The 57,671-nt window shown below is 56.1% G+C and carries 51 protein-coding genes and 1 riboswitch (2 of these 52 cut by a window edge); of the genes, 41 read left to right on the top strand and 10 right to left on the bottom strand.

The window, feature by feature from the left end; translation table 11 throughout:
• Together B0G52_RS28720 and ssuD are read left to right on the top strand one after the other, a co-directional pair.
• Positions 1-434 carry the final stretch of a 4-hydroxyphenylacetate 3-hydroxylase family protein gene (locus B0G52_RS28720; RefSeq protein ID WP_094049761.1) on the top strand. 1,009 nt of this gene lie to the left of the window's left edge, so the window shows 434 of its 1,443 coding nt (coding positions 1,010-1,443); its start codon lies beyond the left edge, outside the window; the stop codon is at positions 432-434.
• A gap of 22 nt (positions 435-456) precedes the next feature.
• Positions 457-1,599: an FMNH2-dependent alkanesulfonate monooxygenase gene (ssuD, locus tag B0G52_RS28715; RefSeq protein WP_094049759.1), complete on the top strand. Its 1,143-nt coding sequence runs from the start codon at positions 457-459 to the stop codon at positions 1,597-1,599.
• A 102-nt stretch (positions 1,600-1,701) separates the two neighbouring features.
• Here ssuD and B0G52_RS28710 read toward each other — a convergent pair whose 3' ends face one another.
• A complete protein-coding gene (locus tag B0G52_RS28710; RefSeq protein WP_158223919.1) occupies positions 1,702-2,577 on the bottom strand; it encodes a helix-turn-helix domain-containing protein in 876 nt (291 codons plus the stop codon).
• Positions 2,578-2,737: 160 nt separating this feature from the next.
• Between B0G52_RS28710 and B0G52_RS28705 the strand changes: the two genes are divergently transcribed.
• Genes B0G52_RS28705 through B0G52_RS28695 form a run of 3 tightly spaced genes read left to right on the top strand, consistent with a single transcriptional unit; the run spans position 2,738 to position 6,859 of the window.
• Positions 2,738-4,030: a Gfo/Idh/MocA family protein gene (locus tag B0G52_RS28705; RefSeq protein WP_094049757.1), complete on the top strand. Its 1,293-nt coding sequence runs from the start codon at positions 2,738-2,740 to the stop codon at positions 4,028-4,030.
• Positions 4,031-4,045: 15 nt separating this feature from the next.
• Positions 4,046-5,452: a glucuronate isomerase gene (gene uxaC / locus B0G52_RS28700; protein WP_094049755.1), complete on the top strand. Its 1,407-nt coding sequence runs from the start codon at positions 4,046-4,048 to the stop codon at positions 5,450-5,452.
• A gap of 57 nt (positions 5,453-5,509) precedes the next feature.
• Positions 5,510-6,859: a phosphodiester glycosidase family protein gene (locus tag B0G52_RS28695; RefSeq protein ID WP_143762668.1), complete on the top strand. Its 1,350-nt coding sequence runs from the start codon at positions 5,510-5,512 to the stop codon at positions 6,857-6,859.
• A gap of 93 nt (positions 6,860-6,952) precedes the next feature.
• Here B0G52_RS28695 and B0G52_RS28690 read toward each other — a convergent pair whose 3' ends face one another.
• The gene (locus tag B0G52_RS28690) at positions 6,953-7,228 is read right to left on the bottom strand and encodes a hypothetical protein (RefSeq protein WP_094049751.1); all 276 of its coding nucleotides are present in this window, start codon (positions 7,226-7,228) and stop codon (positions 6,953-6,955) included.
• 65 nt (positions 7,229-7,293) lie between these two features.
• Entirely contained in the window at positions 7,294-7,590 is a 297-nt protein-coding gene (locus tag B0G52_RS28685) for a DUF3055 domain-containing protein (protein ID WP_198960750.1), read from the bottom strand.
• A gap of 227 nt (positions 7,591-7,817) precedes the next feature.
• Here B0G52_RS28685 and B0G52_RS28680 point away from each other — a divergent pair, with 227 nt between their 5' ends.
• Complete coding sequence (locus tag B0G52_RS28680) at positions 7,818-8,813, top strand: HRDC domain-containing protein (protein WP_094049750.1); 996 nt, start codon at positions 7,818-7,820, stop codon at positions 8,811-8,813.
• 86 nt (positions 8,814-8,899) lie between these two features.
• Here B0G52_RS28680 and corA read toward each other — a convergent pair whose 3' ends face one another.
• Complete coding sequence (gene corA / locus B0G52_RS28675) at positions 8,900-9,835, bottom strand: magnesium/cobalt transporter CorA (protein ID WP_094049749.1); 936 nt, start codon at positions 9,833-9,835, stop codon at positions 8,900-8,902.
• A gap of 377 nt (positions 9,836-10,212) precedes the next feature.
• Positions 10,213-10,328, top strand: a riboswitch (SAM riboswitch).
• Between the two features lie 98 nt (positions 10,329-10,426).
• Between corA and metA the strand changes: the two genes are divergently transcribed.
• The 5 genes from metA to mqnC all read left to right on the top strand — a co-directional run bounded on the left by metA (position 10,427) and on the right by mqnC (position 16,459).
• Positions 10,427-11,359, top strand: coding sequence for a homoserine O-acetyltransferase MetA (gene metA / locus B0G52_RS28670; RefSeq protein WP_094049747.1), 933 nt, complete (start codon positions 10,427-10,429; stop codon positions 11,357-11,359).
• A 17-nt stretch (positions 11,360-11,376) separates the two neighbouring features.
• Entirely contained in the window at positions 11,377-12,534 is a 1,158-nt protein-coding gene (locus tag B0G52_RS28665; protein WP_094049745.1) for a PLP-dependent transferase, read from the top strand.
• Between the two features lie 23 nt (positions 12,535-12,557).
• Positions 12,558-13,745: a MalY/PatB family protein gene (locus tag B0G52_RS28660; RefSeq protein ID WP_094049744.1), complete on the top strand. Its 1,188-nt coding sequence runs from the start codon at positions 12,558-12,560 to the stop codon at positions 13,743-13,745.
• A 119-nt stretch (positions 13,746-13,864) separates the two neighbouring features.
• The gene (locus tag B0G52_RS28655; protein WP_094049743.1) at positions 13,865-15,241 is read left to right on the top strand and encodes an EAL domain-containing protein; all 1,377 of its coding nucleotides are present in this window, start codon (positions 13,865-13,867) and stop codon (positions 15,239-15,241) included.
• Positions 15,242-15,322: 81 nt separating this feature from the next.
• On the top strand, positions 15,323-16,459 hold the full coding sequence (gene mqnC / locus B0G52_RS28650) for a cyclic dehypoxanthinyl futalosine synthase (protein WP_094049741.1): 1,137 nt from the start codon (positions 15,323-15,325) through the stop codon (positions 16,457-16,459).
• A gap of 209 nt (positions 16,460-16,668) precedes the next feature.
• Here mqnC and B0G52_RS28645 read toward each other — a convergent pair whose 3' ends face one another.
• A complete protein-coding gene (locus B0G52_RS28645; protein WP_094049740.1) occupies positions 16,669-17,778 on the bottom strand; it encodes a GGDEF domain-containing protein in 1,110 nt (369 codons plus the stop codon).
• Positions 17,779-17,897: 119 nt separating this feature from the next.
• Here B0G52_RS28645 and B0G52_RS28640 point away from each other — a divergent pair, with 119 nt between their 5' ends.
• From B0G52_RS28640 to B0G52_RS28555, 19 genes are all read left to right on the top strand, one after another.
• Positions 17,898-18,797: a putative sporulation protein YtxC gene (locus B0G52_RS28640; RefSeq protein WP_094049738.1), complete on the top strand. Its 900-nt coding sequence runs from the start codon at positions 17,898-17,900 to the stop codon at positions 18,795-18,797.
• Between the two features lie 393 nt (positions 18,798-19,190).
• Complete coding sequence (gene thrS / locus B0G52_RS28635) at positions 19,191-21,131, top strand: threonine--tRNA ligase (protein WP_094049736.1); 1,941 nt, start codon at positions 19,191-19,193, stop codon at positions 21,129-21,131.
• A gap of 249 nt (positions 21,132-21,380) precedes the next feature.
• Entirely contained in the window at positions 21,381-21,905 is a 525-nt protein-coding gene (locus B0G52_RS28630) for an RNA polymerase sigma factor (protein ID WP_094049734.1), read from the top strand.
• Between the two features lie 45 nt (positions 21,906-21,950).
• The gene (locus tag B0G52_RS36510) at positions 21,951-22,079 is read left to right on the top strand and encodes a hypothetical protein (RefSeq protein WP_255407517.1); all 129 of its coding nucleotides are present in this window, start codon (positions 21,951-21,953) and stop codon (positions 22,077-22,079) included.
• A gap of 133 nt (positions 22,080-22,212) precedes the next feature.
• Positions 22,213-23,682 (top strand): methyl-accepting chemotaxis protein, encoded by a 1,470-nt coding sequence (locus B0G52_RS28625; RefSeq protein ID WP_158223918.1) that lies wholly within the window; start codon positions 22,213-22,215, stop codon positions 23,680-23,682.
• Positions 23,683-23,888: 206 nt separating this feature from the next.
• On the top strand, positions 23,889-24,923 hold the full coding sequence (gene liaF / locus B0G52_RS28620) for a cell wall-active antibiotics response protein LiaF (RefSeq protein WP_158223917.1): 1,035 nt from the start codon (positions 23,889-23,891) through the stop codon (positions 24,921-24,923).
• 3 nt (positions 24,924-24,926) lie between these two features.
• Positions 24,927-26,000: a HAMP domain-containing sensor histidine kinase gene (locus B0G52_RS28615; protein WP_094049728.1), complete on the top strand. Its 1,074-nt coding sequence runs from the start codon at positions 24,927-24,929 to the stop codon at positions 25,998-26,000.
• Complete coding sequence (locus B0G52_RS28610) at positions 25,997-26,674, top strand: response regulator (protein WP_094049726.1); 678 nt, start codon at positions 25,997-25,999, stop codon at positions 26,672-26,674. Before B0G52_RS28615 ends, B0G52_RS28610 begins: the two co-directional genes overlap by 4 nt.
• A gap of 64 nt (positions 26,675-26,738) precedes the next feature.
• Positions 26,739-27,152, top strand: coding sequence for a YugN family protein (locus tag B0G52_RS28605; protein WP_094049724.1), 414 nt, complete (start codon positions 26,739-26,741; stop codon positions 27,150-27,152).
• 256 nt (positions 27,153-27,408) lie between these two features.
• Entirely contained in the window at positions 27,409-28,896 is a 1,488-nt protein-coding gene (locus B0G52_RS28600; RefSeq protein ID WP_094049722.1) for a S1C family serine protease, read from the top strand.
• 74 nt (positions 28,897-28,970) lie between these two features.
• Positions 28,971-29,657: a response regulator transcription factor gene (locus B0G52_RS28595; protein WP_094049720.1), complete on the top strand. Its 687-nt coding sequence runs from the start codon at positions 28,971-28,973 to the stop codon at positions 29,655-29,657.
• A 2-nt stretch (positions 29,658-29,659) separates the two neighbouring features.
• A complete protein-coding gene (locus B0G52_RS28590; protein WP_094049718.1) occupies positions 29,660-31,183 on the top strand; it encodes a sensor histidine kinase in 1,524 nt (507 codons plus the stop codon).
• Between the two features lie 182 nt (positions 31,184-31,365).
• On the top strand, positions 31,366-32,325 hold the full coding sequence (locus tag B0G52_RS28585) for a 4-hydroxy-3-methylbut-2-enyl diphosphate reductase (protein WP_094049717.1): 960 nt from the start codon (positions 31,366-31,368) through the stop codon (positions 32,323-32,325).
• A 41-nt stretch (positions 32,326-32,366) separates the two neighbouring features.
• Complete coding sequence (locus tag B0G52_RS28580) at positions 32,367-32,852, top strand: DUF2062 domain-containing protein (RefSeq protein ID WP_094049715.1); 486 nt, start codon at positions 32,367-32,369, stop codon at positions 32,850-32,852.
• A 196-nt stretch (positions 32,853-33,048) separates the two neighbouring features.
• A complete protein-coding gene (gene aroF / locus B0G52_RS28575) occupies positions 33,049-34,110 on the top strand; it encodes a 3-deoxy-7-phosphoheptulonate synthase (RefSeq protein ID WP_094049713.1) in 1,062 nt (353 codons plus the stop codon).
• A 469-nt stretch (positions 34,111-34,579) separates the two neighbouring features.
• A complete protein-coding gene (gene glnA / locus B0G52_RS28570) occupies positions 34,580-36,004 on the top strand; it encodes a type I glutamate--ammonia ligase (protein ID WP_094049711.1) in 1,425 nt (474 codons plus the stop codon).
• Between the two features lie 214 nt (positions 36,005-36,218).
• Positions 36,219-37,307, top strand: coding sequence for a 3-phosphoserine/phosphohydroxythreonine transaminase (serC, locus tag B0G52_RS28565; RefSeq protein ID WP_094049709.1), 1,089 nt, complete (start codon positions 36,219-36,221; stop codon positions 37,305-37,307).
• 87 nt (positions 37,308-37,394) lie between these two features.
• The gene (gene trmL, locus B0G52_RS28560) at positions 37,395-37,856 is read left to right on the top strand and encodes a tRNA (uridine(34)/cytosine(34)/5-carboxymethylaminomethyluridine(34)-2'-O)-methyltransferase TrmL (RefSeq protein ID WP_094049707.1); all 462 of its coding nucleotides are present in this window, start codon (positions 37,395-37,397) and stop codon (positions 37,854-37,856) included.
• A gap of 180 nt (positions 37,857-38,036) precedes the next feature.
• A complete protein-coding gene (locus B0G52_RS28555) occupies positions 38,037-38,279 on the top strand; it encodes an AbrB/MazE/SpoVT family DNA-binding domain-containing protein (protein WP_094049705.1) in 243 nt (80 codons plus the stop codon).
• A 111-nt stretch (positions 38,280-38,390) separates the two neighbouring features.
• Here B0G52_RS28555 and B0G52_RS35745 read toward each other — a convergent pair whose 3' ends face one another.
• Positions 38,391-38,540 (bottom strand): hypothetical protein, encoded by a 150-nt coding sequence (locus tag B0G52_RS35745; protein WP_158223916.1) that lies wholly within the window; start codon positions 38,538-38,540, stop codon positions 38,391-38,393.
• Between the two features lie 154 nt (positions 38,541-38,694).
• Here B0G52_RS35745 and B0G52_RS28550 point away from each other — a divergent pair, with 154 nt between their 5' ends.
• Positions 38,695-39,831, top strand: coding sequence for an aminotransferase class I/II-fold pyridoxal phosphate-dependent enzyme (locus B0G52_RS28550; RefSeq protein WP_158223915.1), 1,137 nt, complete (start codon positions 38,695-38,697; stop codon positions 39,829-39,831).
• Here B0G52_RS28550 and B0G52_RS28545 read toward each other — a convergent pair.
• Both B0G52_RS28545 and B0G52_RS28540 read right to left on the bottom strand, forming a co-directional pair.
• A complete protein-coding gene (locus B0G52_RS28545; RefSeq protein ID WP_094049701.1) occupies positions 39,828-40,142 on the bottom strand; it encodes a Rieske (2Fe-2S) protein in 315 nt (104 codons plus the stop codon). The genes B0G52_RS28550 and B0G52_RS28545 overlap by 4 nt on opposite strands.
• Positions 40,139-40,999 carry a DUF2161 domain-containing phosphodiesterase gene (locus tag B0G52_RS28540; protein WP_094049699.1) on the bottom strand — a complete coding sequence of 287 codons (861 nt, stop codon included), beginning with the start codon at positions 40,997-40,999 and terminating at the stop codon, positions 40,139-40,141. Before B0G52_RS28540 ends, B0G52_RS28545 begins: the two co-directional genes overlap by 4 nt.
• A 173-nt stretch (positions 41,000-41,172) precedes the next feature.
• Here B0G52_RS28540 and B0G52_RS28535 point away from each other — a divergent pair, with 173 nt between their 5' ends.
• Positions 41,173-43,068, top strand: coding sequence for a PrkA family serine protein kinase (locus B0G52_RS28535; protein ID WP_094049697.1), 1,896 nt, complete (start codon positions 41,173-41,175; stop codon positions 43,066-43,068).
• 333 nt (positions 43,069-43,401) lie between these two features.
• On the opposite strand, the gene B0G52_RS28530 is transcribed toward B0G52_RS28535, so the two are convergent.
• Both B0G52_RS28530 and B0G52_RS35740 read right to left on the bottom strand, forming a co-directional pair.
• The gene (locus tag B0G52_RS28530) at positions 43,402-44,937 is read right to left on the bottom strand and encodes a glycosyl hydrolase family 18 protein (protein ID WP_094049695.1); all 1,536 of its coding nucleotides are present in this window, start codon (positions 44,935-44,937) and stop codon (positions 43,402-43,404) included.
• 125 nt (positions 44,938-45,062) lie between these two features.
• Positions 45,063-45,737, bottom strand: a complete 675-nt coding sequence (locus B0G52_RS35740) for a sensor histidine kinase (RefSeq protein ID WP_158223914.1) — start codon at positions 45,735-45,737, stop codon at positions 45,063-45,065.
• A gap of 1,499 nt (positions 45,738-47,236) precedes the next feature.
• Here B0G52_RS35740 and B0G52_RS28515 point away from each other — a divergent pair.
• The 9 genes from B0G52_RS28515 to B0G52_RS28470 all read left to right on the top strand — a co-directional run.
• Positions 47,237-47,755, top strand: a complete 519-nt coding sequence (locus tag B0G52_RS28515) for an accessory gene regulator B family protein (RefSeq protein ID WP_094049692.1) — start codon at positions 47,237-47,239, stop codon at positions 47,753-47,755.
• 4 nt (positions 47,756-47,759) lie between these two features.
• Complete coding sequence (locus tag B0G52_RS28510) at positions 47,760-47,882, top strand: cyclic lactone autoinducer peptide (RefSeq protein WP_094049690.1); 123 nt, start codon at positions 47,760-47,762, stop codon at positions 47,880-47,882.
• Positions 47,883-47,914: 32 nt separating this feature from the next.
• Positions 47,915-48,310, top strand: a complete 396-nt coding sequence (locus B0G52_RS28505) for a LytTR family transcriptional regulator DNA-binding domain-containing protein (protein ID WP_094049689.1) — start codon at positions 47,915-47,917, stop codon at positions 48,308-48,310.
• Between the two features lie 2,532 nt (positions 48,311-50,842).
• Positions 50,843-51,613, top strand: coding sequence for a class I SAM-dependent methyltransferase (locus B0G52_RS28495; RefSeq protein WP_094049686.1), 771 nt, complete (start codon positions 50,843-50,845; stop codon positions 51,611-51,613).
• A 169-nt stretch (positions 51,614-51,782) separates the two neighbouring features.
• The gene (locus B0G52_RS28490) at positions 51,783-52,736 is read left to right on the top strand and encodes an ABC transporter permease (protein WP_094049684.1); all 954 of its coding nucleotides are present in this window, start codon (positions 51,783-51,785) and stop codon (positions 52,734-52,736) included.
• A 34-nt stretch (positions 52,737-52,770) separates the two neighbouring features.
• Entirely contained in the window at positions 52,771-53,667 is an 897-nt protein-coding gene (locus B0G52_RS28485) for a carbohydrate ABC transporter permease (RefSeq protein ID WP_094049682.1), read from the top strand.
• An 83-nt stretch (positions 53,668-53,750) separates the two neighbouring features.
• Positions 53,751-55,466 (top strand): extracellular solute-binding protein, encoded by a 1,716-nt coding sequence (locus B0G52_RS28480; RefSeq protein WP_094049680.1) that lies wholly within the window; start codon positions 53,751-53,753, stop codon positions 55,464-55,466.
• Positions 55,467-55,548: 82 nt separating this feature from the next.
• Complete coding sequence (locus B0G52_RS28475; RefSeq protein ID WP_094049678.1) at positions 55,549-57,117, top strand: response regulator; 1,569 nt, start codon at positions 55,549-55,551, stop codon at positions 57,115-57,117.
• Between the two features lie 25 nt (positions 57,118-57,142).
• Positions 57,143-57,671, top strand: partial view of a cache domain-containing sensor histidine kinase gene (locus tag B0G52_RS28470; protein ID WP_233163157.1) — the start only. It continues 1,214 nt past the right edge of the window; the window shows 529 of its 1,743 coding nt (coding positions 1-529); its start codon is at positions 57,143-57,145; its stop codon lies off the right edge, out of view.

Here is a 57,671-nt window from a genome sequence, read left to right as displayed (position 1 = left end):
CCAAGGCGCTGCTGATCGCTGCGGAAGCGCAGGCGAAGCCCGATCCGGCGACGGGGATGTGGCTGCCGGAGGCGACGTTCATCGATACGGCGAGAAGCATCGGGACGAAGCTGTATCCGCGCGCGATCGAGATTTTGCAGCAGGTCGGCGGAGGCGGCTTCGTTCAGACGCCGGCCCGGATGAGCCAGTTCGACGGGCCTCTCGGCGATCTGCTGAACCGCTACTTCGAAGGGGTGTCGGTCGGCGCCGAGCAGAAGGTCAGGCTGTTCAAGCTGGCCTGGGATTTGATCGGAAGCCCCTTGGGCTCGCGGCACGAGCTGTACGAAAGGTTCTACGCCGGAGACCCGGTAAGGAGCTACGCCAACCAATATTTAAGCAGCGACAAGGCCGCGCTGATCGATCCGGTATGGAAGCTGCTGAGGCAAACGCGCTAGTCAGGAAAGGGGTTTGAAGGAAATGGAAGTGTTCTGGTTCATCCCGACCCACGGGGACGGAAAATATTTGGGCACCGGCCACGGCGCCCGGGCGGTCGACTTCGACTACATGAGCCAAATCGCCAAAGCGGCCGACAGTCTCGGATTCGGAGGCGTGCTGCTGCCGACGGGCAAATCCTGCGAAGATCCGTGGATCGCGGCGTCCGCGCTTATTCCGATTACCCGGCGGCTTAAGTTTCTCGTCGCGGTCCGGCCGGGACTCATGTCTCCGACGATCGCGGCGCGAATGGCGTCGACGTTCGACCGGATTTCGGGCGGACGGCTGCTGATCAACGTCGTAACGGGCGGCGATCCGGTCGAGCTGGCCGGGGAGGGCCTGCATCTGAGCCACGATGCCCGGTACGACTTGACGGACGAATTTCTGACCGTATGGCGCAAGGCGCTGCAGGGCGAAGAAATCGACTTCGCCGGCGAGTACATCCGCATCGACGGGGGCAAGGTGCTGTATCCGCCCGTGCAGCAGCCCTATCCGCCGCTTTATTTCGGCGGTTCGTCGGAGGCGGGCCACAAGGTCGCAGGCCGCCATGTCGACGTCTATCTGTCCTGGGGGGAGCCGCCGGAGCAGGTGGCGGAGAAGATCGCCGTCGTTCGCGAGCTGGCCGCGCAGCAGGGAAGGAAGGTGCGCTTCGGCATTCGTCTGCACGTCATCGTCCGGGAGAAGGAAGAGGACGCCTGGAAAGCCGCCGAGGAGCTGATCGGCTACTTGGACGACGAGACGATCGCCGGAGCGCAGAAAATATTGGACCGCTTCGATTCGGTCGGCCAGCGGCGGATGATGAATCTGCACGGGGGCAGCCGCGAGGCGCTGGAAATCAGTCCGAATCTGTGGGCGGGCGTAGGCCTCGTGCGCGGCGGAGCCGGCACCGCGCTCGTGGGGGACCCGCAGACGGTCGCCGACCGCATGAAGGCGTATGCCGAGCTCGGCATCGAGACGTTCATCCTGTCCGGCTACCCGCATCTCGAGGAAGCGTACCGGACGGCCGAGCTGCTCTTCCCGCTGCTTCCTCTGGCGAACAAGCAAGAACGGCCGGCTGGCAATTCGTATATCAGCCCGTTCGGAGAGATGATCGCGAACAATGAAATTCCGAAGGCGAGCGCGCAATGACGGCTATGCCGCCTATTGGAATCGATGATTGGTTGAAGACTCACAGTCAAATCGGAAGCGAAAACGCACTATTCCAATAAAGCCGCCTCCTCGCGCAGTATGCTATTGTGGAGAGGCGGCGCGATGCTCTTTGCGGTAATCCCGGGCGGAAGCCCGGGTTATTTTTTTGAACGTTTTGCCGAAGTGGGAGAAGTTGTCGAAGCCGGTCCGGGCCGCGATCTCCGTAATCGGAAGCTGGGTCTCGCGAAGCAGCCGCTGAGCCTCCTTGACCCGCGTCAGGTTCAAGTAGTCGATCAGGGTGAAGCCGGTCGCGGCCTTGAACGATCGGCTCATATGGTACGGGCTGATGTAGAAGCGCTCGGCCAGCTCCCCGATCTTGATTGGCTCGCCGTAGCTGGCGTTCAGGTAGCGCACGATTTCAGACATTTTGCGGTGCATCGGGGAGCTGAGAGAAGCTTCCGGCGCATGGCCGGCGTGAACGGCGCGCGCGGAGAGCAGCAGCAGCTCGGCGACCGCCGTCTTCAGCGCCAGCTCGAAGCCGGGCGGCCGCGTTCTGAGCTCTTCGAGCATGCGGCTTGTCAGCGCGTCGAGCCGCAGCCGCTGCTCGCCTCGCAGTCGGACGATCGGCGCAGCCGCCTCGAAGGGGCCGAGCAGCAGCTCGGCATGCTCGCCGAGCGCGTCCCGAACATAGCGGTCGTCGATATGGACGACGATGCGCTCGTGGGCGGGATCGCCGGCGAGCAGCGTCCGGTGCAGCGCGTTCGGGCCGATGAACACGAGGTCGCCCGCTTCCACGGCGTACGTCGAATCGCGCACGAAATAATCGCGCGTGCCGGACAGCAGGCAGTACAGCTCGAAGTAGGAATGGAAATGATGCACGTCCATTGTGAAGGGCCGGGTGCGCCGCACGTATTCGATGTAAAAGGAGTCGTACAAGCTTCCGTGTTCGAGCCTCTCCGGCAAGGGCGACGTTGTCAACGCTGCTGCACCTTCTTTCATTTTCGCGAAGCTTACGATGTATTATAGCAAAATATGCGGGATTTTTGCGTTAATGAGCAGGAAAGCAGGAGAAAACGTTTCTTGTTTGCTATAAGTTACTCTTATCGGAACAACAATCCAAACATAAGGGTGAGCGAATATGAGCGACAAGAAAAAGTACGTGTTAGTAGGTTCGGGCGGACGGGCGGAGTTTTTCTATTCGGCGATCGCGACGTCTTTCCGCGATACGTCGGAGCTGCTGGCGTTCTGCGACACGAACCAGACCCGGATGAATTACGCCAACCGGCAGCTGACCGAGCGTTACGGCTATCGTCCGGTCGCGACTTACAAGACCGAGCAGTTCGACGAGATGATCGCCAGGGAGAGGCCAGACGCCGTCATCGTGACGAGCGTGGACCGCACTCACCATACGTACATCATTCGGGCGATGGAACTCGGCTGCGACGTCGTGACCGAGAAGCCGATGACGGTGGACGAGAAGAAGTGCCAGGACATTTTGGACGCGGTCGAGCGCACCGGCCGGAATGTGCGGGTGACGTTTAACTACCGCTATGCGCCGCACCATACGAAAGCCCGCGAGCTGATCGAGGACGGCGTGATCGGCAAAGTTACTTCGGTTCATTTCGAGTGGCTGCTGAACACGCAGCACGGCGCGGATTATTTCCGCAGATGGCACCGGGACAAAAGAAACAGCGGCGGCCTGCTCGTCCACAAGTCGACGCACCATTTCGACCTCGTCAACTTCTGGATCGGCTCGGAGCCGGATACGGTGTTCGCTTTCGGGGATCTGCTGTTCTACGGCAAGGAGAACGCGGAGCAGCGCGGAGTGACCAAGTTTTACGATCGCGCCACCGGAAATCCGAACGCCAAGGGCGATCCGTTCGCCCTGCCGCTCGACGAGAACGACAACCTGAAGGCGCTCTATCTGGATGCGGAGCATGAAGACGGCTACCAGCGCGACCAGAGCGTGTTCGGAGACGGCATCAGCATCGAGGATACGATGGGCGTGCTGGTCCGGTACAAGAACAACGCGATTTTGACGTATTCCCTCAACGCTTACCTCCCTTGGGAAGGGTACCGCATCGCCTTTAACGGCACGAAGGGCCGGATCGAGATGACGATCGTCGAGCAATCGTACGTCAACTCGGGCGGCGAGAAAGCCGAGGAAGGCGCGCTTAAAGACAGATCGATCACCGTGTTCCCGATGTTCGCGGCTCCTTACGAGGTCGAGGTCGAAGAGGGCGAAGGCGGGCACGGCGGCGGCGATCCGGTGCTGCTGAACGATATTTTCGGCGTTCCGGCGGAGGATCGGTTCAAGCGGGCGGCGAATCATATCGACGGAGCGAAAAGCATTTTGACGGGCATCGCGGCGAACCGTTCGATTCGGACGGGACAGGCGGTGCGCGTCGACGAGCTGGTCAAATTTCGATGAAGGAGCGATAGCGAAGTGAAGGAGTTCATGGGCGAGCACTTTCTGCTTCAGAGCGAGGTTTCTCGGAGGCTGTATCACGATTACGCGGCGGGACAGCCGATTATCGACTACCACTGCCATCTGAATCCGCAGGAAATCTACGAGGACAAGCGTTTCGGCAACCTCGCGGAAATTTGGCTGTACGGAGACCACTACAAGTGGAGAGCGATGCGGGCGAACGGAATCGAGGAAGCGCTCGTAACCGGAGGTCCGGGGGTAGACGACTACGACCGTTTCCTCGCGTGGGCGAGGACGGTTCCCGCGACGCTGGGCAATCCGCTGTACCACTGGTCGCATCTCGAGCTGAGACGTTATTTCGGCATCGAGGAGCCGATCAACGAGAAGAACGCGCCGGCGATCTGGGAGAAGGCGAACGCGGTGCTGCGTTCCGAAGACTTTTCCGTCCGAAAATTGATCCGGGATCAGCGCGTGCGCGTCATCTGCACGACCGACGATCCGACCGATACGCTCGAATATCATGAAGGAATCAAAGGCATCGCCGATTTCGATTGCCTCGTGCTTCCGTCGTTCCGGCCCGACAAGGGGCTGGAAATTCGCCGCGGCACGTTCGTGCCATGGGTGCGCAAGCTCGGCGAGACGGCAGGGACGAACGTCGATACGTACGAGGGGTTCCTGGCGGCGGTGGACAGCCGGATCGCCTTCTTCGCCAAGGTCGGCTGCAAAGTGTCCGACCATGCGCTCGACCGTGTGCTGTACGCCGAGACGAATCTGGGAGAAGTATCCGACATCTATGCGCGGGCGCTTGGCGGCGAGACGTTGACGCTGGAGGAGGAAAGCAAGTACAAGACGTACACGCTGCTTCACCTGGGCGAGCAGTACAGCAAGCTCGGCTGGACGATGCAGCTGCACATCCACGCATCCCGGAACAACAACAGCCGTACGTTCTCCCGCCTCGGTCCGGATACCGGCTTCGACTCGATCCACGACGGAGAGCTGGCCTATCCGCTGACGAAGCTGCTGGACGGCATCGACGCCAAAGCCGGCTTGCCGAGAACGATTCTGTACTCGCTTAATCCGAAGGACTACTACGTGCTGGGAACGGTGATGGGCAGCTTCCAGGGCGGCGGCATACCGGGCAAAATCCAGCTCGGCTCGGCCTGGTGGTTCAACGATACGAAGGACGGCATGCTGGAGCAGATGAACGCGCTGGCCAATCTTGGCCTGCTGTCCCGCTTCGTCGGCATGCTGACGGATTCCCGCAGCTTCCTGAGCTATCCGCGCCACGAATATTTCCGCAGAATTTTGTGCGATATGCTCGGCGAGTGGGTCGAGCGCGGAGAAGCGCCGCACGATATGGAGCTGCTCGGCGGCATGGTGGAGGACATCTGCTTCCGCAACGCCCAAAATTACTTCGGCTTCTAAACAATAGGCCCTTTCCTTCCGAAAATAACGTTATTCGGAAGGAAGGGGTCTTTTTTCGTGGGTAAAAAGTTTCGTTTCTTGGTCAAGGTAGCAGGAGCAGGAGTGCTTGGCTTAAGTTTAATAGGGGCGGATGCCGGAACGGATAGGTCTTCAGTTCCGCAAGTGGAGCCGCAGGCGGGCCAGCTTGCCTGTCCGAGGGAAACGGTCAAGCTGCCGATGAACGATCGCAAGAGCCTGGACGCTCTTTTTCAATACGAACCGTATTTGTACTATGAATTGGCCAATCCGAAGCTGGCCCGCGTGACGTCGCAAGGCATCGCCGTGCCGCTGGCGAAGGGCGTGACGCAAGTGGGGGTCACGGCGTCCGGGTACGAACGCGAAGCGGCCGGCTGCAGCTTCCGGCTGCAGATCGTCGATCCCGTCAAGTTCAAGCCGGACATCGCGCCGAAGACGGAGTCGGGACAGACGAAGCTGAACGGCCGGAAAGTATACGTCAATACGATCGTGCTGCCGAAGGGGATGCCGACCGGTCTCGGACTCGGGAAGGACGCGCTCGGCAACGCGGAGGCGATGAAGGCGATCGTGACGAGGCACCAGGCGAGCTATGCGATTAACGGCACTTATTTTGCCGCGTACAACGATGAAGTACCGCTGCCTTACGGCACGCTGGTGAAAGACGGGGAGCTGCTGTTCAATACCGGCAGCGTGGGCACGATCATTAGCTTTGGGGCGGATGGCACTGCACGGTTTGAGGTGGCGTCGCCGAGCATTACAGGGGGCTTCGACGGACTGTACGATTCGGAGCGTCGCTGGACGGCGAGCTACGTGAACCGCCGCGCCGGCAGCGGGACGACGATCTATACGCCCGATTACGGCGCGAGAATCGGCACCGACAAGGGCGTTATGATTGTCGTCAGCGGCGGCAAAGTCGTCAAAGTAGCGGCCGGAGAAAACGCGAAAATCCCACGCGACGGCTACGTGATCGTGAACCAGCGCGATAGCTTGGCGGAGCTGAAGGAAATGTTCAAGGTCGGCCGGAAGGTGCATTACCGCGTGACCTACTCGAACAGGGAAGGACGGCTTGTCCAGTGGAACGACACGGTCACGGCCGTGCAAGCCTGGCCGAGGCTGATCGAGGGCGGCAAGGTTGTCGAGAAAGACGGAGCCGACGCCAAGCGGGCAGCCCGCAGCGGCATCGGGATCACGAAGGACGGCCGCGTCGTCCTGGTGACGACAGGTACGGCAACGCACGGGGAAGTCGCGGAGTTGCTGCGGGCCAAAGGGGCCGTAGAAGCGATGGCGCTGGACGGAGGCGCGTCAGCCGGCATCTACTCGCAGGGGGTTCAGCTGTTCACGCCGGGACGGAACCTGAGCAATGTGCTGCTGTTTGGCCCGAACTTGCGATAAGTTGTCTCCGAAGAGGTCAAGACGTTAAGCAAGAGCTAGAAGTCAGGCCCGGAGCGGTCGACGGGAACGCCGACTGTCTTCCGGGCCTGCGCGTCAGGGATAATCTTGTTCGACGATCTCGTCCTCGGCTTCGACTTCCCCGGGATAGCCGCGCTCCAGGCCGGCGTGGAACTCGCGATTCTCGTAAGAGAACGCGTTGGGCGGACGCTGGTCGTCGCGCCACGGCGTGCTCTTGCCGATGGCGTACATCGGAGCGGGAGAGCCGTACGGTCCCTCCGGAAACTCTTCGGGAATGAGGTCGTTGCGCTGCGACTCTACCGTCGCCAGATCGGTCGTCGGCTGCTTTTTCTCGGAACGGAACGGGGTCATGGCGGAATCTCGCCTCCTTCGCAGGTTGGTCTGGATTCCGTTAGAATGTCCGAACCGCGCTTCCGTTAGTCGGTAAAGTTGACGGCCCCGAGCACAAGCGTCAGAAACTGGGCGAGCTCCGCGGCTTCCTCTTCGCTGATGCGGAACGCCGCTTCGAGCACGCCTTCCTCCTCCAGATCGTCGGGGCCGAGAATGGCGCTTCTCCCGAACATCAGGTCGGTGACCAGCTTTTTGCCATAGAAGCGGTTCGTCGTCAGGAGGGCCAGATCGAAGCGCTTAAGGCCGGGCGTAATGAACGTAACGAATCGGGTCGACGTCTGCTCCGTCGAATCGGACAGAAAATCGTAATCTTTCAAAACCATGCGGATAAGTCCTCCTTGAGGCGGCTGTTGCCCTTATTATAAATGATCGAAGGGGTCTTGCCTAACCTGGATAATTTTGATAATCTTAAGGTGTTCAATGTTCGCACGATTGAGGAAGCACCTCATCGCCAACCGGCGTGGGGTGCTTTTTGTCATTTTTCCCTAACCGGCTCTGCGGTTTGAACGCATACGATCAAGCCGCGGGATGCGGCCAAGGAGGAATAGGGATGCAAGTCGTGTTTCTGAATCAGTTCGAACGGGTGATGGGACATGCGGACGAACGGGCGCAAGTGTTCATCGGAGAGCTGCAAGGCATCTGGAGCGTCGGCTGGCGCGCGCTTCAGGGCGCGGAGTCGGAGGTGCAGCATCTGTGGTACGAAGGCATGAGCTGGGAGGAGCTGCTGGCGGCGTTCCGTCACGGGGTAGCCGTCAAGATGAAGGAGGGCTTCAGGCCGCTTCTGGACGGCATGCTGGAGGAGGTGCCGTTCTGGGAGCGCCGGCAAGCGCTGCCGCAGCTGCTGCAGTGCTATGCGGATACGCAACAAGCCGAGGAAGCCGTATCCGCGCTTCGGGCCTGGAGGAGAGCGAAGGCGATCGAGGAGAAGAAGTCGGCTTATCTGATCGCGACGAACCGGGAAGTGCAGATGCTGGCCGTCTATGTGCCTCATACGCTGGACGAGCTGGGGGAGATTCCGGGCTTCGGGAAAGTCAAGACCGAGCGGTACGGCGGAGAGATCGTCGCGCTGCTGCAAGGCATGGAGAGGCAGCATACGTTTCCGCTCAGCGGATGGGTTCCCGGAGCGGTAACCGCGGATCAACTGTCGACCTGGATGTTCCGGCTCCAGGAGGAGAAGTACGGGAAGAAGCTGGCGGTCGTCAAGGAGAAGCGTTCTCTGTTGGAAGGAATCCGCAGCGGCAAGACGCTTGCGCAGCTGGAGAGCGACCTGGGCTGTTCGCGGCGCGCGCTCATCGAGCGGATCGAGCGTCTGGACGAGGAAGGATACGACGTGCTGCCGATCGTGGAACAGGAGCTTGGCGAGATGAGCGCCGAGGAAGCGCTGCAGTTCGAGGCGGCGATCAGCGAGCTGGGAGATCAGTACCTGAAGCCGCTTCTTCGCAAAATATACGGAGAGTCGGTGTCCGCAGACGAGGTGGAGACGAAATACGCGAAGCTGCGCATGATGCGCATCCGGCGTCGCCGGTCGGCCGGTCAAGCCGTCTGACGGCGCACGAAAAGAGCCGGGTTCCGTTTATCGGGATGCGGAAACCGGCTCCTTTCGCTGGGGCCTGGCAGACCGGGAATTGTCCATCACAGCCAATCCTTCTTGCGGAACAAGTAGAACATGCCGACGGCGATGGCGACCATGCACCCGATCAGAACGACCGAGCCGTAGGCGAAGTGCATGCCCGGAATATAGTCGAAATTCATTCCGTAGATTCCGGTAATGAACGTTAGCGGCATGAAGATAGTCGTAAGCGCGGTGAAAACTCTCATAATTTCGTTCGCGCGGCTCGCCAGGCTGGATTGGTAAGCCTCCCGCAAGTTGCCCATGAGATCGCGGTACGTCTCGAACGTCTCGTAGATTTTGACCGCGTTCTCGTGGATGTCGCCGAAGTACTTCTGCAGATCGTTGTCGATCAGGCGCAGGTCCTTCTTGTTGAGTGTGGCGATCAGGTCGCGCTGCGGGCCGAGCGCCTTCTTCAGCCACAAAATTTCGCTTCGAAGACCGATGATCTCGGTCAGGTGGGACTTCTTCGTGTGCATGAGAATGTCTTCTTCGAGACTCTCGATGCGAGCTTCGATCCGGTCGCCTACCGTAATGTAGTTGTCGACGACGAGGTCGACGAGGTGGTACAGGAACCGGTCCGCCGTATCGACCTCCTGTTCCCACAGAAGCGGCTTGACGCTGCGAAGCTCGTTGATTTTCTGACGGGTGACCGTGATCAAATAATGGCGGCCGAGGAACAGATTCAGCGCGCGCAGGAAAATTTCTTCGTCGTCGAACCGGATGCTGTTAATGACAAGGAAGTATTGGTTTTCGTAAATTTCCAGCTTCGGCCGCTGCTCTTCTTCCGTCAGGCAGTCCTCGACGGCCAGGTCGTGAAGGCCGAACAAGGGCTGAAGGACGACCAGGTCGTCGACGTCCGCGTCGATCCAGTAAAATCCGCTCTTAGGCGGAAGCAGCGTATCTTCGATGCTGTCGATAGGCGTGAATACGCCGTTGTTAACCAGTCTGATTTTCATGGGAACCGCTCCTTTGCATGTCCGTTACCGTTCATGCAGGACGATTCCGTCGGAGCAAATAAGGTTATCCGGGGAAGCCGGACACCGCGAGCTTTACCGCGACGGAAATCGGTCCTGCCTTGCGTATGTGATTTCCATCCGGCTTCGGTTTATCGCCTTCCATGTCCGGCTCCCCCCTTTTACAGTCCCGTGGACTTTGTCGATAAATGCAGTTAACGTGATAAGTATAATCCTCACCCCCCGAACGTTTCAAGGAGAAAATCAGCGGCCGAAGCAGGGCGGACAGCCTGTAAACAGCCTGTAAAGGACACCTTGACTGTCCTCGCGATTTCGGGTACATTAAGGATAGTTTTCCCGACAACCGAATAAAGATGGCCATCTTATCAAGAGCAGGCGGAGGGACTAGCCCTATGAAGCCCGGCAACCGGCGTAGTGTCATTAGACGCACGGTGCTAATTCTTGCGGAAACGGTATCGTTTCTGACAGATGAGAGGGGCGCGCGTACGATTGATGGATACACGACCCTGATCTCATTTGGGGTCGTTTTTATGTTGGAGAAATGGAATTTTCCATTCCGGAGGAGGAATGAGCATGCCGATCAAAGTACCGGACAATTTGCCAGCCAAGGAAGTGCTGGCGCGAGAGAACATCTTCGTCATGGACGAAAGCGTCGCGTATCATCAAGATATTCGCCCGCTGCGAATTGCGATCCTGAATTTGATGCCGACCAAGGAAACGACGGAAACCCAATTGCTTCGCCTGATCGGGAACACGCCGCTGCAGTTGGAAGCGGTGCTGCTGCACCCGAAGACGCATACGTCGAAGAACACGTCCGCGGATCACCTGACCAGCTTCTATAAAACTTTCGACGACATCAAGGACCAGCAATACGACGGGATGATCATTACCGGCGCCCCCGTCGAACACTTGCCGTTCGAGAAAGTCGATTACTGGGAAGAGCTGAAGGAGATCATGGATTGGACGGTCGACAACGTGACGTCTACCTTCCATATATGCTGGGGAGCGCAAGCGGGCCTATACCATCACTTCGGCATTCCGAAGTATCCGCTCCAGGAGAAAATGTTCGGCGTCTTCCCGCACGGAGTATCGAAGCCGAATACGCCGCTTCTGCGCGGCTTCGACGAGGTGTTCTACGCGCCTCAGTCCCGCCACACCGAGGTGCTGAGGGAGGACGTGGCGAAAGCGGCGGGGTTGGAGATTTTGTCGGAATCGGAGGAAGCGGGCGTCTATATCGCGGCTTCGACGGACGGGAAGCAAATTTTCGTTACCGGGCATTCCGAATACGATCCGCAATCGCTCAAGTGGGAATACGACCGCGACAAAGCCAAGGGGCTCAGAATCAACGTTCCGAAAAACTATTTTCCGAACGACGATCCGGCGAAATTCCCGATGTCCACCTGGCGGGCGCACGGCAACTTGCTGTTCTCCAACTGGCTGAACTACTACGTATACCAGGCTACGCCGTACGAACTCGGCAAGGCAAAGCCACACACGATTCGTTAGGAGGCAAATGAACGATTATGAAGATTGAAAGTCGCCTGGCCCAAATCGGGTCGCAAAACGATCCTCAAACCGGAGCGGTCAGCTTTCCGATCTACCAATCGACGGCTTTCCGCCATCCCCGGCTGGGACAAAGCACGGGCTTCGATTATTCTCGCTCGAAGAGTCCGACGCGCGCCGTGCTGGAAGCGGCCGCGGCCGATCTGGAGAGAGGGGACGCGGGATTCGCGACGAGCTCCGGCATGGCCGCGCTGCAGATCGTCTTCTCCTTGTTCAGCAGCGGAGATCATCTGCTCGTGTCGCTTGACCTGTACGGAGGAACTTACCGTCTGCTGGAGCAAGTGATGTCCAGATTCGGCGTGACGGCGACCTACATCGATACGAACGACCTGGACGCGCTGGAGTCGCACCGCAAGCCGAACACGAAAGCGGTGCTGATCGAGACGCCGACGAACCCGCTCATGATGGTGACGGACATCGCCAAGGTTGCCGCGTGGGCGAAGCGCTTCGACCTGCTCACGATCGTGGACAATACGCTGCTGACGCCGTTCTTCCAGCGGCCGATCGAGCTTGGCGCGGACATCGTCGTGCACAGCGCGAGCAAATATTTAGGCGGCCACAACGACGTGCTGGCGGGTCTGATCGTGACGAAAGGCGAGAAGCTGTCCGCCGACGTGGCGTTCCTGCACAACTCGATCGGCGCGGTGCTCGGGCCCCAGGATTCCTGGCTGCTGATGCGCGGCATGAAGACGCTCGCTCTGCGGATGGAGCGGCATCAGGCGAACGCGACGCGGATCGCCGAATGGCTCAAGAGCCATCCTTCCGTTGAATCGGTGTATTATCCGGCGCTGCCGGATCACCCGGGACACGACATTCAGAAGGCCCAGTCTTCCGGCAATACGGGCATTTTCTCTTTCAGAATGAAGGACGCCCGCACGATCGAGCCGATTTTGCGCCACATTAAGCTGATCGCCTTCGCCGAGAGCCTGGGAGGCGGAGAATCCCTCATGACATACCCGGCCGTGCAGACGCACGCGGACATTCCGGAAGAGATTCGCCTCGCGGTCGGCGTGGACGACCGGCTGCTCCGGTTCTCCGTCGGACTCGAGCATGCGGACGATATTTTGGAGGATCTGCGGCAAGCGATCGAGGCCGCGGAGCGGGAAATCAACGGGTAAAACGGATCGGAGGGGATCACGGCATGAAATACGATTTCGACAAACGAATCGACCGGACGGGGACGGCTTCCTACAAGTGGGATCAGTCCGAGAGGCTGTTCGGGCGTTCCGATATTTTGCCCTTGTGGGTAGCGGACATGGATTTCGAGCCTCCGCAGGAAGTCGTGGAGGCGATTAAACTCCGGGCGGAGCACGGAATCTACGGATATACGGTGCGGACGCAAGGGTATTACGACGCGATTATCGGCTGGCTGTCCCGGCGCCATCAGTGGCGGATCGAGCAGGAGTGGCTGTCTTCCAGCCCGGGCGTCGTGCCGGCGCTGAGCTTGATGGTGCAGACGTTCACGGAGCCGGGGGACGGCGTCATTCTGCAATCGCCTGTCTACTACCCGTTCTACGACGTCATTCTGATGAACGGGCGGAAAGTCGTGAACAATCCGCTCCTGCTTAAGGACGGACGGTACGAGATCGATTTCGAGCTGCTTGAGGAGCAGGCGGCCGGCGGGGCGAAAATGCTGCTGCTATGCTCGCCTCACAATCCCGGCGGCCGCGTGTGGACGCGCGAGGAGCTGGAGCGCATCGCAGAAATCTGCGAGAAGCACGGCCTGCTCGTCGTCGCGGACGAAATCCACCACGATCTCGTCTTCTCCGGACACAAGCACGTGCCGTACGCTTCCTTGTCCGAAGCTTGCGCGCAGCATTCCGTTACCTGCATCGCGCCGAGCAAGACGTTCAATTTGGCGGGGCTGCAAGCGGCCGCTGTCATCATTCCTAACGCGGATATCCGTCGCAAATACAACGCGGCGCTCAAGACGCTGTCCATTCATATGGAGTCGTATTTCGGGCTGACCGCGACCGAAGCCAGCTACGCGCACGGCGATGAATGGCTGGATCAGCTGCTCGTATATCTGGAAGGCAACCGGGACGCGCTGCTCGCTTACGTGAAGGAGCATCTGCCGCAGGTGAAGGCGATGTCGCCGGAAGGCACGTATATGGTATGGATGGATTGCACGGCGATCTCGGACAAGCCTCAGGAGCTCAAGCGGCTCATGTTCGAGAAGGCGGGCGTCGCCTTCAGCGAAGGCTCGGTATTCGGAGAACAAGGGGCCGGCTATTTGCGCGTGAACCTGGCTTGTCCGCGCTCTTTGCTGCTGGAAGGGCTGGAGAAATTCTCCAAAGCCGTGCAGGACTTGAACGGCGGGCGGCCGTAAACGACGAAACCGCAAGAATCTTGTCGATTCTTGCGGTTTTTTTGGTTATTCCCCTACCTAATCCTGCCCGTTTCGTGCTACAATATTTCCAATCTACCCCAAGACAAGGATGATGGGACTTGAAGATCCAGAAGATGATCGACCGGTTTTCCTTGGCATGCCGCATGCTGCTGCCGAACCGGTTGCTTAAGTTCTATCCGCCGGATTTCACCTTGCGCCGTCCGATCGTTTCCTTGTTGAATAAGAGAATCCGACAAGGCAAGGAATGTTACCTGACTTTGTTCAGGCTGGATTGCTCTCCTATCAAGCAAGAATTGTCCCGCGGCGACTGGTCCGACTTTCTCGAAGCCGCCCGGAGACATCTGCGCATTTCCGTAACGAGCCGTTTCGAGGAACAGGACGTAATCGCGGTCTTTCAATATTCCGATGCCGATTTCGTGCTGCTGGTCGAGAGCCGGCACGGCAAAGAGAAAAGCGATCTCGTTCCCGGGAAGCTGCAGTCCCTGCTGGACGAGGTGCGCGCAGATCTGGAAATCGGACTGGCGGGCTACCGGCCCGAATGGAGGAACGCGCTGACCGTCGTCTCCTCGGCGGTGCCGTTTCCTGCCAACTGCGCTTCCTCCGTGCCTGCCGAGATTTTGCTGCAGGAAAGCTATCAGTCTGCGTTTGCGCTGGCCACGGGAACGATAACGCCCCAGATGCAGCGTCTGCGGAGCGAGCTGGAACGCGTTCTGGAGAACGGTTCGATCAGCGTGCTGGCTCAGCCCATCATGAACTTGACGACGGGGGACGTGTTCGGTTGGGAGATTCTGACTCGGGGTCCGGAAGGCACGGTGCTGCATTTCCCGGACGAGTTGTTTAATTTCGCTTCGCAGAGCCGGCTTCTCAGCCGTCTGGAGTTTCTCGTCGTGAAGCGCGCTCTGGAGGAGATCGCTTCCCGCAGCATCAAGGAGCCGATCTTCCTGAACGTAACGGCGGTGACGCTGTCTCATCCCCTCTTCCTGTCCCACGTGCTCGAATGCCTGGAGCGCAACGCGCCGCTCAGCGCCCAGCAAATCTATTTCGAAATTACCGAACGCCACCAAATTACGAATTTCGATGCGATGATCGATATTTTACGGACGTTCCGGGAGCATGGCTTCCGCTTTGCCGTGGACGATGCCGGCTCGGGCTATTCGAGTCTCCAATGGATCGGGGAGCTCGTTCCGGAGCTGATCAAGGTCGACCGTTCGGTCATTCGCCACGTGGATCGGATCGCCATCAAGGAGTCGCTGCTGCGGGCCATCGTCACGGCCGCACGGGAGATGAAGTGCGAGATCGTGGCGGAAGGAGTCGAGCGCGAGGAGGAGGCCGACGTCCTGTTCAAGCTCGAAGTGGACATGGGGCAAGGGTATTACTTCGCGCGTCCGAACGTGCTGCTGTACGAGCATGAACGGGAGATGTTCCAGGAAACGAAAGACCGGATTCAGCATCGCCGCGGACTTGTCGCCTCTTAGGTGACTCCCGCGGTATTTTTGTGTTACGATGGGATAAGGTTTGAAGAGGACAGCAGTCCAACGAGGAGGAGGGTCCCGAATATGAGTCAAGTGGACCGAATTTTGGAAGGCGCTCTGCAAGGCACACGGCTTCAACTGGAAGATATCGTTGCTTTGTTCGAGAGCGATGAGATAGAGAAGATGGGGCATGCGGCCAACCGGATCATGCTGGCCAAGCATCCCGAGCCGATCACGACGTTCGTCGTCGGACGCAACGTCAACTACACGAACGTATGCGACGTCTATTGCCGTTTCTGCGCGTTCTACCGGGCGCCGGGCTCCAAGGAAGGGTACGTGCTTCCGAACGAGGCGATCTTCCGTAAAATCCAGGAGACGATCGACGTAGGCGGCACGGAAATATTGATGCAGGGCGGCACGAATCCGGATTTGCCGTTCAGCTATTATCTCGATTTGCTGCGCGAGATCAAGCAGCGTTTCCCCGGCATTACGATGCATTCGTTCTCCCCGGCGGAAATTCGCAAGATGCAGGTCGTCGCCGGCGACATTCCGATCGAGGACGTCGTCAGGCAGCTTCACGAGGCCGGTCTGGACTCGCTTCCGGGCGGCGGCGCGGAAATTCTCGACGATAGAACGCGGAAGAAAATCAGCCGCCTGAAGGGCTCCTGGAAAGACTGGATGGAAGTGATGACGACCGCGCACAAAGTCGGCATGAACACGACGGCGACGATGGTCATCGGCTTCGGCGAATCGATGGAGGAGCGGGCGCTGCACCTGCTGCGCGTGCGCGACGCCCAGGACGAATGCCTCAACAACGGCTATCCTTCGCCCGGATTCCTGGCGTTCATCCCGTGGACGTTCCAGCCGGACAACACGAATATGAAGCGCGAGAAGGCGTCGCCGGAGGAATACCTCAAGACGCTGGCGATCAGCCGGATCGCCCTCGACAACATCAAGAACTTCCAATCGTCGTGGGTGACGATGGGACCGGAGATCGGCAAGCTGTCGCTGCAGTACGGCTGCAACGACTTCGGCAGCACGATGATCGAGGAGAACGTCGTATCGGCCGCCGGCACGACGCATAAGGTCAATATCGAACTTATTCTTAAGCTGATCCGCGAATGCGGCAAAATTCCCGCCCAGCGCAACACGAAGTACGAGCTTCTGAAGGTGTACGGCGAGAATGAGACGGCTGCGAAAGATTATGTGATGCAAAATTAAATCGTAAAATAAGGGCTGCTCCATAAGAGGCTAATTATCGATAGCAGAAGATAAAAGCGCATATATCTCCTTCCGAGTCTATACGATCCTGAAATCCGAATGGTAAACCCGTTGTAAGGTGATTTCAGGACCGTATGAGGCCTTCTCCAGGAGATATATGCGCTCACTTTTTTCTTATCGATAATTCAGATCTTATGGAAGGCAGCCCTTTAGCGTCCGCTTGCGGCCGGCTGACCGGCTTTGGCGATGACGGTGCGGTTTTTCCCCGAATGCTTCGCTTCATAGAGAGCGGCGTCCGCCAGCTTGAACAGTTCCTCCTTGCCCATCCCCGGAACGTACGCGTTCAGCCCGAAGCTGACCGTTACGTTGCTTCCGTCCAGCGCATCGTGCAGGGCCGAAGCGATCTCTTTGCGAATATCCTCGACCAGATCGTAAGCTTCCTGGAAGCTTTTCTCCGTAAACAGAATGACGAATTCTTCTCCGCCGTACCTGGCGATAAAGTCGTTGCTTCCGGTTTTCGACCGGGCGATCGAAGCGACTTTCCGCAATACGGCGTCTCCCGCTTTGTGACCGAACGTATCGTTCACTTTCTTGAAGTTGTCGATGTCCATGATGGCCAGGTGCAGCTGCAGCGTTCCGTTATCCGCCTGCGCCACGAGGTGGTCCTTGTATTCATGATAGGCCATATGATTGTAAGTATCGGTCAGCGCGTCCGTCTTCGCCAGCTTGTCCATCAGGATCGTGCGCACGAGCAGCTCCTGGTTCGATTCGTACGAGCTGCGCAGATGCGTCAAAATTTCTCTGCCCCTGGCGAGAATGCCGAAGCCGATTCCGCTGTAGACGAGCAAAATGATCGCCATCGTCAGCGATCCCGTGGTCGACATGCGTTCTCCGATCTCTCCGTTAAACGCGAGCAAGGCGGCGAAAGCGATGCCGGTAATGAGAATGGCATACAGCAGCTTCTTGTATTGGAAATAAAAAATGCTGATCAGAATCGGAAAAAACAGAAGAAACAGGAGATACTCCAAGGAGGAGTGGACGAAAGTGACCGTGAAGGTCAGCAAAGTGGCGGTCGTAATGAGGATGTAGTCGTGGTGTTTGGACAAGTAACGAACGCTGATTTCCGCGACGAGCAGTATAGTTCCCATGATTGCCGTCGGCCTGACGATGTATAGAGCTATGAATTGCGCGGGCGGCACTTCGGTAACCTGCAGAAAAAGAAATTCCAAAGCGACGGACAGCAGGAACACGATCCAGCAGCCTTGGAGCAGCAGCCGATTCCAACGCTCTTGGCGTACGGAAAACGATGGTAAAGACATAAGGACGTCCTTTCTCGATCAAACTTCATAAAATATACCATAAACGATCTGCCATCGTATATCCCTTTTTGGGCCACCATATAGTTTAAGTAACGAGTCGGAAGGATGGAGGTGGAGAAATGAAGAAGATGGAGTTCGTCGTGGCTTACGCAAGCGATCCTCCTTCGTTGGAACGGCTGGCGGGCATGCTGGGCCGAACGTTCGTCGAGGCGGACGATCCGGTGGACAGCATTCAGTGGGAGCTCAGCCAGGAGGATGGCGTCATTCGCTGTCAATTTCCGGTCGGCCCGGGGCCGCAAGGCAAGAAGAGGTCGTGCGATCGCGTCGGCAAGGTGCTGGCCGAATATACGCTGTCGGAGCAAGAGCCATCGCTCCTCAGGAAGCTGTTCCGTTCCAAGTTCGGCTTGAAGGACGAGATGGAGGCAGACGCGCTGATCGCCGAAGCGGTGTCGCTGCTCGACGGCGAACCGGATGCCGTCGGCGGTTGGATGGGCCGGGGCAGGGAGCGCAGGCTGCAGAAGCTGGCGGCCAGGTTCTCGCGCTATTTGGAGGAGCATGAGCGGTTGAATCTGGAAGGATTCCTTCGTTTTCGCCTGGCGGATTACAGGGCGGAAGTGAAGGAAGCCGCCGAAGCCGCGATCGAGGAAAGAATGATGGAACGCCAATATCAGGAATTCATGTCTCTGCTCAAGTCGATGGTGGAGTGGCAGGAGACGAGGACGTCGACGGTTCACGTGCTGCACTCGGGCGGGCATGCCTTCCGGTTGCTGGACGAGGAGATGCGTCCTCTCGAGCAGACGGGCGAAGCGGAATCCGATACGATGGGACATTCGAAAGCGGGCGAGGAGGAGGGCCGGGAAGAGGCGGAGGAAGAAAGCTTGGTGGTAAGCCGTCTGCTTGCCGCATCGCCCCGTCAGCTCTACATCCACACGCCGGAGCCGGAATCGCAGGTCATTCGCACGATTATCGGCATTTTCGGAGATCGGGCGGCGCTGTACCCCGATCTGCCCGCCCACTGAGGGCGGAGCGGAACTTGACGGATATCGATCGCAATCGATATAATGAACGATATGAATCCACAATTCAAAAGCGATGAGAAAGACAACGCTGTCTGAACCGGACGGTCCAGAGAGAGGAACCCAAGGCTGCAAGTTCCTCCCGCAACCGGCTGACAGATACCCCTTTCGAGCTGCAGGGATGAACCGACGGACGCCTAACGACGCCGTGCCAGTATTTCCTGCCGGGTCATGACCGTTAGCTTCATGCCAGAGGATCGGCATTCGCGCCGATTGATGGAGGGTGGAACCACGGGCCGCATACAGAGCACCCGTCCCTTTCGGGACGCGGTGCTTTTTTTGTTCCCGACGACAAGCGAGGGTTCAAAGGGGTCAATCAGAAGGAGGCATTCGGAAATGTCAGTACAGGTAAAATTGCCGGACGGGGCCGTTCGCTCCTACGAGGCGGGCGTTACCGTCGAAGAGGTGGCGCAATCGATCAGCCCGGGGCTGCGGAAGGTAGCGGTCGTCGGCAAGGTGGACGGCCAGGTCGTCGACCTGAATACGCCGATCGAGAGCGACGTCGCCCTCGAAATCGTGACGCTGGACAATGCGGAAGGGCTTGAAGTGATGCGGCACAGCACGGCGCATTTGCTGGCCCAGGCGCTTAAGCGGGTATACGGAGCGGACAAGGTCAAGCTCGGCATCGGGCCGGTCATCGAGGACGGCTTCTATTACGATATCGACATGGAGCAGTCGATCACTCCGGAAGACTTGCCGGCGATCGAGAAGGAAATGGAGAAGATCGTGAAGGAGAACTTGCCGATCTCCAGACGCGAGGTGAGCCGGGAAGAGGCGCTTCGCATTTTCGGGGAAATCGAAGATCCGCTGAAGCTGGAGCTCATTCGCGATTTGCCGGAAGGCGTCGCCATTACGATCTACGACCAGGGCGAGTTTTTCGACCTGTGCCGCGGGCCGCACTTGCCGTCCACGGGCCGCATCAAGTCGTTTAAGCTGCTGAGCGTGGCGGGCGCGTATTGGCGCGGCGACAGCAAGAACAAGATGCTGCAGCGGATTTACGGCACGGCGTTCGCGAAGAAGGCGGAGCTGGACGAGCATCTGCACTTCCTGGAGGAAGCGAAGAAGCGGGATCACCGCAAGCTGGGCCGCGAGCTGAAAATGTTCGCATTCTCCCGCGAGGTCGGCCAAGGGCTGCCGCTGTGGCTTCCGTACGGGGCGAAGCTGCGCCGGACGCTGGAACGCTATATCGTCGATCTGGAGGAAAGACTTGGTTACACCCACGTCTATACGCCGGTTCTCGCCAATGTGGAGCTGTACAAGATTTCCGGACACTGGGAGCACTATCAAGAGGACATGTTCCCCAAGATGGAGCTGGACAACGAGGAGCTGGTGCTCCGTCCGATGAACTGCCCGCACCATATGATGGTGTACAAGAGCGACATGCGAAGCTATCGCGACCTGCCGATCCGGATCGCCGAGCTCGGCACGATGCACCGCTACGAGATGTCCGGGGCGCTGACCGGCTTGCACCGCGTTCGCGCGATGACGCTTAACGACGCCCATATCTTCTGCCGTCAGGATCAGATCAAGGAGGAGTTTACGCGCGTCGTGAACTTGATCCGTCAGGTGTACGAGGATTTCGGCATCAAGGAATACCGCTTCCGCCTGTCGTACCGCGATCCCAAGGATACCGAGAAGTACTGGCCGGACGACGAGATGTGGGAGACGTCCCAGCGCATGCTGCGCGAGGTTGTCGAGGAACTGGGCCTGCCGTTCTTCGAAGCCGAAGGGGAAGCCGCGTTCTACGGTCCGAAGCTGGACGTGCAGATCAAGACCGCGCTGGGCAAGGAAGAGACGCTGTCGACTGCTCAGCTCGACGTGCTGCTGCCGGAACGCTTCCAACTGGAATATGTGGGCGACGACGGCAAGAAGCATCGTCCGGTCGTCATTCACCGCGGCATCATCAGCACGATGGAGCGCATGACCGCGTTCCTGCTGGAAAACTTCGCCGGCGCGCTGCCGCTCTGGCTCTGCCCGGTCCAGGCGAAGCTGATCCCGGTTAATCCGGTGTACGAGCCGTACGTGAAGCAGGTCGAGGAGAAGCTTCAGCTGGCGGGAGTCCGCGTCGAATCGGATCTGCGCAACGAGAAGCTCGGCTACAAAATCCGCGAAGCGCAGCTCGAGAAAATTCCGTATATGCTCGTCATCGGCGAGCAGGAGTCCGCCAGCGGCACCGTCTCCGTGCGCCGCCGCGGAGAAGGGGATCTCGGCGCTCAGTCGCTGGAAGATTTCGTGGCCCGCATTACCGGAGAAATCGCGTCCAAACGCGTCGATTAATCGAAGCGGCTTGGGGCGTGTATGCAAACCCGCTCAGAGGCGAAAATTCGGCAACATCTGCTATCCTCGGAGGTTGCATACACGCCCTGGACGAGGGACTGTCTCCCTATAGAGGGGGCAGTCCTTTCTTTTTCGCGCGACGGCGCTTGTCGTTTATTTCCTACAAAATGTAAATTATTCTCTTTTTATCGCGGTTGTGATAGAATAGGAATACTTTAATCAAGCATCCGTTTAGGGGTGGCCGGGTACATGAACTTCCTCCGCGATTCTCATTTGCCTGAAGCGTTTCAGTCGGAAGACGAAGTGTTGGTCGAGCTGTATTCCCAGATGTTAAAGGTCGTTCGCCACAAGCTGTGGCATAAGAGCGATGCGGTGGACGTCGTGCAGGAGGCCTGGGTGCGCATATTGGAGAAGAGCTCCACGCTGAGGGACAAGGAGAAGCTGATCCCTTGGGCGAAAGCAATCGCTTACAATCTCGCCTCGAACGCGAACCGCGCAAGGCGCCGCGAAGCCAACTACGAAGATCTGGAGAACGAGATCGCCAGCCCGACGTTCGTCTTCGAACCTGAATCGATGATGGAACTGTCCGATCTGCTCGGACGGTTAGATCCGACGACAAGAACGCTGTTGCTTTATAAGTTTTATTACGGGCTGAAGGATGCCGAGATCGCGGCTGCGTTGGACCTGCCGGTCGGCACGGTCAAGGCCCGTATTCACAGGGGCAAAGCCAGGTTAAGAACGCAGGCCGACGACGAGAACCGCCATAATACATAATGCTTTCTCCCTCTGTCCATGCTATGGGTGGAGGTGAGGAAGACAGTGGCAAAGAACAAGAAGCAGAAGCTGGGCAACTCGAACGCCTATCAAGAAGAATTCGCTTCGGAGCTGAATGAGAATAACGCGGCTGCCAACGGCAAAGCCGCTCAGAAGAACAACTCCAAACGTTAAACGACGCGAGTCGATTCGCGCGGACCGATTGGCGGAGAAGCTTTACGAATACGCGTTAACGCGAAAGGGACCTTACAGGTCCCTTTCTTTTTGTCGAAAAACCTTATATAATGTTAGGAAAACTAACGTAATAATGACAAATACGTCTGGAGTGGTGGAGATGGGGGATTGGCGGCGTTGGTTGAAGGGCGAAGGAACAGAAGCGGATAAGCGGATTTCGAGCGCGCCGGGAACGGCTGTTGCCGATCGCGAAGCGGGCGCGTCCGCAGGGACGAATCCGGAAGCTCTCCGGCAAATGATCGAAGAGGCGGTCGTCATTGCCGATCGGCTGCAGGCCGCGGTATCCGAAGTGGATTCCAGCATGGGCCAGCTTGACGGAATCGCCGACAGGGCGGCCAAGCAGGAGGAGAAGCTCCGGCAGCACGCCCAAACCGCGATGCGCCGCCTGGAGGAGGCTTTCTCTTCCCTGCAGGAGGTGTCCGCTTCTTCGCAAGAAATTCGCAGCGTTACCGAAGAGCTCAGCGCGCAAAGCAAAAATGCTCGGGAAGTCGTCGTCGAAGTATGCCGATCGTTGACGCATACGGACGAAGTGATGAACGATCTGTCCCGCAATCACGGCACGATGGAGGAGCGGGTCAATGCCCTGATCGAGCAGGCGTCCAAAATCGGCGAGATCAACGGATGGATTCAGGAGATCGTGTCCCAGACGTCGCTGCTCGCTCTGAACGCCGCGATCGAAGCGGCTCATGCGGGCGAGCATGGACGCGGCTTCTCCGTCGTCGCCCAGGAAATCCGCAAGCTGGCGGAGCAGAGCGCCCAAGCGATCAAAAATTCGACAGGCATCGTGCAAAGCATCGAAGCGGGTATCCGGCAAGTCGTCAGCTCGGTCGAAGGGGAGAAGAAGTCGGTGGCGCTCGGACTGCAGGAAATGAGCAAAACCCGCGAGCGCATGGACGTCATCTTCAACTCCTTCCTCGGAGTGGACGAGCATGTCGGGAAAACGCTGGAATACGCGGTGGAGCAAGCCGAACGGACGACGGCCACGAGCGCGATGCTGGAGGACGTCGTGGAATCGGTCGGCATTACGCTGAGCAGCGTGGACGAGACGCTGGCGCAGAACGACAGGCAGCGCGCGGAGATCGCCAACCTCGCTCGCGTATCCGAGGAGCTGAAGGAAGCGTCCGAAGAGCTCGTGTCCGCCGTGCAGAACGCCGGAGGACGCGCCTGGGAAGGAGCGGCCGCGTCGGATACGGCCAGATGGACCGACTTGCTGCGCACGATCGTCTCCGATCCCGCGCTGGCGGATCTGTCAGAGGAGGTTCACCGCAGCGTGCTGGGCGGATGGCTGAAGCGTTCCAACGGCATGGAGGCGATCTGGTCGAACCGCAGCGACGGGTCGTTCGTATTCTCCGAACCGGCCGCCGGCCTGTTGAACGCCAGAGGGCGCGAATGGTGGAAGCGGGCGATGAACGGAGAGACGTTCGTGTCGGAAGTGTACATATCCGCGATCACGAAGAAGCCGTGTCTGACGGTGTCCATGCCGCTGCGCCGGGGGGACGGATCGGCGTTCGGGGTAGTCGGCATAGACATCGCGGTGTCCTAGGCGTTTCATTTTATATAGAAATAAGAGAGGCCGCTTCGCGGATCGTCGATAAGACGGTCGGGGGCGGCCTTTGCCTTCCGTCCGGCGGCATATCGGTCTGCAGACCGAGGCCAACTTCCACCCCGCGCCGCTATTGTGCAGACGAGGTGTTCCGCTATACTGAATACAACGAGATAACATATGCGAGCGAGTTGGAGGACAGGGATATGAATACATCAATCGTTCACCGGCTCCTATGGGGAGCGTTCATCGTCATCGTGGGCGTCGTGTTTCTACTGAATCAAGTCGGGCTGATCTCGATGGACATCGGGGATTTGTTCCGCACCTATTGGCCGGTGTTTCTGATCGTGTTCGGTCTGCAGGGCATGCTGCTGCAGCAAGTGTGGTGGAATTTGCTGACGGTCATCATCGGCTGTTATTTTCTCGGGAGAAACCTCGAGCTCCTGGAATGGAGCTTCGGCGACTTCGCCCGGATTCTGGGGCCGGTAGCGATTATTTTGTTCGGATTAAGCTTGATCTTCAGAGGTAACCGTCCGTCGCGCCGGCATCAGCATCGGCATTCGCACCAGAAGCACGAAGGATGGAATCCCGTGCACCCTGGGTCGCCGCATGAACCGCCGATTCCGCCAGTGCCTCCGGGACCGCCTCCCGCGCCTCCCGAGCTGGAGGAATTCGAGAGACGCTCTTCGATCAACCTGGGCAAGGAGCCGAAAGCGGAGGAGCAGCCTCGCGCTTACGACTTCTCTCGCAGGGGGCCGACGACCCCGCCGCCGCCGAACTCGGGTCCTTATTGGAAAGACGGAGCGGGGCCCCAGGACGGATGGTGGGATTCGAAGGACTCGAAGGATTGGAAGCATGCCTGCAAAAACTCCCACAGCCGCTTCATCGGGGACGTTCACCTCGGCAACGATTACTGGGAGCTGCGGCCGATGAACATCTCGCATTTTATCGGAGATACGACGCTGGATCTGACGAAGGCGCAAATTCCGGTCGGCGAAACCCGGGTGTACGTGTCTTCTTTCATCGGCGACGTCAAAGTATTCGTGCCCAACGATCTGGGAGTAGGCATTCAGGTCGTCTCGAGCAGTCTGATCGGCGACGTCAAAGTGCTGGGGCAGAAGCGCGGAGGTTTGTTTAACCAGATGTCCGTGGAAACGCCGTTTTTCCCGGATTCGGATAAGCGGGTCGTACTCATCGTGAGCAGCTTTATCGGCGACGTACGCGTGACGAAGGTAGGTTAACCGATGGTCAGAAAAGTTCGCACGAGCAAATGGGCTTCCTCGATCTATGCCGGACTGGCGACGATCGTTCTCATGTTCGTTCTGTACTATGGCGTAATTGTGTTCACGGACTCCGTGCCGCATCTGGAGACGTGGCTGACCTGGACGGGAACGTTGGCCGTGCTGCAGATGGCGCTCACGTACCAGGTCGGCCAGCGCATGCAGCGCAAGATCGACCAGTTGCAGCTGGCGATGAAGCACGCTTCCGCGGGCAATTGGAACTATCGGCTTCCGGAAGAGGAGGGGGACGCCTTCTCCGGAGTGTACCGCGAGGTCAACGCGATGATGGGACAATTGGAGTCGCGCATCAAGCTGCTGCAGCGCCTCGGGGAGAAGGAAGCGCTCGAAGAAATGATAACGACGGAAGACGCTGTGCTAGAGGAGAGGAAACGTCTGGCGAGGGATCTCCACGACACGGTCAGCCAGCAATTGTTCGCGCTGCATATGTCCGCTTCCTCTTTGCCGATGCTGATCGAAAGGGATATGAAACACGCGCAGCAGGTAATGGGACAGTTGATCGCGATGTCCTCGACGGCGCAGAAGCAGATGAGAGGCTTGATCGCGCAGCTGCGGCCGATGGAGCTTCAGGGCAAGACGCTGGAGGAGGCCTTGAACCGCTGGTTCCCCGACTATTGTCGGCAGAACGGGCTGCAGGGCACGCTGGACATCCAGATCGGAGACCGGATATCGGAAGCGAAGGAGCATCAATTGTTCCTCATCATTCAGGAAGCGATGGCGAATGTCGTCAAGCATGCGGAGGCCCAGAGCGTCCGCTTGCTGCTTGGAGACACCGGCACGCAAATTTCTCTGTCTATCGAGGACAACGGGCTCGGATTCAAGGGCGGGCAAGTCAGACCGGGAGGCTACGGCTTGTCGACGATGCGCGAACGCGCGCAGAAGCTGGGCGGAGATGCGGAAATCGTGACGAAGCCGGGCTCGGGTACGAGAGTCCGGGTGTGGGTTCCGAAATTCGCGCCGGAGCCGGACGAGCCGGAGGAAATCGTAGAAGACATGGAACAAGGAGCGAATGCGAAGTGACGGGAACTGGAACGGGGACGACGTGGAAAGTGCTGATCGTCGACGATCACGAGATGGTGCGGATGGGGCTTCGCACTTATTTGATGCTGGATTCGAGGTTCGAGGTGATCGGCGAAGCCGGCGGCGGCCGCGAAGCGATCGACAAGCTGGAGCGGGGCGGCTTCGACGGGCAGATGCCGCAGATCGTCCTGATGGATCTGATGATGCCGGAGATGAACGGCGTCGAGACGACGCGGGAGCTGCTGGCGCGTTATTCGGGACTCAAGATCATCATTCTGACGAGCTTCCTGGAGGACGAGAAAGTCGTCGAAGCGATCGAGGCCGGCGCGGTCAGCTACGTGCTGAAGACGGTGTCCGCCGACGAACTGATCTACGCGATGCAGGGCGCGGTCAAAAATATGCCGGTCATGAGCGGAGACGTCTCCCAGGCGCTGACGAGAGGGCTGCGCAAGCGTTCCGCGAGCACGGAGGTCGAAGGATTGACCGAGCGCGAGCGCGAAGTGCTGCTGCTCATCGCCGAAGGCCGGAGCAACAAGGAGATCGGCGACGAGCTGCACATCAGCATCAAGACGGTGAAGACGCACGTCAGCAACTTGCTCATGAAGTGTGAGCTGGAAGACCGCACGCAGCTGGCGATATTCGCGCATCGCAAAGGCTGGGTCAAGGAAGCTTGATTGATGAGGGGATAAACGGGCGGCATGGGGGAAGTCTAGTAAGAAAAAAAGGCGGTACCTCGGCATGCACGTACTGGATTCTTCCTTGACTTCGCAAGTCCACGACTACGGCGTTTCCCGCACGCTGCTGACGGAGCGGGGCTTTGCCCTGGGCGGCAATTGGGATTACGATCACGGCTCGTTCGATTGCGCGCTGGACGACGCGAACAAAGTGTGGCTCAGACTGCCGTTCGACGTGACGGCGGGAACGCTCGACGGCGAAGCCGAACCGATGGATACGGAAATCCGGTTCGGTCAGCCCTACGTGCTTAAGCACGTGTACAACGAAGGTTTGGACGGCAGCGCGCGGGCGAGCACGTTCGGCGGCCTGCTCAATCAATTTTCCGATCCGGTAGACCCGGACGACGCGATCGAGAGCTCGTGGATCGAGAAGGCCCGGCGCAAGCTCGATGAAATCGAGGCGCTCTATCCCCGGTGACAACAGGCTGCGAATAAGTCGCGGCCGCAAGAGGTGCATGCGATCTTCTCGCGAAGGAGACGCATGCACCTTTTTCAACCGACAAAACGCATTCATCGTCCAGGGGACGCCGAAGGCGTTTTTGCTTGAGTTTTTGCTGCGACTTTTACTTCGTCTTCATTTCCGTTTAAGATAGTTTTAAGGAATGGAGTTTATGATACGGATACAAGATCAGAACGGCGACAGCCGCCAAGGCTGCGCGAGGGAGGTAATTCCTATGGAAGACGAAAACAAAAAACCGGAACAACCGCAGGGATTCACATACGAAGGAGAGAAGCGCGACGATCCTTACGGGGAGACGCGCAGAGACGCGGAGCCGTACACGTTCGGCCCGTTCGGCGGCGCAGGCCGTCCGTACGCGGACGAGACTCCGAGGGAAGAGGCGCCCGGCGTCGTGGAAGTCGCGCCGTCCGCGACGAAAGAATATCGGCCGTTCACCGTATCCGGGGGAGCGGCCAGGAGCGACTGGAACGCCAAGCCTCCGCGCAGGACATCGTTCCGCGCGATCTTCGCCTCGTTCCTGGCGGGCGTCATCGTCGTCGGCGCCTTGATGTATACGGCGGATCGGCAAAATTGGTTTACGGGCGAGCTGTTCGGCGGAACGCCGCAGGCGCAGAACACGACGGCGAAGCCGGTTAACAACCCGGTGAACAACACCGAGGACGTCGTCCGGCCGAACAACATCGCCAAAATATTCGAGCAAGCTTCTCCGGCGGTCGTCAAAGTTGAAACCTACGCGAAGGCCCGCCAAGGCTCGACTTGGGAGGATGAGTTTTTCCGCCAGTTCTTCGGCGACAATTATAGAAGCAACCGAGGCGGCGAAGGCGAGGGCGACTTGCAGGAGAGCGGCATGGGCTCGGGTTTCCTGTTCGACTCGACCGGCTATATTTTGACGAACCAGCACGTCATCGAAGGCGCGGATCAAATTAAAGTTACGGTCGAAGGCCACAACGAGCCGTACACCGCCAAGCTGCTCGGCACGAGTCCTGAGCTGGATCTGGCCGTGCTGAAAATCGAAGGCAACGATTTCCCGACGCTGAAGCTCGGCGACTCGAGCAGCATGAACATGGGGGACTGGGTCGTCGCGATCGGCAACCCCGTCGGCTTCGAGCATACGATCACGGTCGGCGTGCTCAGCTCCAACGAACGCGAGATCACGATCCAAGACAGCAGCGGCAGCACGCGTAAATACCAGCACCTGCTGCAGACGGACGCTTCGATTAACCCTGGCAACTCGGGAGGGCCGCTGCTGAACCTGAGCGGTGAAGTCATCGGCATCAATACGGCGGTCAGCACGCAGGCTCAAGGCATCGGGTTCGCGATTCCGACGAGCACGATTACCGAAGTGCTGGAGAACCTGAAGACGAACACGAAAATTCCGCAGAAGCCCGTACCTTTCATCGGCGCGACTCTGATGGACGTGAACGAAGAGATCGCCCAGCAGTTGGGCATCGACAAAGAGACGAAAGGCTCGTTCGTGCGCGAGGTTATTTTCAACTCCCCGGCCTACAGAGGCGATCTGCGGCAGTACGACGTCATTACCGGCATGGACGGCACGGCGTACAAGAACAAAGACGAATTGATCGCGGCCATCCAGAAAAAAGAAGTTGGCGCCAAGGCGACGCTCGACGTGCTTCGCGGAGGCAAGGAAGTGGAAATCATCGTCGAGATCGGCGACAAGAACGAATTCAACGTTCAGCAGTAAAGTAAGCTATAAGTTGGATAGAGCGGGAGACCGATTCGGGTTCCCGCTCTCGTCGGTAGAGGAGGACGTTCCCTATGAGACCCCGTATTGCAGTAATTGACGACGACGAGAAAATAACGGCGCTGCTGCGTCGCAGTCTGGCGTTCGAGGGCTATGAGGTAATGACGGCTTCGGACGGTTCCGAGGGGCTGAAGCTGATTGGACAGAAGCCGGCCGATCTGGTCATTCTCGATGTGATGATGCCGAAGATGGACGGCTGGGAAGTGTGCAGAAGACTGCGTGAGGCGGGCATCGTCTCCCCGATACTGCTGCTGACCGCCAAGGATGAAGTATCGGATAGAGTGCGCGGGCTGGATCTGGGCGCCGACGATTATCTGGTCAAGCCGTTCGCGCTTGAGGAGCTGATGGCCCGCGTCAGGGCGCTGCTTCGCAGGCGGTCGGACAGAACCGAGGAGGGCGGCCAGTTCCGCTACGAGGACTTGGTCATGGACGTGGACGGCCGCGAGATTATGCGCGGAGAGCGCCGCATCGAGCTGACGGCCAAGGAGTTCGACCTGCTGCATCTGTTCCTGCAAAATCCGAAGCGCGTGCTGTCGCGCGATCTGATCATGGAGAGAATATGGGGCTACGATTACAGCGGGGAATCCAACGTGCTTGAAGTGTACGTCGCGATGCTCAGGCAGAAGCTCGAAGAGAACGGGGAGAAAAGGCTGATTCAAACCGTCAGAGGAGCCGGGTACGTCCTGAAGGGAGACAGCTGAGCATGTCCATCCGGCTGCGGTTGACTTTGTGGTATTCGGGGCTGCTGGCGGTAACTTTGGTCGCTTTCGGCGTCATTATTTACGGAATCGTGCAAAACAATACGATGTCATCGTTGAAGGATCAACTGAAGCGTATTAGCGAAGAGACCCAGGTCAGAATGACGAGTCAAGGCAGAATGGGGCAAGGGGTTAATCTAAGCGGAGTACTGAGAAGCGCGATCGACTACAACTCATTCTTTATTCAAATCGTCAACTACACGCCAACGATCACTGGGGTTGTCGACGACAAAACTCCAAATATGCGTCCTTCGGCGAATAGGCCGGAACTGACATTTTCGTTTCCTAGACAGAATGAGGTAAGCTCCGACAAGTACGCTTTCGTGAATCGCGAGATCGAGGGAGTTCCTTTTATCGTGCTGGAAAAGCCTATCCTCTACAGCGATACCGTAGTCGGGCTGCTTCAAGTCGGAGCTTGGACAGGGCGGGAAGAGCAGTTGCTGCACCAGCTGCGCTCGATCCTCTGGTTCGCCGGAGCAGCCGGCCTGATCGCCGCCTTCCTGCTCGGCATGTTCCTCTCGCGCAAGGCGCTGATGCCGATTAACCGCGTCACCGAAGCGGCGGAGCGCATCCAGAGCGGGTCGGAGCTGAGTCTGAGAATCCCGCGGGAGAAGCCGAACGACGAGATCGGCCGGCTGACCGATACGCTGAACGCGATGCTGTCGGGCGTGGAGCGGGCGTACAAAAACCTGGAGGACTCCAATGCGGCCCAGAGGCGCTTCGTCTCCGACGCGTCGCACGAGCTGCGGACGCCGCTGACGACGATCCGGGGCAACGTCGACTTGCTCGAGAAGATCTGGTCGAGCGAGGAGGCGGAACAGCCGGGTTCAGAGGGAACTGACACCCTGTCGGCGCCATCCGCATCGGCCCTGTCGGAGACCGAGAAACGCGGCATGTCGCTCGAGTCCATTCGCGATATTGCCGACGAAGCCAGGCGCATGAGCGGACTGGTCAACCATCTGCTGTCGCTCGCGAGGGCGGATGCCGGCTACGTGATGGAGATGAGCGACGTGGAGCTGCGTCCCCTCGCGGAGGAAGCGGCGAGAAGAGCGGCTTTCCTGCCGCGGAAGGCGGAGTGGGCGGTCGGGCCGCTGGAGGCGCTCGACGGCGTCAGGGTGCGGGGCAATCGCGATTATTTGCTGCAGCTTCTGTTTATTCTGATCGAGAACGGCTTCAAGTACACGCCTTCCGGCGTTGTTCGTCTGTACGCGGCGCGTCGGGACAATATGATCGGGCTGTCCGTGGCCGATACCGGCATCGGCATCGCGGCGGACGAGGTGCCGCATATATTCGAACGGTTCTATCGCGTGGACGTCTCGCGAGGCGAAACTTCGGGCACGGGGCTCGGACTGTCGATCGCCAAATGGATCGCCGACATGCACCACGCCCGGATCGAGGTGCGGACGAGGCTGAGCGAAGGAACGGTGTTTACGGTGTGGCTGCCCGTACAGCAAGGAGACGAAGCCTGACGGCATCTCGCATAATTTCCAGGAAGACGACCGGCGCGGGCGTCTTCTTTTTCGTTCCGGGACCGCTCCTTTCCCCTGTATCCCGAATAGGCTATAATAGATACGTAGAGTCGGACCGCCCACGACTTAGGACCTGTTGACAGGTCGCTGAACAATGAAGGGCGAGAAAGCGGGCGCAGACAATGCAAGTCGTGAAAATATCGCCGAGAGGCTACTGTTACGGCGTGGTCGATGCCATGGTGCTGGCGCTTCAGACGGCAAGAAATCTGGATTTGCCCAGGCCGATTTATATATTGGGAATGATTGTCCATAATAGTCATGTAACGGAAGCTTTCAAGGATGAAGGAATCATTACGCTCGACGGCCACAATCGGCTCGATATTCTGGAGCAGATCGACCAAGGCACCGTCATCTTCACGGCTCACGGAGTGTCTCCCGAAGTCCGCCGGCGGGCGAAGGAGAAGGGCCTGACGGTCGTCGACGCGACATGCCCGGACGTAACGAAGACGCACGATCTGATTCGGGAGAAGGTCGGCGAAGGCTTCGAGGTCATCTACATCGGCAAAAAAAACCATCCCGAACCCGAAGGCGCGATCGGCATCGCTCCCGGTCACGTGCACTTGATCGAGAGGGAAGACGATATCGAGAAGCTGGAGCTGGATACGGAGAGAATCATCATTACGAATCAGACGACGATGTCCCAGTGGGATATCCGGCATCTGATGTCGCTGCTTCTGGCGAGATTTCCGACCGCGGAAATCCACAACGAGATTTGCCTTGCCACGCAGGTCCGTCAGGAAGCCGTAGCCGGTCAAGCGGGGGAAGCGCAGCTGTGCATCGTCGTCGGCGATCCGCGCAGCAACAACTCCAACCGTCTGGCCCAGGTTTCCCAGGAGATCGCGGGCGTTCCTGCCTATCGCGTGGCGGACGTGTCCGAGATCAAGCAGGAATGGCTGCAAGGGCTCGAACGGGTTGCGGTCACGTCCGGTGCGTCCACGCCGACGGCTCTGACGAAGGAAGTAATCGCCTATATCGAGCAGTTCGACTCCTCGGACCCGTCGACATGGCCGATCAAGCGGACCGTTAATCCGAACAAGCTGTTGCCGAACGTCAAGGTCAAATCGGCAGAGACGAGTCAGTAAGGGCGGCTTCGCGGCCGTCTGCGTCATGGAAGGAGCATCCTATGCGTCGCCTACACTCGCTTGTTCGTTGGCTGAAATATAAGTATATCCTGCTGTTGAGGGCAAAAGGCGGCGCTTCTATCGTAGCGATGGGTTTTGCGATCGGCATTGCCGTGGAAATGTTCACGCTGCCGACGCTGGGAGTCGCGTTCGTGCTCATCTTCCCGCTCTGCCTGCTGCTGAGAGGCAACTTGCCGGCGGCGCTGATCGGCTTCGTCATCGGCAAGGTGATCTACATTCCGATGATGTACCCGAACTCCAAGGTGGGCGGCTGGATCTTGCCGAAGCATCTCAGCATTCATCTTCCGATCGTGCCGGAATGGATCAACCATCTGCTGCTGACGAATCTGAAGCTGATCGTCGGAGGAATGGTGGACGGCGCTCTGCTCGGGCTGCTGTGCTTCTTTCTGATTCGTTACAGCTTGAATGCCTACAAAGCGAAGCGCAAAGACAAGCGCAAGCTGATTCGCGCCCGCTTGGAAGCGTGAGGTCAAGCGCCGGCCGACGGTTCGCGCAAGCCGTATTCGCCGCAAGCTAAGACGACGAACTCGTGCCGAGAATCAAAGCCCTATGTCACTTCGGGGGTTGACATAGGGCTTTTTATCCTCTATATTTACTTTAGTGCTTAAAAGCGTATAAGCGTCACAGCGTATACGCGTTAATATATTCAGGAGAGTGAACGTCATGATCGTCATTACTTCCCCTCATATCGCAGAAGAAAGAATTAACGAAATCGTACGTTACATTGAGCAATCCGGCGTGCAAGCGCACGTGTCCCGTGGAACCGACCGGACCGTCATCGGCATTATCGGCAAAGCCGAGCCGTCGCTTGCCGAACATATTCGTTCGATGAAGGGCGTAGAGAACGTCATTAAAATTTCGAAGTCGTATAAGCTCGCAAGCCGGGATTTCCATCCGGACGACACCATTATCGAGATTAAGGGCGTGAAGATCGGCGGCGACAACCTCGTCGTGATGGGCGGGCCTTGCGCGGTGGAGACGCCGGAGCAGATCGACGAAATCGCCAGACTGGTCAAGGCTGCGGGCGGCCAAGTGCTTCGCGGAGGCGCGTTCAAGCCGCGGACGGGACCTTACAGCTTCCAGGGCATCGGCATCGAAGGGCTCAAGTGGATGAAGGAAGCGGGAGACAAGTACGGGCTCGTGACGATTACCGAAGTCATGGCGCCGGAGTTCGTGGACGTGTGCGCCGAGTACGCCGACATTATGCAGGTCGGAACGCGCAACATGCAGAACTTCGACTTGCTGCGCAAGCTGGGAACGATCCAGAATCCCGTACTGCTCAAGCGCGGATTCAGCGCAACCTACGACGAGTGGCTGAATGCGGCCGAGTACATTCTGGCCGGCGGCAACCCGAACGTCATGCTCTGCGAGCGCGGCATCCGCACGTTCGAGACGTACACGCGCAACACGTTCGATTTGGCGGCGATCCCGGTCATCCAGCAGCTGTCCCACCTTCCGGTTATCGCCGACCCGAGCCATGCGACAGGCCGCCGCGAGCTCGTCGAGACGATGACGAAAGCTTCCGTAGCGGCAGGAGCGAACGGCCTGATTATCGAAATGCACACCGACCCGGACAATTCGGCGACGGGAGACGGCGTTCAGTCGCTGTTCCCGGATCAATTCGCCAATCTGCTGAAGGAACTGGAGCAGCTCGCTCCGCTTCTCGGCAAGAAGTTCGATACGGCGAAGGAGCCGGCCGAAGCGTTCGCAACCTGGATCAAATAAATCGCTTCTATAAAGAGAGAGTCGATCGTTGCCCGGAATTCCGGGGACGTTCGGCTCTTTTTTTGACGGAAATCAACAATGAGAGCGGACGGCTTGTCAGGTATTGCGAATTGTACGGTTCGTTCGGAAAACGAGAACAATTGGCGGCGGGAGAGAAACTGACGGGGAAAACATGTTTCCGGAAAATAATCGGTTAGTCGGGGTGCCGAATAGGGGTGATGTAAGGTATTTACGGGTTTTAGCGCGTAAGCGCATTCATGAATCAGCCTTGTCTAACCCTCATAATAGACCAATATTTATGAACAATTATTGAAGTTGTAAGAATTGCTAACACAAGCGCAAAAAATACCTGACATAAGTATTGACGCTCCTATAGGAGAGTTTTATAATAACTTCATAAGTTCGGTGAAAACTTGAACATTAGATCGGTTTTAAGAACTTAATGTTCGGAAATGGGGAGGAAATTCAAATGTCAGCTCAACAAGTATTGGACCTCATCAAGGAAAAAAGTATCGAATTCGTAGACTTCCGTTTCGTCGACCTCGCAGGCCGTGGCCACCACATCACGTTGCCGGCTACTGAGGTAGAGGCGGAAACTTTCGTTAACGGAGTCGCTTTCGACGGTTCCTCCATCAACGGCTTCCGCGGAATCGAAGAATCCGACATGGTTATGATGCCGGACACGGAATCTGTCTACGTCGATCCTTTCACGGCTCATCCGACGTTGATCGTCATTTGTAACATTTATACTCCAGACGGCGTGCGTTACGACCGCGATCCGCGTTCCATCGCGCACAAAGCCGAAGAATATTTGCAGAAATCCGGTGTGGGAACGGCAGCGTTCTTCGCGCCTGAATCCGAATTTTTCATTTTCGACGACGTTCGTTATGAATCCACGATGAACTCTTCCTCTTACTTCGTAGATTCCGAAGAAGCGGCTTGGAACACGAACCGCAAAGAAGAAGGCGGCAACCTCGGCTTCAAAGTCGGAGTCAAAGGCGGATACGTGCCGGTTGCTCCGGTCGACTCCCAACAAGACATCCGCAGCGAAATGGTTCGCCAGCTGCAAGAGAGCGGACTGCGCGTAGAACGTCACCACCACGAAGTGGCTACGGCCGGTCAAGCGGAAATCAACTTCCGTTTCGACACGCTGACGAAAACCGCTGACAACCTTATGAAGTATAAATATATCGTCCACAACGTAGCGCGCCAATACGGCAAAGTCGCAACGTTCATGCCGAAGCCTCTGTTCGGGGACAACGGAAGCGGAATGCACGTTCACTCTTCCATCTTTAACGAAGGCGAGCCTCTGTTCTACGAAAAAGGCGCATACGCCAACCTGAGCCAACTGGCGCTGTACTACATCGGCGGCATCCTGCACCACGCTCCGGCTCTGATTGCGATCACGAACCCGTCCACGAACTCGTTCAAACGTCTCGTGCCTGGTTACGAAGCGCCGGTTAACCTGGTTTATTCCAAAGGCAACCGTTCCGCAGCGGTTCGTATTCCGGTAGCTGCAGTTACGCCTAAAGGCTGCCGCATCGAGTTCCGTACTCCGGACTCCACGGCTAACCCGTACCTGGCGTTCGCAGCGATGCTGATGGCCGGTCTGGACGGCATCAAGCGCAAGATCGATCCTTCGGCTCTTGGCTATGGTCCTTTCGACACGAACATCTACGAGCTGTCCGACGAGCAGAAGAAAGAAATCCGCAGCGTTCCAGGAACACTGGACGAAGCGCTTGACGCTCTGGAAGCGGACTATGATTTCTTGACCGAAGGCGGCGTATTCACGAAGGAATTCATCGAGAACTACGTCAGCGTTAAACGCGCGGAAGCCAAAGCGGTATCCATCCGCATTCACCCGCACGAGTATAGCCTTTACTTCGATTGCTAATTCTATAATCGATACGGCAAGCGTCGCAGCCTTCATCCTTCGGGGTGGAGGCTGCGTTTTGATGTGTCGAAAACCGAAGGTTTATAGAAGTTGATATCGCTTTCGTTCGGAATTTAGTCGAACATTCGGTGAATATCGACGGATAAAGGTTGCCGAGCGGAGTAAAGCTCTGATATGATTAGCCTATTATGATTTCAGACAAGGTGGGGACGAGATGGCCAACCGCGCATACAATTTTAACGCCGGCCCGGCGGCATTGCCGCTCGAAGTACTGGAGAACGCTCAGAAGCAATTTGTCGAATACGGGGACAGCGGCATGTCCTTGATGGAGATGTCTCATCGGGGAGCGATCTACGAGAAGGTTCATTATGAGACGGAAACGCTGCTGCGCGAGCTGTTGGCAATTCCGGAAGGCTACAAAGTATTGTTCGTTCAAGGCGGAGCCAGCACGCAGTTCGCCATGATTCCGCTGAACCTGCTTCGCGCGGGTACGACGGCAGCTTACGTGGCAACGGGAAGCTGGGCGACGAAGGCGATCGAGGAAGCGAAGCTGTTCGGGGAAGTCGCGATCGCGGCCTCGTCGGAAGCTGATTCGTACAAGCGTATCCCGTCGGCGGAGGAATTGAAGGTGCCGGGCAACGCGGCTTACGTGCATCTGACTTCCAACGAGACGATCGAGGGCACGCAATGGTCGGATTATCCGGATACGGGCAGCGTGCCGCTGATCGGGGATATGTCGAGCGACATTCTGTGCCGTCCGATCGACGTGTCGAAATTCGGCTTGATCTATGCCGGCGCGCAGAAGAACCTCGGCCCATCCGGCGTGACGATCGTCATTATCCGCGAGGATCTGATCGCCAAGCCCGAAGGCGCCGTGCCGACGATGCTGCGTTACGCTACGCACGCGAAGGCCGATTCGCTCTACAATACGCCTCCTACGTTCGCAATCTATATGGCGGGCGAAGTGCTGAAATGGGTGAAGGCGAACGGCGGGGCGAACGGCATGGAAGCCCGCAATCGCGAGAAGGCGAACCTTCTGTACGATACGATCGATTCGAGCGGAGGCTTCTATCGTGGCTTCGCGGAAGCCGGCAGCCGTTCGATCATGAACGTGACCTTCCGTCTGGCGACGGAAGAGCTGGAGAAGCAGTTCGCGAAGGAATCCGAAGCGCAAGGCTTCGTCGGCTTGAAAGGCCATCGCAGCGTCGGCGGCTTGAGAGCGTCGATCTACAATGCCGTTCCTCCGGAAAACGTGCAAGCGCTGGTCGGCTTCATGCGCGATTTCCAGAGCCGCAACGGTTAATTGTTAGACACAACGGATAACGAACGACGGAAATAGCGGCGTCAAGCCGCTATTTCGATTTTTTTCGCAACAAGGAGGCACAACGATATGCCTTTTCACATCGTGCTCGTGAACCCGGAAATTCCGGCCAATACCGGCAACATCGCCAGAACTTGCGCCGCTACCGGTACGCATCTTCACCTGGTGCGCCCGCTCGGCTTCTCCACCGACGACAAAGTGCTGAAGAGAGCCGGACTCGATTATTGGCATTCCGTTCACATCACCTATTACGATTCGTTCGAAGAAGTGAAAGAGGCCCATGCGGGAGCGAGGTTTTTCTTCGCGAGTACCCGCGTGACCAAGCGGTATACGGACTTCGCGTTTCGTGAAGGGGATTTCTTCGTATTCGGCCGGGAGACGAAGGGGCTTCCGCAGGACATGCTGGACGCTCATCTCGATACGTGCATGCGCATCCCGATGACGGACAAGGTGCGATCGCTGAACTTGGCCAACTCGGCCGCGATCGTCGTGTTCGAGGCGCTGCGGCAAAATGAATTCCCGTTGTCCTGATCTCTTATTTCGACATTATTCTCATCGATTCGATATGAAATGTCGAAAATTGCATAATCCTAAGCAAATTGGTTAAAGGGAAGGGAATAAGCAACGCGTATAGAACCGTATAAAGTGGTCAATTAGGCTAAAAGGTTTCGAGATAACCAGCTAGACTAGCGTATGAATGGAGGAACTGCATTGAAACCTGCAGGCGTAGTTCGTAAAGTGGATCAATTGGGAAGGATTGTTCTTCCGAAATCGTTGCGCAAACGGTACCAGATGAATGAAGGGGATCCCGTAGAAATATTGGTTCAAGGCGATCATATCATTTTGGAACGTTATCGGCCCCGTTGCGTGTTCTGCTCTTCGATGGAATCCGTCGGAGAATTCAAGGAGCGTTACGTGTGCGCTACTTGCGTGAAAGAGATGCACGGGCTGTAAAGATACCGGCACGACAAAACCGTCCCGATCGGGGACGGTTTTTGTCGTTTTTGTCGTTATGCGGATAAACAAAACCGGAACCCTTGGGTTCCGGTTTTGTTGGCGGCTATTTTAGAGACCTTTGGTTTTATCATCGTTATACGAAGAGGTCAAAATTGCGCCGATGAACAACGCCATGACAAGAACGACAATCCAAAACTTGTGGGACATCCCGAATAAGATCACTTCTTGCGCCGCTTCGCCAGCTGCCGAAAGGAACATATCCTACACCTCCGATTAACTACCCCTTATTATAACCAACCCTTGTCAAAAAGAAAACGCAAAATGTTGTGAACAAACCGGAATGGTTGATGATCTTCGCTCGCCGGGCATATAAATGAAACCGTGGCCAACATCGCAAGGGGAGGGAGTCGCCGTGAGTTCGATCATCAACTGGATGGGCGGGTGGCCGAAAGAAGGACTCGTTTCCTCGTCGGATTGGGAAGAGCGCGTGGAAGCCGCCGCAGGGGAGTTGGCGGCGGAAGAGTTCGGCCTGGGGCGGCGGGAATCCGGCAGTGTCAGGGAAGAGAAATTGAAGGAGCAATTCGCCAAAGGCTTGCTGCACGGGAAGACCGGGGGCAGCGGCAGCCGCATCAAGTTCACGAAAGGGGCGGACGGAGCGCTAAGCTGGATTATCGGGGAGGCGCTGCAGCCCGGCGACACCGTCTTGACCGAACGCCTTACGTCGCGTACGGCGCTGCAAGCGTTCCGCAAAGCCGGGATGAGAGTGGAAGCGGTCGACGGAGACCGGAAAGGGATGGACCCGGAAGCGCTGACGACAGCTCTATTCCGCTATCGGCCCAGGATGGTGTACGTCGCTCCGTCCTGCACGGAGCCGGAAGGGGCGAAGTGGAGCGTGGAGCATAAGGCCGCCGTCTTCCATCGGTGCCGGGAAGCCGGCGTGCTGCTGGTCGTCGACGACAGGCAGGAGATGCTGCTCTACGAGGCCGAAGAGCCGGCTTCCGCCCAGCGGCTGCTGGAACCGGGCGTGCTCTCCATCGGTCAGCTGCCTCCGGGGCTGATCGCGGGCTCGCGCGTCGGCTGGATCGCCGGAACCGCGGCGCCAGTCAACCGCCCTTTGTTCTCTGCAGGAGAGAATGCCAGGAAACACGCGTTAGGCCCGATCGAACAGCGGGCGTTGTCCGGGTTGATCGAGGAGCAGCCGCTGGAGCCGCTGCTCGATATGCTGAGAATTCAATGCCGGGAACGCAAGAGGATGATGACGGACCAGTTGTCCCGTCAAGGCATCGACGAGTTGGCTTGGGCGGAACCGAGGGGAGGGCTGCATCTCTGGCTCGTGCTGCCTCCGGGACTGGACGGAGAGGCATTGCTGCGGGGCGCATGGCTGAAAGGCGTTATTTTCCAACCGGGTGCTCCGTTCTTTACGAAAGATCCGAAGCCGAACACCGTCAGAGTTACCCATGCCTTCGCCGACGAGCGGCAGATCCGCCAGGGAGTGGCGAGGCTGGCCGAGAGCATCGAAGAATTTACGGGACGCTGGTCCCGCAATTAATGCAGCTCGGCTGATGCGTAGAGGCGCTCGTTGTTCACGGCGACCTTACGATAAGCCAATCGATAGCCGGGGTCGCTCAGGCAAACCCCGGTTTTCCCATGGAACGTCCAGAAGTGCAGCGGGCAATAGAAGATGTCCTCATGTGGACGTACGTCTCCCCCCGCATGGGGACAGACGGCCATCAGCAGACGATATTCCCCTTCGGGGTCGCGGACAAGCCAATAGGGCGAGCCTTCTACCGTTATCTCCGCGGGCAAGGAGGCATACAGGGACGAAGGACCGAGGTCGATCGGATAGCGATCTTCATTCATTGGGATGCCGCTCCTTCCGAACGTTCTTCCGACGGGTCCGCCGCATACGCGCTTGCCCACGGAAACTGCCGGGCCCACACGCGCGTCACTTCCCCGTATTCCTCCAAAGCCGCCGTCCCCGCGTCCGTCACTTCGTATACGCCTTTGGCAATTTTTCTGAACCAACCGTAGTGGTTGTCGCGCAGAAACGTGCCGGCATTCGGGCAATTCGTCCAATCCCGGACTTGACGGGGAGCGGAGGGACCGTGGCAGACGAGCGCAAGCGCGCACTGGATCGCCTTCTCCCTGTAGGCGGTAACGAGCTTCCGCTTCGAGCTGCCTCCGACGTTGTAGTCTCCGCTCCGCGCGTTGAATTCCTTGAGCAGCCTGTTGGCTTTGGCCTTGCTTCTCCCTCTCGGCTGGAGGGTATAGAGCTCTCCCGTCTCCGCCGCCGTCGCGGAGGGGGTCAGGGAGACGGGGACGGGAGAGGCGCGGCGGATTTCCGCAGGTTCGCACCAGACGTCGACGACGGGCGATTTCGTGCGATAGAAGGTGACGGTCATAAATCCGAGGTTCAGCCTTCTGCATAGATGAGTGATCTCGTTGAACCTCTGGTTGTGCGCCCCTTTTTTCACACGGTTCCTCTCCACGGCGAGCCAGACGGACGCTCCGGTCTTCTGACGGTCTATTCCTTGCAGGAGCAGCGGCAGCGTGAACGTTTTTTTCATTTCGACGATCGTGGGGACGGGATCGCCTTCTTCTTCGGGGCGGTAGGCGACCAGATCGCAGCCGCGAATTTCCGCTTTGACTTCGTACCCTCGGGAGGCGAAGAAGCTTTTGACCGGCGGGTACAATTCGGTTTCCAATTTGACGGCCAAGGCGTAATCTCCTCCTGATCAGAGCTTCGTGTTCTCGATTTATCGCCATTATAGCACACGGGACATAGGGTTTTAGCCATGACAGCGAATGTCAGGTCAAATTCGTCCTTCTCCCCGCATAAGAATATATTACGTCAAGTTCAGAGTAGAGAAAGCTGCGAGGAGGAAGCGGCATGGACATCTTCAGTCGGATCTCAGAGTATCGGGCCGAGAGTGAGAAGCTAAGCTGGTCGGGGACTTTTCGGGATTACATCGACATTCTTCGCCGCGACAATTCTCCGGCGATGACCGCTCACGCCCGGGTTTACGATATGATCGTGTCCCATGGGGTGGAAGAGTCGGGCGGAAGCAAAAAATACAAGTTTTTTAACTCCGAGATTTTTGGCTTGGATCAGACGATGGAAAAGCTGGTGGAGGAGTATTTCCACTCCGCTGCCAGAAGACTTGACGTGCGCAAAAGGATTTTGCTGCTCATGGGACCCGTCAGCGGGGGCAAATCGACGATCGTAACGCTGCTTAAGAAAGGGCTCGAACAGTATTCCAGAACGTCGAGGGGAGCCGTCTACGCAATCAAGGGCTGCCCGATGCAGGAAGATCCTCTGCACCTGATTCCTGACGAGCTTCGCCCGGAGATCGAGAAGGAGCTAGGCGTAAGGATTGAAGGCGACCTGTGTCCGTCCTGCCAGATGAGGCTGAAGACGGAGTTCGGCAACGACATCGAGCAGGTGCCGATCGAGCGCGTGCTGATCTCGGAGAAAAACCGCGTCGGCATCGGCACGTTCAGCCCGTCCGATCCGAAGTCTCAGGACATCGCGGACTTGACCGGGAGCATCGACTTCTCGACGATTACGGAATACGGCTCGGAATCCGATCCGCGGGCTTACCGTTTCGACGGAGAGCTGAACAAGGCGAATCGGGGCTTGATGGAGTTCCAGGAAATGCTCAAGTGCGACGAGAAGTTTCTGTGGAACCTGCTCTCGCTGACGCAGGAGGGCAACTTCAAGGCGGGCAGGTTCGCGCTCATCAGCGCGGACGAGATGATTATCGCCCACACGAACGAATCGGAGTACAAGGCGTTCATCGCCAACAAGAAGAACGAAGCGCTGCAGTCGCGGATGATCGTCATGCCGATTCCGTACAATCTGAAGGTGTCCGAGGAAGAGAAGATTTACACGAAGCTGATCGGCCAGTCCGACATGAGCCACATCCATATCGCGCCGCATGCGCTGCGCGCCGCCGCGATCTTCTCGATTCTGACCCGTCTCAAGGAATCGAAGAAGCAGGGGATGGATCTGATCAAAAAGATGCGGATGTACGACGGCGAAGAGGTGGAAGGCTACAAGGAAGCCGACTTGAAGGAGATGCAGAACGAGTTCAGCGAGGAAGGCATGTCCGGCATCGATCCGCGCTACGTCATCAACCGGATCTCGAGCGCGCTGATCAAGCACGACCTGCCGTGCATTAACGCCCTGGACGTATTGCGCGCGCTTAAGGAAGGGCTCGACCAGCATCCTTCGATTACGAGGGAGGAGCGGGAGAAGTATCTGAACTACATCTCCGTCGCGCGCAAGGAGTACGACAATCTGGCGAAGAAGGAAATTCAGAAGGCGTTCGTCTATTCGTTCGAGGAGTCGGCCCGCACGTTGTTCGAGAACTATCTCGACAACATCGAAGCCTATTGCAACTGGTCGAAGATCAAAGATCCGCTGACCGGAGAAGAGATGGACCCGGACGAACGGCTGATGCGTTCGATCGAGGAGCAGATCGGCGTGTCGGAGAACGCGAAGAAAGCGTTTCGCGAAGAAATTCTTATCCGCCTGTCGGCGTACTCCCGCAAGGGCAAGAAGTTCGACTACAGCATGCACGACCGGCTTCGCGAGGCGATCGAGAAGAAGCTGTTCACCGATCTGAAGGACATCGTGAAAATTACGACTTCGACGAAGACGCCCGACGAGAGCCAGCTCAAGCGCATCAACGAGGTGACGAAGCGGCTCATCGACGAGCACCACTATTGCCCGGTCTGCGCCAACGAGCTGCTTCGATACGTCGGCAGCTTGCTCAACCGGTGAGACGGGGCTGTCCCATAAGTAAACCAAGTCGTACCGAACGATTATCGATGGATGGGTGATCATGGGCATCTATCTCCCTCCGATGCAAGATACCCCACAAAGTGACGTTAAGCTTCGAAGCTTATTCCGATTACTTTGCGGGGGCCCCAAAAGCGTGATCCTGAAATGGGAACGGTAAACCCGTTAAGAGGTGATTTCAGGCCCGTATGAGGCAGTCTCCGGGAGATAGATGCCCACCTTCTTTTCATCGACAATCTTGTACGCTATTACTTGTGGGTCAGCCCCAATATCCGGCTTGGGCGGTTGGCGAGTGATTAGCGGTCTGCCTGATCGTTACTTCAGAGCCTGGGTCAGCTTCTTCAGCAGCGTGCCGTTGAAGTCCTGGCTGATCTCCCAAGCGACGGCGCCTCCGAGCCCCTTGGTTTTAATGTAACCGGCTTTGTAAGCGAGCGATTCGGGATCTTCGTAAGTGACGAAGGTCCCTGTCGCTTTCTGGTACAGCCATGGAGCTTTGGCGACGTCGTCCCAATAGCGGACAAAACCGTTGCCTCCGATCCAGCCTTGTTTCTCCAAATTCCCGAACTCGTGAACGCCCGCCGCCACTGCTCCGTCGGACAAGCCTTTGCAAGCTTGCGAGAGTCCGCTGCCGGTTGCCGCGCATCCGGTCCATCCCCGTCCGTAGAAAGGAATGCCCAGTACAAGCTTGTTCGCGGGAACGCCTGCTTTGAGGAAGAAATTGACCGTATCGTTCGCGCTCGCTCCGGAAGTTGCGGGCCGCTTCGGATCCGAGTACAAGGGAGCGTGATGATTGGCGGTCTTCTCCCAGCTTCCGTGATAATCATATGTCATCAAGTTGATCCAATCGACGATGGCCGCGACCTTGTCCATTTCCGTGTTGGCGACATAGCTTGATGAAGCTCCGGCGGCAATCGTCAGCAAGTACGGTTTGCCGTCTTTTTGGCGCGCCTCGTCCAGCTTGTTTCTTAGTTCTTGCAGCAGCAGAGTAAAGTTCTTCTTATCTTCCGGTCTCGTCCGATTCGAGGACAGCCCTCCGGACACCGGGTATTCCCAATCGAGGTCGACGCCGTCGAATCCATGTTCCCGAATGAATCGCACCGCGCTTTCCGCGAACCTGGTTCTCGAAGCGGCGGTCAGGGCAATGTCGGAGAATTGTCCGGACCAGCTCCAACCGCCTACGCTGATCAAAGCTTCTAATGCCGGGTTCTCTTTCTTGATCTGCTTTAACTCGGCGAAGTTAACGCGATCCGCCGCAGCGTCGCCCGCTACGACTTCGCCTCCCCGAATGTTGGCGAACGCGTAGTTGAGATGGGTGATTCCGGACTCGGCGAAGCGGGACAGGCCAAGCTTCTGATAGGAGGCCCAGTACGGATAGTAAGCGATGATTCGGTACGGGGGAGCCGCCGGTTTCGTTCCCGAAGCGGTCAAGGCGACCGTATTTACGGAAGCGGACCAGACTACTTGTAAACCTAATAGAGCAGAAACGGGACGCACCGGCAGAAACAACGTCGAATTAGAGAGAATCGGCGCGTGAGAGAGAGACAGCTTGCTCCCGTTGAGAGCGGCAGAGGTTTTTCCGACCTCCATATCGATGACTGTACCCGCCCGGAACAGCTTGAACTTGGTCTTGTCCAGCCATTGAACTTGCAATCCGACGGCGTTCAGCAGCGACCGCGCTTGAACGTATGTAGCGCCGTTCTTGGCGAAAGGGGCGGCTTGAAACGCAATTTTGGCGCCGTTGTATGTAACCTGGATCTCGCTCCCAGCGTTCCCTGGAGGCATCGGAATAAGCAATATGGCAAAAATAACGGTCAGCAGGGCAGCGCGAAGATGAACTCGATGTCGATTCAATAGAAAAATCCTCCCATGTCGGTCGATGCCAAGGCGGCGTGAGCCTGATAGAAACAAACTCGTTGCTACCTATTTTCCGGAATGGGAGGATTCTCGTAAATATTAAAATAATGGATAGAGAGGAATTACGCGCTTATTTCCGGAAGGTAGACCTTGAAAGTAGTCAGCCCTTCCCTCTCGTCGGACACCAGGTCCAACGAGCCTTTGTAGTGCTTGACCCTCTCTTGGACGATGGCCAACCCGAGCCCGCTATGTCCTTCCCCCTTCGTCGTATACCCCGGTTTGAAAATAAGCTGCCGATCGTGCGCCGTCAAGGAGCGGCCGCGATTGGAGACTAGAAGTTCGATCGATCCGTCCTCCAAGACGCGAATAGAGGCGAAGACGCTTCGCTCCTGCTGCGGGAGGTTCATAGCTTCGTCGAATGCGTTGTCTACGAGATTGCCCATGATTTTGATAATGTCGATCACTTTAACCGTCGTTTCGCCGGCATCCCACTTGGCGGGGAGTTCGTATGTAAAATCGATGCCTTTACCGATAGAGACCGCCGTCTTCGCTTGAATGAAGGCGGCGAGCGCCGGAGAAGAATGGTGAACGATATCGCTCACGTCCCGGGTCTCCTTGACCAGATCTCCGACATAGGCTTTCAACTGCTCCGTTCGGCCCATTTGCACCATCGTATGGATCACTTGAACGTGATTCAGAAAGTCGTGCCTCTGCCCGCGAATCGACGTGAACATATCGTTAATGTCGTCTATGTATACCTCTTGCGTCGACTTGGCCGCTTGTTCTCTTGTTCTCACCAGCAGGCGGATGATCGAGACTAGGGCTAGTAGACTGACTAGGATGGTGAGGTAGACGAGGATGATGCTCAAATAGAAGTTATGTTTTTCGGTACTGATTTGAATTAGTTGTAAAGACCCTAGCAGTATAAATTGAATCACGATAAGGGAAGAAACTTTTGCGAGAGTTCCTTTTTCAATATCCGATAATATCGAAAATATCTTTTTTCCATAATTATTTTTGCGGGCGCGAATAAACCAGGACAAGATCGAGACTACGAAAAGTTGAGGATACAATACCGGGAGTATCTTCAACAAGTCTTCGCGCAAAAAGGATTCACGGGATGGAATTCCTATAAGGTAAACAAGTATCGTCGCTAAAATCATATCCATAACGATTGAAAACACGAGCAAAAATAAGTAAACGACAATTTTTTGTTTAGTTTTTAAGTCCCGGAAAAATAGAAACGTCAGCAGGATGCCAGTCAACGTAGTATTAATTAGATGCATATAAGTAGGCAATACTAGGACCAGCGAATCGGTATACACAGAATGAATAACGGCCATTAGAAACAGTCTTTTTATCAGTTTCGGCGGTTGGGGATTTATAAATGAAAAACAAAATAGCCAGTAAACGAAAAATTGCGGAATGGATACAAGAATGTTTAATTTCAAAAAATTGATTATGGAATCCAATTTTTACCTCCAAGAAGAATGATATAAACCTTTTATACCATTTAATATAGGAAAATTGGATAAGTTAATTTATTTTTTCAACATACTTTTTAGAAAATTATAGATACGAATGAATTGAAAATGATAAAATAGGAGCAGGACTATTTTATGCTGGAGGAACAATTCAAAAATGAATTTTGCTAGCTTTGTGTTCTTCTCATCGCTTGAATATATTGCATTTGTGTTTTTTATACTTGTGTTGTTTCGATTCAATATTAATGAGTATGTATTAAAATTTGCTATTTTTTCTGTTGTGTTGAGTCTTGTGTCGAATACGTTGCAAACGGAATCATTAAGAGCAATTTCACCCTTGGTTCAAGCGGGTTTAATGATATGCTTTGTCGTTTTTTTTCTAAGGGTTCATTTATTTAATGCTACTGTAATGGTGACCACCGGGTACTTAATTAATTTTATCGTTTCATGGATTATTGCGACAGTTACAATACACTTTGGAAGTATTGGAGAAATCGAGCCATACACAAGAAACGCATTTATCATGCAATCGGCTTCAGCGTTCATGATGTTTATGTTTGGGCTTGTTATTTACTTGCAAAAGGGTGGATTCAGTTTTGTAGAAAATAATAGCCGATTTAAACGGATCAGGTTCTTTGATAGAGACAATCGCCCGTTCCTTGTGTTCATATCCTTATCGATTGTGGCAATTTTTATTGTTAATCTTATGTTCGTTTTGTTTAAGAACGTTCCTAATCTATTTGTTTCAATATTTCTCTTTATCGCGCTGTTAGGGTTGATATATCTCTCTGTGAAAAGGGACGGGAGAAAAAATGATTGAATCTTTAGCTCTTCGTATTGCCGAATCAATAAAGAGAGCAGACCCGGATAATACGGCTAGCGTTGCCGTAATGAAATTCTCTCTTGAAGGAATTATTCAAACCCTACTCACGGTTCTATTTATTGGAACGGTTGGGGTCATTACTGGAACATTAGGCATGACAATGCTCGGGGCGTTGGCATTCGTTATATTGCGTTTTTTTTCCGGCGGGCTTCATTTAAGGAAAGCCATGCATTGTTCTTTGTTATCGACTATATTGCTCTCGATAGCTCCACATATTTCATTGAATGCAAGTTGGACAGTATACTTTATTTGTATAAACTTAGTTATTATAATGATATTTGCACCTTCTAATATTGAAGGCCATGCTCGAATTCCTAAAAAGTATTTTCCTTTATTGAAACTTATATCTCTATTAATTATTGGAGTGAATTTCTTTTTTCTGAGTTCAACCATTGCTATTGCTCACTTTTTTCAAGCGGTTTCTACAATCTCGTTAAAAAGGAGGTGATAGAATGAAACGATCTGTAGCCGTAAGTGTTTCAAAACTCCTTGCACTGGTTGCTGTTGTATTCGTAAGCACGGCTTCATGGACCTTCTGGCACCGTCCCGAAATTCCTGCCGAACTAAAGAAGTAATACTTGTTAAACGTTAGAAAGGGGATGATTTCATGTCTAACCAAATCCACTTGCTAGATCGCGATGGAAACCCATGTGTTGTTAACGTTGAGGATTTAATTGCGATCAAGCCTACGTCGGATGGTCCTGAGTTCTATACGAAGGACAACATGTATTTCTACCCCACCACGCTTGAAGAACTACTCGTCCTGTTTAAGGATCTGGGCTTCGAACGTCTGGACCGCACTAATGTCGTAAACATGAACCACGTGAAGGCTTTTGATCCAAAGGCTCGAAAGGTTTACTTTGAGCAGCCGTGGACTAGTGACAGCAAATTTGCTACCGTTTCGGAAGCGAATGTTAGTAAGGTGCAACATCTGGCTAAAGAAGAGGAAGCTAGTTATCAGACTAAATCTATCCTAAGGCCGTCGTTGTTCTGGAAGAAGTGAACTGCATATCAGCCGTAAGGAAACAGAAGCCAAACCGCCGAGGTTTGGTTTTTTTATTTTGGACTCTGTTGAATTCTAATATGGATAATAATTGACCATTATAAAACCGCCTTGGTGAGAAGGCGGTTATCGAGTTATTGAATTCATATATAATGTCATGATTCCTCATTTTGTTGTTTTCATCAAGATCAAGTTGCAGTAAAGTAAACTTTCCCCTAATCCAGCACTCCCAATGTAGTACAAGAATTGTTGTGATAGTTCAATTAACTTTTCTGCTGGTTCTCCAGGTAAGTCAATAATTTCATTCTAGTGTCAGTGCTCGTCAAAATGGCGGTGATTACGGCACCGACAAAGTACGTGAGCGCTGACAGGTGGGGAGAGATTGACGCTTACAGAGATGTGTTTTGAAACACGCCGAGAAGAGGAAGACTAGTCGTTGGTAAAAGGAGGACGGATGCTGTATATCGATAATTTCCATAATCGGCCACTTTATCTATCTGAGCAAACGGCAAACATAATCATGATCAACTTTGTTGAATCCAAGCAACGCGCGAAGAGCCGTTCGACTCCATGTAACCGAATATGGATTATCTTGGCTCATTGGTGATCGCATTCTTAAACTTTATGTATTCCTCATAATTGGCGGTATACTCGTCCTCAGCTTCCGTCTCCGATTGTTACAGTTGCTGGATTACATCCGGGTTAAAAAAGATATACTGCCCCAGTTTGTTTTTTTGCTCTTGGGTCAATTGTTGGGAATTGAGATCTTCAATCAATGAACGGATCAGAACATCGACCGAAATTTCAGTGTCCTTAGCGTTGTTGAAAAAAATCTTATGAATCGCACCTTCAACGGCTTTTCTTGATACATATTGCATTATCATCACCATTTCTTATTGGTGAATGTCCTACCGCACGGCTCCATTCTAATTTAAAACGATTAATTAAATTGTATCATCCTCCCCCAAGTACACGCAGACATTTAGTTCATGCAAGTGCGCTAAATTATGAAGGACACCATGCTCCTTCATACGATAAAATTCAATTTATTTTGACTGATACGCCTGAATCTGGAGTTAAGATAAAGAATATAACAATCCATAAAAATGTATCTGAAGAGGAAAGTCTTAGGCAATGCAGGAAAAGCGAATAAGGTTTGTGGTCGCAGTTCTCACTCCGATACTGCGGCTTCTTTACCATGTCCGTAAAAACCGTTTTCGACAGTTTTTCTTAGCCCGACTCAGTCGGGTTAGAGCGAGCGAACGGAGGTTGGAGGAACTGCAGCCCGCCTGAGTCGGGTTAGAGCGAGCGAACGGAGGTTGAAGGAACTGTAGCCCGCCTGAGTCGGGTTAGAGCGAACGAACGGAGGTTGAAGGAACTGTAGCCCGACTCAGTCGGGTTAGAGCGAGCAAACGGAGGTTGGAGGAGCTGCAGCCCGACTGAGCCGGGTTAGAGCGAGTGAACAGAGGTTGGAGGAGCTGCAGCCCGACTGAGTCGGGTTAGAGCAGGCGCACGGAGGTTGGAGGAGCTGCAGCCCGCCTGAGTCGGGTTAGAGCGGTCAAACGGAGGTTGGAGGAGCTTGTAGCCCGACTGAGTCGGGTTAGAGCCGGCAAATGGAGGTTGGAGGAACTGTAGCCCGCCTGAGTCGGGTTAGAGCGAGCAAACGGAGGTTGGAGGAGCTGTAGCCCGACTGAGTCGGGTTAGAGCGAGCAAACGGAGGTTGGAGGAGCTTGTAGCCCGACTGAGTCGGGTTAGAGCCGGCAAATGGAGGTTGGAGGAACTGCAGCCCGACTGAGTCTGGTTAGAGCAAGCGCACGGAGCTTGGAGGAGCTGCAGCCCGACTGAGTCGGGTTATAGAGCAGGCGCACGGAGGTTGGAGGAGTTGCAGCCCGACTGAGTCGGGTTAGAGCGAGCGAATGGAGCTTGGAGGAGCTGCAGCCCGACTGAGTCGGGTTAGAGCGAGCAAACGGAGCTTGGAGGAGTTGTAGCCCGCCTGAGTCGGGTTAGAGCGAGCGAACGGAGGTTGGAGGAACTGCAGCCCGCCTGAGTCGGGTTAGAGCGAGCGAACGGAGGTTCGAGGAGCTGCAGCCCGACTGAGTCGGGTTAGAGCGAGCGAATGGAGGTTGGAGGAGTTGTAGCCCGCCTGAGTCGGGTTAGAGCGAGCGAATGGAGGTTGGAGGAACTGTAGCCCGTCTGAGTCGGGTTAGAGCCGGCAAACGGAGGTTGGAGGAATTGTAGCCCGCCTGAGCCGGGTTAGAGCGAGCGAACGGAGGTTGGAGGAGCTGCAGCCCGCCTGAGTCGGGTTAGAGTGAGCGAACGGAGGTTGGAGGAACTGTAGCCCGCCTGAGTCGGGTTAGAGCCGGCAAACGGAGCTTGGAGGAGCTGCAGCCCGCCTGAGTCGGGTTAGAGCGAGCGAACGAACGGAGGTTATATATAGTTAAAAACTATAAATATTATAATATTTATATATTTCAACAATAAAAAGAAAGGTGCTATAACTTGAGTATCGACCTTGATAAGGAGTGGAGCGGTATGGTGAATACGCAGAAGATCCATTGGCAGGCGGACGGATACGATGAAACGATGAGCTTCGTGTCCCGGTACGGCGAAGATTTGATCGATTGGTTGAACCCGGCGGAGGGGGAGACGATTGTCGATTACGGATGCGGGACGGGAGATCTGGCTGCCGCGATTGCGAAGAGAGGGGCGGACGTATACGGCCTTGATATTTCCCCGGAAATGGTGGAAAGGGCGCGCATGAAATATCCGGATATTCGGTTCCGGTGCGTGGACGGGATGGACTGGCGAGCGGATTTCGAATACGGCGCCGTCTTCAGCAACGCGGCGCTGCATTGGATGAAGGACCCCGAGGCGGCGATTCGCAGCTTCCTGTCTGGACTTCGGACCGGAGGGAGGTTCGTCGCGGAATTCGGAGGCGCGGGGAACGTGCAGGCGATCGTGTCTGCGACCAGGCAGACATTGCAAGAGGAGGGGGCGGAGGATCGGTTCGTGATGCCTTGGTATTTTCCGTCGATCGGAGAGTATGCTTCGTTGTTGGAGAAGCATGGAATGGAGGTGCGGACGGCGATTCTGCTGGACCGGCCGACTCTGTTGGAGAAAGGCGAGGCTGGCATGAGAGATTGGATTGAAATGTTCGGTACGGCGATGTTCCCGGACGCCACGCCAGCAGAGGCCGAGCGTTGGAGTGGGAAGGCGGCGGATAAATTAACGGACACGCTCTACGACGGCAACCGATGGACGGCAGATTACCGAAGATTGCGCATCACAGCGATTAAAAGATAACCTATTTCAATAGAAACCCCGCTCATCGCGCATTGGTGCGACCGAGCGGGTTTTTTGCATTTTCCGCCGACAAGTCATGTGAAAAGTATCAATTATAGTTGGTTAGGCAAATATTTTTGGAACTTGCGTTCCCTTAAGATTAGATTATGAACGACAGGGGGCGAAAGCGATGACGCAGCTAACGATTCAGACGAAGAAAAACAGTTCCGCGGGAGCCGGGATAGTTATCAGAATAATCAGGCAGTGGCAAATGCAGTTGATGGTTTTGCCGGCTCTCGCGCTCATCTTCGTGTTCAACTATTTGCCCATGTACGGTGTGCTGACCGCCTTTAAGGACTACAACCTGATCAAAGGATTTAATGCCAGCCCCTGGGTCGGATTCAAGCATTTCGAGGCGTTCTTCGAAAGCCCGGACTTCCTGAAGGTTATGCGCAACACGCTGGTCATCAGCGGTCTGAAGTTTTTTATCGGCTTTCCCGCGCCGATCGTGCTGGCCCTGATGCTGAACGAGGTCAGACATCGTTTTTTCAAGAGATTCGTCCAGTCCGTCAGCTATTTGCCCTACTTTATTTCCTGGGTTATCGTAGCGGGCTTTATCTCCTCGATGCTGTCGATCGACAACGGCAGCGTGAACATCCTCCTTCAGAAATTGAAGCTGATAGACGAGCCTCTGAGCTTCCTGTCCATGCCGCAGTATTTCTGGACGATTCTCATTACGGCGAATATTTGGAAGGACATCGGATTTAACTCCATCGTGTTCCTGGCGGCGATCGCCGGTATCGATCAGACAATGTATGAAGCAGCCGAGGTGGACGGGGCAAGCAAGTTCAAGCAGATGTTCCTGATCACGCTTCCTTCGATCATGCCGGTCGTCATCATCTTCATGATTCTTGCGATCGGCAATCTGTTGAACGCCGGATTCGAAGACATTCTCCTGTTGGCCAAAAATCCGATCCTCTGGAACGTATCGGACGTTCTCGACACGTACGTATTCCGAATCGGCATCGAGAATTTGCGCTATTCCTTCGCGACGGCGATCGGATTGTTCAGGGCGGTCATCAGCGTTGCCTTGCTTGTGTTCGCCAACCTGATCGCTCGAAGGTACGGCAGCAGCTTATGGTAATCCGACGATTTCGAGGAAAGGGGAGAGACAACGTATGAGAAGATTAGGGGCCGGCGACCGAACGATGGTCGTTACGATATACGCCATGTTGTTGTTGCTCGCTTTCACCACGTTTTATCCGTTCTGGAACGCGCTTGTCATCTCGTTTAACGAAGGGAAGGATACGGCCCTTGGCGGCGTGACCTTCTGGCCGAGGGCGTGGACGTGGGACAACTACGAGACAGTGTTCAAGGACGACAGGCTGCTTCAGGCGTTCTTCGTCTCCGTTCTGCGCACGATCGTCGGAACGTTCATGTCCATTCTGGCGACGGCCGTCTTTGCTTACGGGATGACGAAAAAAGAGCTGATCGGGCGCAAGTATTACATGATTATGTGCATCGTCACGATCTATTTCGGCGGCGGTCTGATTCCGACCTATCTGCTCATTCGCGGGCTGGGGCTGATGGATTCGTTCTGGGTGTTCATTATCCCTTCCCTGATCAGCGTCTGGAATATGATCATTTTCCGCACCTTCTTTAACGGCTTGCCGGAAGGGCTGCAGGAGTCGGCCAAGATTGACGGCTGCGGGGATTGGGGAACGTTCTTCCGCATCGTGCTTCCGCTGTCGGGACCGGTCATCGCCACGCTTAGTCTGTTCACGGCGGTCGCTCACTGGAACGACTGGTTCGTGCCAAGCATCTACATCAACAAGGAGTACCTGATTCCGATTCAGACGCTGCTCAGGCAAATTCTGAATTCCAATATCGCCACGGAGAACCTGTCGCAGATCGATGCGGCCGCAGCGGCGGCTCTGGGCAGATTCCGAACGATCACTTCCCGCTCGCTGTCCATGGCCATCATGATGGTCGCGACCTTGCCGATCGTCTGCGTGTATCCGTTCGTCCAGCGTTATTTCGTCAAGGGCGTGCTCATTGGCTCGCTGAAGGAATAGGCGAAGCAGATCCGGGTTTAGAGCATTTATGCTTTGACCATAGAACCCTAAATATGGAAAGGGGCAATCAAACAATGACAGGTATGAGCAAGAAAAAAGCCATGCTTACGACGGCCGCGGCGCTGCTCACGCTGACGACGGTTCTGGCCGGCTGCGGCGGAGGCAATTCCGGCAACTCGTCTTCGCCCAGCAGCACGTCCTCGTCCAGCAGCGCTTCCGGCAGTACGGAAACTCCAAGCAATGGAGAAGCACCCGCAACGCCAGTCTCAGACATTTTCGAACTGGGCAGCGAGCCGCTGAATCTGAAGTTTTATGCGCACTACGATTGGTTTTCCATGGCGCCGTGGGGGCAGGACATTTCTTCGAAATGGATCAAGGACAACAAGAAGGTCAACATCGAATATATTCCTTCCGGCAACAACGCGCAGCAGAAGCTGAACACGATGCTGGCGGGCAAGGATCTTCCGGATCTGATCTGGTTCAACCGCGGCGCGGCGGAATTCGAGATGATGCGGAAGAACGATATGCTGGCCCCGATCGACGACTACATCGACAAGTATCCGAACATGAAGAAGTGGGTGCCGGAGGAGCTCCGCAACATGCTGCGCTCCGAGGACGGCAAGCTCTACCAGTTCCCGAACTGGTACACGAACAAGCCGGTCGGCAACGCCGGCTGGATCATCAATAAAAAAATCTACAAAGAGCTGGGCTCCCCCAAGCTGGAGACGACGGAGGATCTGTACAGCTACGCGAAGCTGGTCAAGGAGAAGTACCCGGGCGTCACTCCGATCGAATCCGATCTCGCGATCGACGGCCAATTGCTCGACGTTCTGTATTCCGCCTTCGAAGAGAACGCGCTGAACAGATGGGTCGGTGACCGCGCCCGTCCGAAGGACGGCGTCATGACCTCGATCTTCAACGATCCGACCTACCGCGAATCGATGAAGTTCGCAGCCCAGCTGTACCGCGAGAAATTGATGACGCAGGACGCGTTCTCGCAGACGCGCGATCAAGTGAAGGAGAAGATTCTGAACGGCGAGGTCGCCGTCTACGCCAGCATCAACGCCACCGAGTTCGCGAGAGAAGGTCAAGCGTTGCTCTCCGCGCAAGATCCGGAAGCCGGCTACGAGATGATCTGGCCGATCGCCAAACCGGGGCTCGACCGCAACAAAATCTTCCCAGGCACTTATACGTATCTCGGCTGGAACATCATTACGATTACGAAAAGCACCCCGGATCCGGAAAAGGCGTTCGCGTTCCTCGACTGGTTCACGGGTCCCGAAGCGCAGTCGGTGCTGATGTGGGGGCCTCCGGGAGAATTCTGGGACGAATTCAAGGACGTCGACGGCGTGCCGACCCCGGTATTCAACGAAAACTACGTGAAGAAGCAAAAAGAGCTCGTAGATCTTCAAGCAATTACGACATGGTATACGTGGAACGGCAATGCGGTCTTCACGGACAAAACGAAGGGCGATTACGAGTCCACGCTGCCGGAGCAAGACCGCAACTGGGAGACTTCGCAGCAGTATAACATCGCCTGGCGGACGCAAGGCGAAGCGACCGAGTTCGTCAATCTCGAGCCTGCGAAGGACAGCGACGAAGGCATCAAGCAAACGGCGGTCGAGGACATCTGGGACAAATCCCGCGCCGAAGCGCTCATGAACACGAAGTCCGACGCGGACGTCGACCGGATTCTCGACAAGGCGCACGAGGATGCGATGAAGGTCGGGTACCAGGACGTGCTCGATTTCAAAACGAAAAAATGGCACGAAAACCGCAAAGCGATGGGAAGAGAATAGAGACGATCGCTTATGCGGTGAGATAGGCAAGAGGGTATACATACGTATACCCTCTTTACCTCACTTTCGGGGAGTGGTGCGAATGTACAAAGTTTTGCTGGCGGACGACGAAATTTTGGACTTGGAAGGCATGAGAACGTTCATTCCGTGGCACGATCTCGGGTTGGAAGTCGTTGGCGCGGTGAACAGCGGCTTCGAGGCGTGCGCAGTGATCGAGAGAGAGAAGATCGACATTCTCGTCACCGACGTCAGAATGCCGAATATGTCGGGCATCGAGCTGGCCCGGCGGGCGCTCGACAAGCAGGAAGAGCTGCGCGTCATCTTCGTCAGCGGACATAAGGATTTCAACTACGTCAAGCAAGCGATGTCGCTTAACGCCCATGGATACGTTCTGAAGCCGATGGACGATCGGGAGCTGATTCACTCTCTGACCAAGATCCGTCTGGATTTGGAGAGGAGCCGCAGGCGCAAGGAGGAAGAGGAAGCGTTCCGCAAAATCGTGCCGATCGCCAAAAACGAATACATGCTCGGTCTGCTCGAAACCCCGACGGACCGGGAGGAGCTGAACGTGCTGGACGAGGCGTATCGTCTGGGCAGCTTGACCTGGCCGGTTCGGGTGGCCGTGCTGGAAATCGACGATTACTACTGGAAGCTGAATCCCTACAGCGAGCAGGAGAAGCAGCGCCTGCTCTGCGGGTTCTACGATCTGCTGGCGGAGCTGCTGCACTCCCGCGAAGTCGAGCATATCTGCAAGCTGTCGAAGCAGAGAACGGCGATTCTGCTCGGTTCGAGGCTGCCGCCGGAGAGCTTGGCGGAGCTTACCGAGCGGGTAAAAGCGGAGTATCCTTTTACGATCACGATCGGTCTGGGCGACGAGGTCCTCCGCTTGAAGGAACTGTCCCAATCTTATGACCAAGCGCTGACGGCGCTCGAACACAAGATGTTTCGGGGCAAGGGCAAGATTCTGCCCTACGACGCCGAAGCGGGGACTGAGAACGACCAGGCGAAGACGATCGATCTGCAATTGGATTCCTTGCTGAAGGCGGTCGCTCAATACGATCTGGTGCGGATGGACGACGAGTTGTCGGCGATCTTCCAGCTCATCTCGCAGATGGGAACGAAAGTGACCGTTCGCAACCTGACGATGTATCTGGTCATGAAGCTGAACGACAGTCTTCGCTCCATGCAGGAAAACTTCTTCGCGCTGATGGGGATGGAACTGAAAAATCTGGATATTCTCATTCACTTCGAGACGATCGACGACATTCACGACTGGCTGAGGCGCCTGCTGTTCGAGTTGTCGGAAAAGCTGCAAAGCCGAAAGCGCTCGAAGAACGGCAAGCTGATTCAAGATATCATCCAGCACATTCGCAGTCGTCTGCACGAGAACATTACGCTGCGGGACGTGGCCTGTTCCTTCTCCTTCTCCCCGAATTATCTCGGCGTATTGTTCAAGGACGAGACGGGGATGAATTTCAGCGATTTCGTCATCGACCTGCGGATGGAGCAGTCGCAGCAGCTGCTGCGGAATACGAATCTGAAAATCTACGAGATCGCCGATCGCGCAGGCTACCGGTATTTGCCCTACTTCAGCCGGCAGTTCAAGGAAACGACGGGGCTGACCCCGCTGGAATACCGCAGGAAACGTTAAGTCGGAGCTCTGGAGGGCGGCGCGCATGAACCGTAAATCCCGCAATTATTTGCCACTAGGCTACAAGCTGATGTTATCCTACTCGGCCTTTATCGTTCTGCCGATCGCGCTGCTCGGTTACATTGCCAATTCGGTGTTCGTCGGCTCCTTCCGAGAGCATGCGCGAAGCGCCATTCAAGGAACGCTGCAGCAAATCGTGGACAACATCGAGGATCGGACCGAAGATTTCCGTCGGGTGACCGATATGCTTTATTTCGACGACGTGATGGCCGACCATCTTCGCCAATATGATGCGGGCTGGGTGAATTACGCGGCGATGAGGGACTATATGCGTCCCAAGTTCAGAACCGCGCTCGATACGCTGGACCGCCGCATGTGGCTGAGCTTCTATTTTCACAACCTGACGTTCGAAGAAATCTACAGCATCTACTATACCGATCCGCTGGAGACGAATATCAGGCCCGTCGATTGGTACCACATTACGCGAATTTACGATCGGAATTGGTACAAATTTTACCCGCCCGAAGAATACGGCGTCACGATGCAGTGGAAGC

Source organism: Cohnella sp. SGD-V74 (assembly GCF_003001675.1).
Taxonomy (GTDB): Bacteria; Bacillota; Bacilli; order Paenibacillales; family Paenibacillaceae; genus Cohnella.
This window is presented reverse-complemented; position numbering and strand designations above follow the sequence as displayed.

Bases quoted from the DNA above. Each gene is read 5' to 3' on its own strand.
- ssuD (WP_094049759.1), top strand. From the start codon at position 457: ATGGAAGTGTTCTGGTTCATCCCGACCCACGGGGACGGAAAATATTTG.
- B0G52_RS28705 (WP_094049757.1), top strand. From the start codon at position 2,738: ATGAGCGACAAGAAAAAGTACGTGTTAGTAGGTTCGGGCGGACGGGCG.
- B0G52_RS28690 (WP_094049751.1), bottom strand. From the start codon at position 7,228: ATGACCCCGTTCCGTTCCGAGAAAAAGCAGCCGACGACCGATCTGGCG.
- B0G52_RS28685 (WP_198960750.1), bottom strand. From the start codon at position 7,590: ATGGTTTTGAAAGATTACGATTTTCTGTCCGATTCGACGGAGCAGACG.
- B0G52_RS28680 (WP_094049750.1), top strand. From the start codon at position 7,818: ATGCAAGTCGTGTTTCTGAATCAGTTCGAACGGGTGATGGGACATGCG.
- corA (WP_094049749.1), bottom strand. From the start codon at position 9,835: ATGAAAATCAGACTGGTTAACAACGGCGTATTCACGCCTATCGACAGC.
- metA (WP_094049747.1), top strand. From the start codon at position 10,427: ATGCCGATCAAAGTACCGGACAATTTGCCAGCCAAGGAAGTGCTGGCG.
- B0G52_RS28665 (WP_094049745.1), top strand. From the start codon at position 11,377: ATGAAGATTGAAAGTCGCCTGGCCCAAATCGGGTCGCAAAACGATCCT.
- B0G52_RS28660 (WP_094049744.1), top strand. From the start codon at position 12,558: ATGAAATACGATTTCGACAAACGAATCGACCGGACGGGGACGGCTTCC.
- mqnC (WP_094049741.1), top strand. From the start codon at position 15,323: ATGAGTCAAGTGGACCGAATTTTGGAAGGCGCTCTGCAAGGCACACGG.
- B0G52_RS28645 (WP_094049740.1), bottom strand. From the start codon at position 17,778: ATGTCTTTACCATCGTTTTCCGTACGCCAAGAGCGTTGGAATCGGCTG.
- B0G52_RS28640 (WP_094049738.1), top strand. From the start codon at position 17,898: ATGAAGAAGATGGAGTTCGTCGTGGCTTACGCAAGCGATCCTCCTTCG.
- thrS (WP_094049736.1), top strand. From the start codon at position 19,191: ATGTCAGTACAGGTAAAATTGCCGGACGGGGCCGTTCGCTCCTACGAG.
- B0G52_RS28630 (WP_094049734.1), top strand. From the start codon at position 21,381: ATGAACTTCCTCCGCGATTCTCATTTGCCTGAAGCGTTTCAGTCGGAA.
- B0G52_RS28625 (WP_158223918.1), top strand. From the start codon at position 22,213: ATGACAAATACGTCTGGAGTGGTGGAGATGGGGGATTGGCGGCGTTGG.
- liaF (WP_158223917.1), top strand. From the start codon at position 23,889: ATGAATACATCAATCGTTCACCGGCTCCTATGGGGAGCGTTCATCGTC.
- B0G52_RS28615 (WP_094049728.1), top strand. From the start codon at position 24,927: ATGGTCAGAAAAGTTCGCACGAGCAAATGGGCTTCCTCGATCTATGCC.
- B0G52_RS28605 (WP_094049724.1), top strand. From the start codon at position 26,739: ATGCACGTACTGGATTCTTCCTTGACTTCGCAAGTCCACGACTACGGC.
- B0G52_RS28600 (WP_094049722.1), top strand. From the start codon at position 27,409: ATGGAAGACGAAAACAAAAAACCGGAACAACCGCAGGGATTCACATAC.
- B0G52_RS28595 (WP_094049720.1), top strand. From the start codon at position 28,971: ATGAGACCCCGTATTGCAGTAATTGACGACGACGAGAAAATAACGGCG.
- B0G52_RS28590 (WP_094049718.1), top strand. From the start codon at position 29,660: ATGTCCATCCGGCTGCGGTTGACTTTGTGGTATTCGGGGCTGCTGGCG.
- B0G52_RS28585 (WP_094049717.1), top strand. From the start codon at position 31,366: ATGCAAGTCGTGAAAATATCGCCGAGAGGCTACTGTTACGGCGTGGTC.
- B0G52_RS28580 (WP_094049715.1), top strand. From the start codon at position 32,367: ATGCGTCGCCTACACTCGCTTGTTCGTTGGCTGAAATATAAGTATATC.
- aroF (WP_094049713.1), top strand. From the start codon at position 33,049: ATGATCGTCATTACTTCCCCTCATATCGCAGAAGAAAGAATTAACGAA.
- glnA (WP_094049711.1), top strand. From the start codon at position 34,580: ATGTCAGCTCAACAAGTATTGGACCTCATCAAGGAAAAAAGTATCGAA.
- serC (WP_094049709.1), top strand. From the start codon at position 36,219: ATGGCCAACCGCGCATACAATTTTAACGCCGGCCCGGCGGCATTGCCG.
- trmL (WP_094049707.1), top strand. From the start codon at position 37,395: ATGCCTTTTCACATCGTGCTCGTGAACCCGGAAATTCCGGCCAATACC.
- B0G52_RS35745 (WP_158223916.1), bottom strand. From the start codon at position 38,540: ATGTTCCTTTCGGCAGCTGGCGAAGCGGCGCAAGAAGTGATCTTATTC.
- B0G52_RS28545 (WP_094049701.1), bottom strand. From the start codon at position 40,142: ATGAATGAAGATCGCTATCCGATCGACCTCGGTCCTTCGTCCCTGTAT.
- B0G52_RS28535 (WP_094049697.1), top strand. From the start codon at position 41,173: ATGGACATCTTCAGTCGGATCTCAGAGTATCGGGCCGAGAGTGAGAAG.
- B0G52_RS28515 (WP_094049692.1), top strand. From the start codon at position 47,237: ATGATTGAATCTTTAGCTCTTCGTATTGCCGAATCAATAAAGAGAGCA.
- B0G52_RS28510 (WP_094049690.1), top strand. From the start codon at position 47,760: ATGAAACGATCTGTAGCCGTAAGTGTTTCAAAACTCCTTGCACTGGTT.
- B0G52_RS28505 (WP_094049689.1), top strand. From the start codon at position 47,915: ATGTCTAACCAAATCCACTTGCTAGATCGCGATGGAAACCCATGTGTT.
- B0G52_RS28495 (WP_094049686.1), top strand. From the start codon at position 50,843: ATGGTGAATACGCAGAAGATCCATTGGCAGGCGGACGGATACGATGAA.
- B0G52_RS28490 (WP_094049684.1), top strand. From the start codon at position 51,783: ATGACGCAGCTAACGATTCAGACGAAGAAAAACAGTTCCGCGGGAGCC.
- B0G52_RS28485 (WP_094049682.1), top strand. From the start codon at position 52,771: ATGAGAAGATTAGGGGCCGGCGACCGAACGATGGTCGTTACGATATAC.
- B0G52_RS28480 (WP_094049680.1), top strand. From the start codon at position 53,751: ATGAGCAAGAAAAAAGCCATGCTTACGACGGCCGCGGCGCTGCTCACG.
- B0G52_RS28475 (WP_094049678.1), top strand. From the start codon at position 55,549: ATGTACAAAGTTTTGCTGGCGGACGACGAAATTTTGGACTTGGAAGGC.